Raw genomic sequence first — 57113 nt, forward strand, 5'->3', positions numbered from 1 at the left:
GTCAGCTCGGCTCGATCCCGGTGACGCTCAACGTCGTCGGCGGCTACTTCCAGGTGCAGCAGTTCCTCGCCAACCTCGAGGACCTCAAGCGGGCCATCCGCTTCACCACGGTGAACCTGGCCCCCGGCACCAACCCGGTCAAGCCCGCCGCGACCGGCACCAACGTGGATGACGGCCGCACGCTGACCGCCACCCTCACTGGTCAGGTCTTCCAGGTCGTCGGAGCGCCCGCCGCCGCGGCCGCCCCGGTCGCCCCCGTCGCAGCTCCGGCGAAGTAGGAGAGAGAGACATGTCTGAGTTCCCCTTCGCCGACCAGGCCGACTCCGTCGAGGAGTCCGGCGACGACAAGAAGAAGCTCCTGCTGGTGGGTGGTGTGGCCGCGGCCGTGCTGCTCGGTGGTGGCGCCTTCTTCCTGACCAGCGGCGGCGACGCCGAGGAGGAGGCCTTCTTCGTCCCGAAGCGCCCCGCCAAGGTCGCCCCCGCCGCCGCCCCGAAGACCCCGGCCAAGCTCCCGGTCGTCTTCGCGGCCCCCGTCGGCCGGGACCCCTTCCGGGCCCTCTACACCGCGCCGACCGGCGGCGGCGCAGCCGCGCCGGCAGGCGGTACGACGACCACCCCCGTCACCACGACGCCCACCACGGCGCCGACCACCGGTGGCAGCACGGTCGTCATCACGCCGACCACCCAGCCGACCAGCTCCACCCCGACGCAGACCGCGAGCCAGAGCACCATCCGGCTCAAGGCCTACGACATCAACACCAAGGTCGGCACCTTCGTCCTCGACGGCAAGACGACCGTCACGGGCAAGGTCAACGACGTGCTCGCCAAGAAGGTCCTCATCATCGCGATCCGCCCGGACCGCGAGCCCGGAACCTTCTTCGCCACGCTCAAGGTCGGTGACGGGGCGAACTTCGACGCCCACTTCGGGCAGACCGTCGTCATCCCGTAGAACAGGCCCTGGCACACTCACGGTGTGCTGCGCTGGTTGACCGCCGGGGAGTCCCACGGCCCTGCCCTCGTGGCAGTGCTCGAGGGGCTCCCCGCCGGCGTTCTCGTGACCACCGACGACGTCGCCGACGACCTCGCCCGGCGACGCCTGGGCCACGGCCGCGGCGCCCGGATGACGTTCGAGAAGGACGAGGTCAGCTTCCTCGGGGGAGTGCGCCACGGGGTCACCCAGGGCGGGCCGGTCGCCATCACGGTCGGCAACACCGAGTGGCCCAAGTGGGAGACCGTCATGGCTCCCGACCCCGTCGACCCCGAGGTCCTCGCCGAGCAGGCCCGCAACGCGCCGCTCACCCGCCCGCGCCCGGGTCACGCGGACCTCGTCGGCATGCAGAAGTACGGCTTCGACGACGCCCGCCCCGTCCTCGAGCGCGCCAGTGCCCGGGAGACCGCGGCCCGCGTCGCGCTCGGCAAGGTCGCCAAGCACTTCCTGCTGCAGGCGTACGGCGTACACGTCCTGTCCCACGTCGTCTCGATCGGCTCGGCCGCCGTGCCGCCGGGGACCGCGCTGCCCGGCCCCGACGACCTCGACGCGATCGACGAGAGCCCCGTGCGGGTCCACGACAAGGCGTCGGAGGCCCTGCTCGTCGCGGAGGTCGACGCGGCCCACAAGGAGGGCGACACCCTCGGCGGGATCGTCGAGGTCCTCGCCTACGGCCTGCCGCCCGGCCTCGGCAGCCACGTCCACTGGGACCGCCGCATCGACGCCAAGCTCGCCGCGGCCCTGATGGGCATCCAGGCCATCAAGGGCGTCGAGGTCGGTGACGGCTTCGACGCCGCCCGCAAGCGCGGCAGCCAGGTCATGGACGAGATCGTGCGCGGCGACGACGGGCTGACCCGCACGAGCGGCAACCTCGGCGGCACCGAGGGCGGCATGACCAGCGGCGAGGTCCTGCGGGTCCGGGCCGCGATGAAGCCGATCAGCACCGTCCCGCGGGCCCTGAAGACCATCGACACCGCGACCGGCGAGGCTGCCGCGGCCCACCACCAGCGCTCCGACGTCTGCGCGGTGCCCGCTGCCGGGGTCGTCGCCGAGGCGATGGTCGCGCTGGTGCTCGCCGACGCCTTCCTCGAGAAGTTCGGCGGTGACTCCGTCGAGGAGACCCGCCGCAACCACGAGGCCTACCTGAAGGCGCTGCAGATCCGTTGACGCCCCTCCACCGCCACCGCCACCCCGCCACCCCCGCCACCCACCCCACCCCCTCCGCTCGTGCGCCGGTGTCGGCGCTAACGACCCCCCGTAGCGCCGACCCGAGCGCACACGCGCGGGGGTGGGGGTGGTGACGGACGCGCTGACGGACGCGCTGACGGACGCCCAGACGCAGCCGCTCGTCGTGCTGGTCGGGGCACCCGGCGCGGGGAAGACGACCGTGGGACGACTCGTCGCCGAGGCGCGGGGCGTGGCTTTCCGCGACACCGACGCCGACATCGAGGCCGCTGCCGGTACGCCGATCAGCGACATCTTCTTCGACTCCGGTGAGGATCACTTCCGCGCGCTCGAGCGGGCCGCGGTCGCCACGGCCTTGGCCGAGCACGAGGGGGTCCTGGCACTCGGTGGGGGAGCGGTGCTCGCGGACGAGACCCGCGAGCTGCTTCGCGGCCATCACGTCGTCTTCCTCGCCGTCGGCCTGTCCGACGCCGCCACCCGCGTCGGTATGGCCGCCAGCCGGCCCGTCCTCACCCTCAACCCGCGCGCGGCGCTGAAGGTCCTGCTCGACGCCCGGCTCCCGCTCTACCGCGACGTCGCGACCGCGGAAGTCCCCACCGACGGCCGCTCACCCCAGGACGTCGCCGCTGACGTCCTTCAGACCCTGACGACCGAGAGCCCTGGCACGTCGTCATAGTCGGCGTCCTGCGTCACGACGTCGAGGTCATGGGCCAGCGCGGTGGCCGCGACCCAGGAGTCGTTCATCGGCATGCGGCGACCCAGCTGGCGCAACTGCTCGCGCAGCTGCGTCCACGCCTCGGCGACCTCGACGTCGACGGGTAGGGGATCGAGCGCCAAGGCGCCCTCGAGCGTCGCAAGGCGCAGGGCACGCTGGTCCGGAGGTGCGGTGAGCACTCCGAGCCGGAGCTCGGCGATGGTCACGATCGAGACGAACACCTCGCGAGGCACCAGTGCCTCTCGCACCGGGCGACCTGACTCGAGCGCCACCAGGACGGAGGTGTCGAGGAGTGCGGGCCTCAGCGCCACGGGAGGTCGTCCGTCGTCTCCGGCAGCATTTCGCGCAACTCGTCGAGCAACCCTCTGTCAGCCGGGCGGAACCGGCGGAAGAAGACGTCAGACGGCATGCTCCGTGGGCGGGTCCGCGGGTCGATGGCCGAGAGCCGAACCCGGTCCTGACCGTTCACGGTGATGATGACGTCTTCACCTGCGTCGACCTTGCGCAGCACGCCAGCAGTGTCGTTGCGGAGCTCGCGAGAGGGCACTCGAACCATCATGGCTACGACTGTAGCCGTCCTGCTACGGTACGCGCCGTGCATGCCTCCACCCGTCCGGCGCGTCCGTTAGGCAGGATGGTCAGATGCGCCCTCCCCTGATCGAGCGCGTCACCGTCGAGGGCTACCGCGCCCTGCGTGACGTGCACCTCAAGGGCGTCCAGCCGTTGACGGTCCTCGTCGGGCCCAACGGGAGCGGCAAGTCCACCTTCTTCGACGTGTTCGCCTTCCTCGGTGAGTGCTTCAGCGATGGTGTCCGTCGCGCCTGCGACAAGCGCAACGGCTTGGCCGACATGCGCAGTCGCGGCTACGACGGCCCGGTCCGACTCGAGTTCGCCTACCGCGAGGCGCCTGGCGAGCGACTTATGACCTATGTCCTCGAGCTTGCCGAACACGGCGGTCGACCGGTCATCAGCAAGGAACTGCTCCGGTGGTCGGTCGCGCCGAGTGGGGGCCGACCGACACACGTCCTCGAGTTCGCGAACGGCTCGGGCTTCGTCGTCGACGAGGCGACCGGGGAGAAGACGCCGCAGACGTTGGCCGAGCCGGACCTGCTCGCGGTCAACGCCCTCGGCCAGCTCAAGGACCACCCTCGGGTGGAGGCCCTGCGACGCTTCATCACGGGCTGGCACGTTTCCTACCTCACAGCCAGCGCTGCCCGTGGGGTGCCCGAGGCCGGCCCGCAGGAGCACCTGTCCCGCAGCGGGGAGAACCTCGCGAACGTGCTGCAGTACCTGCGGGAGCAGCACCCCGACCGGCTGCGCAGCATCCTCGCCTCCCTTTCCAGCAGCATCCCGCAGCTCGAGAGCGCCACCGACGAGCTGTCGCCGGACGGGCGACTGGTGCTGTGGCTCAAGGACGCTCCCTTCGAGCGACCCGTCCTGTCGCGCTACGCCAGTGACGGCACGCTGAAGATGCTGGCGTATCTCGTGCTCCTGCACGATCCGGACCCCGCGCCCTTCATCGGGATCGAAGAGCCGGAGAACTACCTGTACCCGACCCTCCTCGAGGGTCTGGCGACCCAGTGCAAGGTCGCGGCCGAGCGGTCCCAGGTGCTCGTGACCTCGCACAGCCACGAGTTCCTCAACGCGCTCGACCCTGGAGAGGTCGTCCTGTTCGCGCGCGACGAGAGTGGCTACACCAAGGTGCACCGACCACTCGACGTCACGGGTATCGGGTCGATGCTCGACGCCGGGGCGCATCTCGGCTGGCTCTGGCGCGAGGGCTACCTCGAGGCGCCTCGGCCGGAGCTGACCGTGCCGGACCAGACCGCGTGAGCCCCCGCACACCGTCGACGCCGAGGCAGGTGAGCGCGTCACGCGTCATCGAGGTCCTGGTCGAGGAGCGGAGTGCGGCCGCGTTCCTGGAAGGTGTGCTTCCGCGGGTGCTACCGCCGCAGACCCGCTTCAAGGTGAGGTCGTTCGAGGGCAAGCACGACCTGCTCCAGAGCCTGCCTAGTCGTTTGGCTGGCTACGCCGCGCGCCGGCGTGACGGGGAGGACGTTCGCGTCCTGCTGCTGGTCGATCGCGACAACGACGACTGCCAGGATCTGAAGCGCAGGCTCGTGAGCCACGCGATGACCGCGGGGTTGACGTCCGGCGCAGCCGAGCCGGGCGCGGTTCTCGTCGCGCGCATCGCTGTGGCCGAGTTGGAGGCGTGGTATTTCGGGGACTGGGCCGCCGCCCGACGAGCCTTCACCAAGCTGCCTGCCGCGACACCGGCGGCGTGGCGCAACCCCGAGCACGCTTCAGGCAAACCCTCCCACTATTTCCAGAGCGCCCTGCGGCGGGCCGGCTACACCGGCGAGGTCGAGAAGTCGAAGCCCACCTGGGGTCGCAAGATGGGGGTTCTTGTGGACGTCCGCGCCAACCGCTGTCCGAGCTTCGTCGCGTTCGTCGACGGTGTACGTCACCTTGCGGTCGCGCAGTGAGTGCGCGGATCACGGTTGCCGGCGATACGCCCTACGACGTCGTCGTCGGAGAGGGGCTGCTCGGCGAGCTGGCACCGCTCGTGGAGCGCAGCCAGCGGGTCGCGATCGTCCACCCGGCGGCGCTGAAGACCACCGCCGAGGCGATCCAGGAGGACCTGCAGGCGCACGGCCGGCAGGCCCACGTCGTCGAGGTCCCCGACGGCGAGCAGTCCAAGGACCTCAAGGTCGCGGCGTTCCTGTGGGACGTGCTCGGCCAGGCCGGCTTCACCCGCACCGACAGCCTCGTCGCGGTCGGCGGGGGAGCGACCACCGACCTCACCGGGTTCGTCGCCGCGACGTGGTTGCGCGGCGTACCCGTGGTGCACGTCCCCACGACCCTGCTCGGCATGGTCGACGCGGCGGTCGGGGGCAAGACGGGCGTCAACACCAGCGCGGGGAAGAACCTCGTCGGCGCGTTCCACCCGCCTACGGGGGTGCTCTGCGATCTCACCGCGCTGACGACCCTGCCCAGGCACGACTATGTCGCGGGCCTCGCCGAGGTCGTCAAGGTCGGCTTCACGCACGACCCGCGGATCCTGGAGCTCATCGAGTCAGACCTCGAGGGTGCCAAGACCCCCGAGGGCCCCCACACCGAGGAGCTCGTGACCCGCGCGATCGCCGTCAAGGCTCGGGTCGTCGGCGACGACCTCACCGAGCAGGGCGGCCGCGAGATCCTCAACTACGGCCACACCCTGGGTCACGCGATCGAGAAGCTCGAGGACTACCGCTGGCGTCACGGCGCCGCCGTCAGCGTCGGGCTCGTCTTCGCCGCGGAGCTCGGCCGCCTCGCCGGCTCGCTCGACGACGCGACCGCCGACCGCCACAAGCAGCTGCTGCAGGCCCTCGGCCTCCCGACGTCCTACACCGGTGACTTCGCGCGGCTCCGCTCCGCGATGGCGGTCGACAAGAAATCGCGCGGCGATCGATTGCGCTTCGTCGTCCTCGACGCGCTCGCCAAGGCGCGCATCCTCGACGACCCCGACCCGACACTCGTGGCGGCCGCATATGCCGAGGTCGCGCGGGCCGACGATGGGAAGGTGTTCCTGTGAGCGCCCTCCTCGTCCTCAACGGCCCCAACCTGGGCCGCCTCGGCACGCGCGAGCCGCACATCTACGGCACGACGACGTACGCCGAGCTCGCGCAGCTGTGCGTCGACGTCGCCGAGCAGGTGGGCCTCACCGCCGACGTGCGTCAGACCGACGACGAGGCCGTCATGCTCGGCTGGTTGCACGAGGCCGCGGCGGGGGAGACCCCGGTCGTCATCAACCCCGGCGCCTGGAGCCACTACTCCTACGCGCTGCGCGACGCGGTCGCGATGGTCCCGACGGTCGTGGAGGTCCACATCAGCCAGACCCACGCCCGTGAGGAGTTCCGTCACCACAGCGTCGTGAGCGCGGTCGTGAAAGCGACCATCACCGGGCTCGGTGTGGACGGCTACCGCTGCGCCATCGAGCACCTGGCCCGCAGCGCGCGATGAGGGTCACCGACGACGACGCCGCGATGCTGGAGCGGGCCGCGGCCAAGGAGGGCCGCCCGGCCTCCGACCTGCTCCACGAGGCGATCCTCGACTACACCAGCGGCTGGCGTCGCCGTCGCGACCAGCTGCTCGACGACATCCTCGAGGTCGACGCCAAGCTGTTGCGCAAGCTGGGGACCACGTGACCCTCTACCTCGAGGTCGACGACCTGCTGCACGTCGTCGAGCGCATCACCGGCCGGCACGCGACCACCCGCGACGCCGGACAGCTCGCGGCGGCCGTCGCCCGCCCGAAGGCGGTGCTGCGCGGCGTCGACGTCTACCCGAGCCTCGGCGAGAAGGCCGCCGCGCTGCTCGTGTCGCTGACGACGAGCAAGGGCTTGGCCGACGGCAACAAGCGGCTCGCCTGGGTCGCCACCCGGCTGTTCTGCGCGGCCAACGGCGCCCCGGTGCAGGTCGACGACGAGGAGGCGCTGAAGGTGCTGCGGGCCGTGGCGCTCGGTGACGTCGACGTCCCCGAGCTGGCCGAGCGGCTCGGCGGCTGGATGACCCCTGCCGTCGTCCCGGACGCCTGACGGTCGCCGCCATGCGTGCTGGCCCGTAGCCTCCCGACGACTTACGCTGACAGCGTGACGATCACGGTGCACCTTCCGGACGAGCTGGCTGCGCCGCTCGCGGCGGCTGCGGCGGCTCGTGGGGTGGACGTGGGGCAGGTCGCTGCCGAGCTCGTGGCGCAAGGGCTTGCGAACGACACCGAGGCCGATCCTCTGGAGAGCTTTCTCGGTAGTGGTGCTTCCGGGGACCGCAGTCCTCTCGACCTCCACGGCGTTCGGGCAGCTCTTGCGGCTCGTCGCGCTGAGTAAGGGTTGTGACTGCGCGGGGCGTTCTGCTGTGCGACACGGGGGTACTGCTGTCTGCGGCCGACACGGATGAGCCGCAGCACCACGTCTGTGCCGGATTGATCCGTGCCCATCGTGGACAGCTCGCCGTGCCAGTGCCCGTCGTGCCGGAGACGGCGTGGTTGCTCGAGTCGCGGCTTGGCAGCGATGCCGAAGTGCGCTTCCTGCGTCTGATCACCTCAGGCACAGTGCGGGTCCTGGACCTCACGCAGGACGACTACGTGCGCTGTGCCGAGCTGGTTGCGCAGTACGCCGATCTCGGGCTGGGTTTCGTCGATGCCAGCATCGTCACAGTGGCCGAGAACCTCGGCCTCGCTGAGCTCGCAACACTGAACCACCGTGACTTTGCCGTCGTGCGCCCACGGCATGTCGAGGCGTTCACCCTCCTCCCGTAGCCCTGACAGACTGCGCGGGTGAGAGATCTCGGGCGGACGTGGATGGTGCTCCTGCGGGACGTCAGCGAGGAGGTCCGCGTCCCGGGGGAGTCGCAGCTGTCCGCTGCCGTGGTGCTGCACGCCGAGACCGGGCTGGTGCTGGGTGTATCCCTTGGCCCGACCGAGGACATCGCGCTCGCCGGGGCCTTCGACCGAGCCCTGACGCTGCCTGCTGCTGAGCTCCCCCCGGCGCCGCCGAGCCGAGTCGTCTTCCTGCTCGACACTGGCGACGCGGTCCGCCTCGCAGTGAAGACGGCCGGGCTGGAGCCCGAGCTGATCGAGGCCGGGCAGATGCTCGAAGCCGAGGAGGTCTTCGACGGGCTCTTGGGTCATCTCTCGGGACGCGCGCAGCCCGATGAGCCGCCGTCGGCCGACGAGTGGATCGTGCTGGTCCAGGCCAGCCGCGCCTTCGCGCTGGCCTGTCCGTGGGAGCGCTGGAGCGACGCGGTCCATGTGAGGGTGGACCTCGAGATCGAAGGGACCGCGGCGTCCTACGTCGCGGTCGTCATGGGCGCGTCGGGCATCCAGCACGGTCTCGCGGTCTACCGCGGAAAGGTGCTGCCCGCGGACCTGTCCCTGGAGCCCGGCAGGGCACCCGACGGCACCTTGCTGCTCTTCCTCGACGCGCGCCACGAGGTACCGGCCGTCTTCGCGCAGAAGGCGCTGCGCTACGGGTGGCCCGCCGACGACGCGCTGCACCCCGCCTGGATCGCCTCCGACGCGGACGGGCCGCACGACCTCGGGGCCGACGACGCGGCGGCGCTGACGGTCGTCGTGCAGGCCGTGCTCGCGCTCGACCGGCAGCGGCTCGCACCCGTCGACGCGGGTCCGCTCGCCGGGCAGGTCGGGCTCGCGGACGGCCGCGTCGCGTCGTACGCCATCCACCGCCCTGCGAGGTGAGGCGCGTCGGGCGAGCGAGGGCGCGAGCCTGACTAGACTCGCTGCTCATGGCGACCACGAACGACCTTAAGAACGGCATGGTGCTCCAGCTCGACAACGGCCTGTGGGCCGTCAACGAGTTCCAGCACGTCAAGCCCGGCAAGGGCGGTGCCTTCGTCCGCACCACGCTGAAGAACGTCGTCAGCGGCAAGGTCGTCGACAAGACCTTCAACGCCGGCACCAAGGTCGAGATCGCGCAGGTCGACAAGCGCGACATGTCCTACCTCTACAAGGAGGGCACCGACTACGTCTTCATGGACAGCGACACCTTCGACCAGGTCTACGTGCCGGAGACGACGCTCGGTGACGGCAAGGACTACCTGCTCGAGAGCATGAACGTCATCGTCGCCATGCACGAGGGCGCGGCGCTCTACGTCGAGCTGCCGGTGTCGGCGGAGTACATCGTGGCTCACACCGACCCGGGCCTGCAGGGCGACCGCTCGACCGGCGGCACCAAGCCCGCCACCCTCGAGACCGGTGCCGAGATCGCGGTCCCGCTGTTCCTCACGACTGGCGAGAAGATCAAGGTGGACACCCGCGACGGTCGTTACCTGGGTCGGGTCAACGAGAAGTAGTGGGCGCTCGGAGCAAGGCCCGCAAGCGCGCGCTCGACGTCCTCTACGAGGCCGACCAGCGTGACGGCGACCCGATCGCCACCCTCAAGGAGCGGCTGGCGCAGTCCGACCCACCGGTCCCGGAGTACGCCGTGGAGCTCGTCGAGGGCGTCGTCGCCCACCGCGAGCGCATCGACGAGCTGCTCTCGACCTACGCCGCCGAGGACTGGACGCTCGAGCGCTTCCCCGCAGTGGACCGCGCGGTCCTGCGCATCGGCACCTACGAGCTGCTGTGGCGCGACGACGTGCCCGACGCGGTCGCGGTGAGCGAGGCGGTCGAGCTCGCCGGGTCGCTGTCGACCGACGAGTCGGCCGGCTTCGTCAACGGCCTGCTGGCCCGGCTGCTCCAGCTCAAGCCCTCGCTCTCGGTCTGAGCCCGGACAGCAGGTCCCCGGACAGCAGTACGGCGGGAGCGCGAGGCACAGGGTTGCCGCGCGGTCCCGCCGTACGGCAGGTGGTGCAGTCCTAGACCTCGACGGCCCGCCGGGCGTCGGAGGAAAGCACGCCCCAGCCGATGAGCTGCTCGGTGAGGGCGGAGGGCGAGGCGTCGTAGATGACCGCGAGCGAGCGCAGGTCCTCCTGGCGGATCGACAGCACCCGGCCGTTGTAGTCACCGCGCTGGCTCTGGATCGTCGCGGCGTAGCGGGCGAGCGGGGCAGCCTTGTCAGCCGGCACCTGCGAGAGCTGCTCGAGGTCGATGATGATGCGCGCGGCCGGCTCGTTGGCCGCGGCGGCGAGGTGACCCTCGGGCAGCAGCTCGCCGACGGGGACGCCGTAGAAGTCCGCGAGCTCCGAGAGCCGCTGGACCGTGACGGCGCGGTCGCCGCGCTCGTAGGAGCCGACGACGACAGCCTTCCAGCGGCCCTGGCTCTTCTCCTCGACACCGTGCAGGGACAGGCCCTGCTGGGTGCGGATGGCACGCAGTCGGGACCCGAGGGCCTTGGCGTAGTCGGTCACTGGGGGACTCCAAGGGTGCATGAGGACGGACGCAACGTGCTCGGCGTCGGTCTCACCACTAGCTCGACCGGGGGGTCGACCCTGGCGCCCGAGGGCGCCGGAGTCGTGGTGACCGTGGTCCCCGCGGCGTCACAGCCTCGCCTGACTACAGCGAGTGACGGTACGGCCACCTTGCCGTCAAGGTCAAGCACGGACGGTGACGTGACGTGCCGCCCGCGGGGGGTGCCGTCTCCTTGGGGTACCGTCGTGGCTGAGCTTCCACCGAGCCCGTCCCGTGAGGCGGGGAAGGAGGTCCGGCCGGTGACGGCTGACGAGACCCGCGCGCGCCCGGTCACCGGGGATCCCGCCGCCGCCAAGCCCGTCCTCGGCGATTCCGACGTGCAGCGCGTGCTGGACCGGATGGCCCACGAGCTGCTGGAGAAGACCGGCGGAGGCGCCGACGTCGTCCTGCTCGGTATCCCGACCCGCGGGCCGCTGCTCGCCGCGCGCCTCGCCGCGCGCATGCAGGCCTTCGAGGGCGTGAGCGTCCCGAGCGGCGCGCTCGACGTCACGATGTACCGCGACGACCTGCGGCTGAAGAGCCCCCGCGCGCTCGAGGAGACCGACGTCCCGGTCTCGGGCGTCGACGGCAAGCTGGTCGTGCTCGTCGACGACGTGCTCTTCTCCGGCCGCACGATCCGGGCGGCGCTCGACGCGCTGGCCGACCTCGGCCGGCCGCGCGCCGTGCAGCTCGCGGTGCTGGTCGACCGCGGCCACCGAGAGCTCCCGATCCGCGCCGACTACGTCGGCAAGAACATCCCGACCTCGCTCAAGGAGACCGTCCACGTGCTGCTGACCGAGACCGACGGGCGCGACGGCGTGCTGCTGGGCCCGGCGGCGTCGATGTCAGGGTCGACGGCAGGGGACCCCCGGTGAAGCGCCACCTGCTGTCGGCCGCCGACCTCACCCGCGACGACGCCCTGCTCGTTCTCGACACCGCGAGCGAGCTCGCCGACCTCATCGAGCGCGCCTCGGTGAAGAAGCTGCCGACCCTGCGCGGCCGCACCGTGGTCAACCTGTTCTTCGAGGACTCGACCCGCACCAAGATGAGCTTCGACCTCGCGGCCAAGCGGCTGTCCGCCGACACGATCGGCTTCGCCGCCAAGGGCTCGTCGGTGTCGAAGGGCGAGACCCTCAAGGACACCGCGCTGACGCTCGAGGCGATGGGCTGCGACGCCGTCGTCATCCGCCACTCCTGGTCCGGCGCCCCGGTCAACCTCAGCCGCTGGATCAAGGGCTCGGTCATCAACGCCGGCGACGGCACCCACGAGCACCCGACCCAGGCGCTGCTCGACGCCTACACGATGCGCCAGCGGCTCGGCCGCCTCGAGGGCCTGCGGGTCACGATCGTCGGTGACATCCTGCACAGCCGGGTGGCGCGCTCCAACGTCCTGCTGCTCGCGACCCTCGGCGCCGAGGTCACCCTCGTCGCCCCGCCGACCCTGCTGCCGGTCGGCGTCGGGGCCTGGCCCTGCGAGGTCTCCTACGACCTCGACGCCGTGCTGCCCAAGAGCGACGTCGTGATGATGCTGCGCGTCCAGCGCGAGCGCATGGGCGCCGCCTACTTCCCCTCCGCGCGGGAGTACTCCCGCCGCTACGGCCTCGACCTCGACCGGGTGAGGAAGCTCTCCGACGAGGCCATCGTCATGCACCCCGGCCCGATGGTGCGCGGCATGGAGATCGCCTCCGAGGTCGCCGACGGCCTGCGCTCGACGATCGTCGACCAGGTCGCCAACGGCGTGTCCGTCCGGATGGCCGTCCTCTACCTGCTGCTCGGCGGAGCCGAGCCCGCGATCGGAGCCGAGCAGTGAGCTGGTTGATCCGCGACGTCGTCCCCTACGGCGAGGGCCCCGCCGTCGACGTGCGCGTCGTCGACGGCCGCATCGCCGAGATCGGCCCCGGCCTGTCGGCCGGCGACAGCCAGTCCTACGCCGGAGCCGGCGCGGTCCTGCTGCCGGGACTGGTGGACCTGCACACCCACCTGCGCGAGCCGGGTCGCGAGGACGCCGAGACCGTCGAGAGCGGCACCCTGGCCGCGGCCCTCGGTGGCTTCACCGCCGTCCACGCCATGGCCAACACCGACCCGGTCGCCGACACCGCGGGTGTCGTCGAGCAGGTCTGGCGGCTCGGCCAGGAGGCCGGCCACTGCGACGTCGCGCCCGTCGGTGCGGTCACCGTCGGCCTCGCCGGCGAGGAGATGGCCGAGCTCGGCACGATGGCCGACAGCGCCGCCCGGGTCCGGGTCTTCTCCGACGACGGCAAGTGCGTCAGTGACGCCTCCCTCATGCGCCGGGCGCTGGAGTACGTCAAGGCCTTCGACGGCGTCATCGCCCAGCACGCGCAGGAGCCGCGGCTCACCGTCGGCGCGCAGATGAACGAGGGCGTCTGGTCCTCCCGCCTCGGCCTCACCGGCTGGCCCGCGGTCGCCGAGGAGGCGATCATCGCCCGCGACTGCCTGCTGGCCGCCCACGTCGGCAGTCGGCTGCACGTCTGCCACGTCTCCACCGCCGGCTCGGTCGAGCTCATCCGCTGGGCCAAGGGCAAGGGCTGGGACGTCACCGCCGAGGTCACCCCGCACCACCTCGTCCTCACCGACGAGCGGGCCTGCTCCTACGACCCGGTCTTCAAGGTCAACCCCCCGCTGCGCACCCAGGACGACGTCGACGCGCTGCGCGAGGCCCTCGCCGACGGCACCATCGACGCGGTCGCGACCGACCACGCCCCCCACGCGCTGGAGGACAAGGAGGCGGAGTGGGGCGCCGCGGCCATGGGCATGACCGGCCTCGAGACCGCCCTCGGGATCGTGGCGGAGACGATGGTCGTCCCGGGCCGCCTCACCTGGCGCCAGGTCGCGGCCCGCATGTCGGAGACCCCCGCGCGGATCGGGCGGCTCGAGGGCCACGGCCGGCCGCTCGCGGTCGGCGAGCCCGCCCACCTGGTGCTCGTCGACACCGGCGCGGCCTGGACCGTCGACCCCGCCCAGTCGGCCAGCCGCAGCCGCAACACCCCCTTCGCCGGCCGGGAGCTGCCGGTGTCGGTGCGCGCGACCTTCCTGCGCGGCACCCCGACCGTCCTCGACGGCAAGCCGGCCTGACGGGTGAGTGCCGACCGGGTCGCGTTGACGCTGGGCACGCTGCTCTTCGCGGTCGCCGTCTACGCCCTCATGCTCAAGGGCTGGCGCGGCCGCCAGCGCCGCCAGGCCGACCTGCCCGCTCCGCCCGCGCCGCCCGAGGTCCGCGGCGGGGTCGTCGTCGGCGCCACCCCGGGGCTGTTCGTCGGCACCGTCGTCAGCGGGGACTGGCTCGACCGGGTCGCCGTGCACCGGCTGTCGGATCGCTCCACCTGCGAGGTCGTGCTCACCGTCGACGGCCTGCACGTGCTGCGCGAGCGGCTGCCCGAGCTCTACCTGCCGCTCACCGCGGTCGTGGGCGCCGAGGTCGGTGACAAGCTCGCCGGCAAGGTGATGGGCGCCGGCGGCCTGCTGCTCGTCAGCTGGCGGCTCGGCGAGCGCACCCTGACCAGCGGCATCCGCGCTGACGACCACACCCAGCACCGCCGCCTCGCCGACGCGATCACCGCCCTGCTGCCTCTCGAGGAGACCGCCTCATGACGACCACCCCCGCTGTGCTGGTCCTCGAGGACGGCCGCACGTTCCGCGGCGAGGCCTACGGCGCCGTCGGCGAGACCTTCGGCGAGGCCGTCTTCAACACCGGCATGACGGGCTACCAGGAGACGCTCACCGACCCGAGTTACCACCGGCAGGTCGTCGTCATGACCGCGCCCCAGATCGGCAACACCGGCGTCAACCTCGAGGACCCCGAGAGCAGCCGCATCTGGGTCGCGGGCTACGTCGTGCGCGAGCCCTCCCGCATCGCCTCCAACTGGCGCAGCACCGGCTCGCTCGACGACGCCCTGCGCGACCAGGGCGTCGTCGGCATCAGCGGCATCGACACCCGGGCCCTCACCCGGCACCTGCGCGACCGCGGCGCGATGCGCGTCGGCATCTTCTCCGGCGACGTCCCCGACGACGCGCTCGACCGGGTCCTGGCCAGCCCGCAGATGGCCGGCGCCGACCTGTGCGGCGAGGTCTCGACGGCAGCGGCGTACACCGTGCCTGCAGTGGGTGACAGGCGCTTCACCGTCGCGGCGGTCGACCTCGGCATCAAGACCAACACCCCGCGGATGATGAGCGAGCGCGGCATCGAGGTGCACGTGCTGCCCGCCAGCGCGACGGCCGCCGACATCCGCGCGGTCGGCGCCGACGGGCTGTTCTTCAGCAACGGTCCGGGCGACCCCGCGACCTACGACGTCAGCGTCCTTTCGGAGCTGCTCGCCGAGGGGATGCCCTACTTCGGGATCTGCTTCGGCAACCAGCTCTTCGGCCGGGCACTGGGCTTCGGCACCTACAAGCTCGGCTACGGCCACCGCGGCATCAACCAGCCGGTCATGGACCTCACCACCGGCAAGGTCGAGGTCACCGCGCACAACCACGGCTTCGCGGTCGACGCGCCGCGCGAGGGGTCGACCACGACGCCCTACGGCGAGGCCGCCGTCAGCCACGTCTGCCTCAACGACGACGTGGTCGAGGGCCTCGAGCTGCGCCGCGACGGTCGGCTCACGGCCTTCTCCGTGCAGTACCACCCGGAGGCCGCCGCCGGCCCGCACGACGCGAGCTACCTGTTCGACCGCTTCTGCGACCTGATGGCCGACCACACGAAGGGCGCAGCCCGTGCCTAAGCGCGACGACCTCAAGCACGTCCTGGTGATCGGGTCGGGGCCGATCCTCATCGGGCAGGCCGCCGAGTTCGACTACTCCGGCACCCAGGCCTGCCGCGTGCTGAAGGCGGAGGGCCTGCGCGTCACGCTGATCAACAGCAACCCGGCGACGATCATGACCGACCCGGAGTTCGCCGACGCGACCTACATCGAGCCGATCACCCCGGAGTACGTCGCGAAGGTCATCGAGCGCGAGCGCCCCGACGCCCTGCTCCCGACCCTCGGCGGGCAGACCGCCCTCAACGCCGCGATGGCGCTGCACGCCAGCGGTGTCCTGGAGCGCTACGGCGTCGAGCTCATCGGGGCCGACGTCGAGGCGATCCGCAAGGGCGAGGACCGGCAGGCCTTCAAGGAGGTCGTCGAGTCGATCGGTGCGGAGTCGGCCCGTTCCGCGGTCTGCCACACGATGGAGGAGCTGCTCGTCGCGGTCGAGGACCTCGGCTACCCGGTGGTCGTGCGGCCCTCGTTCACGATGGGCGGGGCCGGCGGCGGCGTCGCCTTCGACGAGGCCGACCTGCGCAGGATCGGCGGCGGCGGCCTGCACGCCAGCGCCACCACCGAGGTGCTCCTCGAGGAGTCGATCCTGGGCTGGAAGGAGTACGAGCTGGAGCTCATGCGCGACCGCAACGACAACGTCGTGGTCGTCTGCTCCATCGAGAACCTCGACCCGCTCGGTGTCCACACCGGCGACTCGATCACCGTCGCCCCGGCGATGACGCTCACCGACCGCGAGTACCAGAAGCTGCGCGACATCTCGATCGACGTGATCCGGGCCGTCGGCGTCGACACCGGCGGCTGCAACATCCAGTTCGCGGTCAACCCCGAGGACGGCCGCATCATCGTCATCGAGATGAACCCCCGCGTCTCGCGGTCGAGCGCCCTGGCGTCCAAGGCCACCGGCTTCCCGATCGCGAAGATCGCGGCCAAGCTCGCGATCGGCTACACCCTCGACGAGATCCCCAACGACATCACCCGCGAGACGCCGGCCTCCTTCGAGCCGACGCTGGACTACGTCGTGGTGAAGATCCCGCGGTTCGCCTTCGAGAAGTTCCCGGGCACCGACCCCGAGCTGACGACGACGATGAAGAGCGTCGGCGAGGCCATGAGCATCGGCCGGTCCTTCGTCGAGGCCCTGCAGAAGGCGATGCGCTCGCTGGAGCAGACCCCGAGCGGCTTCTGGACCGGCAGCGACCCGGACCTCTCCAAGGAGCAGGTGCTCCAGGCGATCCGCACGCCCACGGACGGGCGCCTGCACCAGGTCGAGCTGGCTTTCCGGCTCGGCGCCACGGCAGAGGAGGTCTTCGAGGCCACCAAGATCGACCCGTGGTTCCTCGACCAGATCCTGTCGATCACCGAGCTGCGTGCCGAGCTCGAGGTCGGCGAGCTGACCGAGCCCCTGCTGCGCAGGGCGAAGCGGATGGGCTGCAGCGACCAGCAGATCGCCGCGGTCCGCGGGGTCACCGAGCAGGAGGTGCGCCGGCTGCGCCACGACCTCGGGGTGCGGCCGGTCTACAAGACCGTCGACACCTGTGCCGCGGAGTTCGCCGCCGAGACGCCGTACCACTACTCCTCCTACGACGAGGAGACCGAGGTCGCGCCGTCGGCCAAGCGCAAGGTGCTCATCCTCGGCAGCGGCCCGAACCGCATCGGCCAGGGCATCGAGTTCGACTACGCCTGCGTGCACGCCTCCTTCGCCCTGCGCGACGCGGGCTTCGAGACCGTGATGGTCAACTGCAACCCCGAGACCGTGTCGACGGACTACGACACGAGCGACCGGCTCTACTTCGAGCCGCTCACCGTGGAGGACGTCCTCGAGGTCGTCGAGGCCGAGCGCGACAGCGCCCGTGCCGGCGGGGGAGAGCTGGTGGGCGTGATCGTCCAGCTGGGCGGCCAGACGCCGCTGCGGCTGGCTCAGGAGCTCAAGGACTGCGGCGTCCCGATCGTCGGCACCAGCCCCGAGGCCATCCACCTCGCGGAGGACCGCGACGCCTTCGGCAGGGTCATGACGGACGGCGGCCTGCCGTCGCCCAAGAGCGGCATGGCGACGTCCTACGACGACGCGGCCCGGGTCGCGTCCGACGTCGGATACCCCGTGCTCGTGCGTCCGTCGTACGTCCTCGGCGGGCGCGGCATGGAGATCGTCTACAGCGACGAGATGCTGCGCGACTACATGGACCGCAGCACGATCGTGGGTCCGGACACTCCCGTGCTCGTCGACCGCTTCCTCGAGGACGCCATCGAGATCGACGTCGACGCGCTCTACGACGGCACCGAGCTCTACCTCGGCGGCGTGATGGAGCACATCGAGGAGGCCGGCATCCACTCCGGTGACTCCGCGTGCGCCCTGCCGCCGATCACCCTCGGCCGGGCCGACCTCGAGCGCATCAGGACCTCGACGGAGGTCATCGCCCGCGGCGTCGGGGTGCGCGGCCTGCTCAACGTGCAGTACGCCCTCAAGGACGACGTGCTCTACGTGCTGGAGGCCAACCCGCGCGCCTCCCGCACCGTGCCCTTCACGAGCAAGGCGACCGCGGTGCAGCTCGCGAAGGCCTGCGCCCGCGTCATGCTCGGCGCGACGATCGCCGAGCTGCGCGTGGAGGGGCTGCTGCCGCCGACCGGCGACGGCGGCCACATGCCGCTCGACGCGCCGATCAGCGTCAAGGAGGCGGTGCTGCCGTTCGGCCGGTTCCGCGGCACCGACACGGTGCTCGGCCCGGAGATGAAGTCGACCGGCGAGGTCATGGGTATCGACGAGGTCTTCGGCACGGCCTTCGCGAAGAGCCAGACCGCCGCCTACGGAGACCTCCCGACCAAGGGGCGGGTCTTCGTCAGCGTGGCCAACCGCGACAAGCGCGCGATGGTCTTCCCGGTGAAGCGGCTGGCCGACCTCGGCTTCGAGATCCTCGCGACCGAGGGCACGGCCGAGGTGCTGCGGCGCAACGGCGTCACTGCCCGCGTCGTCGGCAAGCACTCCCACGGGCTCGGTGACGACGTCGTGCCGATGGTGCTGGCCGGCGAGGTCGACCTCATCTTCAACACGCCCTTCGGCGTCGGGGCCCGCCTCGACGGCTATGAGATCCGCACCGCCGCGGTGACCCGCGGCATCCCGTGCATCACCACGATCCAGGGAGCGGCGGCCTGCGTGCAGGGCATCGAGGCCCTGGTGCGTGGCGACATCGGGGTGCGCTCCCTGCAGGAGCACCACGCCGCGCTCGCGGCCTCGACAGCCGCCCAGAGGGGAGCCAGCTGATGCCGGTCCAGGTGCAGGCCGAGGTCCTGTCGATCCGCAAGGTCGGTGCCTACCACGCGATGACGGTCGTCGCGCCCGGCATCGCCGAGCTGACCAAGCCCGGTCACTTCATCGCCGTGCAGGTCGGCGGGCCGGAGTCCTCGATGTTGCTGCGCCGGGCCTTCGCGGTCTACGACGTCAAGGAGCGCGGCGTCTACGGCGGCACCGTGGAGTTCGTCTTCGCCGTTCACGGCAAGGGCACCGCGTGGCTCGCGCGCCAGCGCCCGCAGGACAAGATCGACATCGTGGGCCCGCTCGGCAAGCCCTTCCGCATGCCCACCCAGCCGGTGACGGCGACGCTCGTCGGCGGCGGCTACGGCAGCGCGCCGCTGCTGCCGCTGGCGACGGCCTTGCGCGATCGCGGCTGCCGGGTCGACTTCGTCCTCGGGGCGGGGTCGGGCGACCGGCTCTTCGGCCAGCTCGACGCCAAGCGGATGGCGGCCTCGATCGCGGTCACGACCGACGACGGCTCGGTGGGGGAGCGGGGCCGGGTCTCCGACGTCCTGCCTGGGGTCCTCGACCGCACCGGTGCGGAGGTCGTCTACGCCTGCGGCCCGATGGCGATGCTGCGGGCGGTGTCGGAGCTGGCCGCCGAGCGCGGCATCCCGGCGCAGGTCGCGGTGGAGGAGTCGATGGCCTGCGGGATCGGGGTCTGCATGACCTGCGTGCTGCCGGTGGTCGGCGACGACGGGCAGACCCGGATGGTCCGCTCGTGCGTGGAGGGACCGGTCTTCCTCGGGGACCGCGTCCGGTGGGACGACGTGGGCACGGTGCCCGTGGACGCAGTCGGGTCGGGAGTGGCGCACTGATGGCGGACACCATCCTCACCATCCGGTCCGACGAGGTCGCGGCCCTCGCCGACGTCGACCTGACCACCCGGCTCGCCGGGGCGACCTTCCCGAACCCGGTCTTCACGGCCTCGGGCTGCGCCGCCGCCGGCCAGGAGCTCGACCAGTTCTTCCCGGTCAGCGCCCTCGGTGGCATCGTCACGAAGTCGATCATGCTCGCGCCGCGGGCAGGTCGGGCGACGCCGCGGATGGCTGAGACCCCGAGCGGCATGCTCAACTCGATCGGGCTGCAGGGCCCCGGCATCGACGCCTTCCTCGACAAGGACCTCCCGTGGCTCGCCCAGCAGGGCGCCCGCGCGGTCGTGTCGATCGCGGGTGGCTCGATCGACGACTACGCCAAGCTGGCCGCCAAGCTGCGCGGCCGGCAGGGGCTGTCGATGATCGAGGTCAACATCAGCTGCCCCAACGTCGAGGACCGCGGACAGGTGTTCGCCTGCGACCCGTCTGCCGCCGCCGCCGTGGTCCATGCGGTCCGGCGCGCCTTCAACGACCCGAAGGTGCCGATCTTCGCCAAGCTCAGCCCCGACGTCACCTCGATCGTCGACATCGCGCGGTCGGTCCGCGACGCGGGCGCCGACGGCGTCTCGGTCATCAACACCCTGCTCGGCATGGTCATCGACCCGGTCACGATGCGCCCCGCACTCGGTGGCGTTACCGGCGGCCTGTCCGGCCCCGCGATCCGCCCCGTCGCGGTGCGCTGCGTCTGGCAGATCCACCAGGCCCTGCCCGAGCTGCCGATCCTCGGGATGGGCGGCATCCGCACCGGCCTCGACGCCCTGGAGTTCGTGCTCGCCGGCGCGTCGGCCGTCAGCGTCGGCACCACCGTCTTCGGTGACCCGACCGCCCCGGTGCGGGTCCTGCACGAGCTCGCGCAGGCGCTGCACGCGCGCGGCTTCGCCTCGCTCTCCGACGCCGTCGGCCATGCCCACCGGCCGCCGGACCTGCACGTGCCCGAGGACCCCGACCCGGTGGGCGACCTGCCCGTGGAGGCGTGATGGGACAGGCCCCGATCGCGGTCGCGCTCGACGCGCCCGACCTCGACACCGCGACCCGCTGGGCCAAGGAGGTGGCTCCCCACGTCAGCGTCGTGAAGGTCGGCCTGGAGCTGTTCTGCCGGATCGGACCCGAGGCCGTCGACGCGGTCCGTGGCGAGACCGGGCTCTTCCTCGACCTCAAGCTCCACGACATCCCCAACACCGTCGCCGGGGCTGCCCGCAGCGTCGCCGCGCTGCGGCCGACCTATCTCACGGTCCACGCCAGCGGTGGCGCCGACATGGTCCGGGCCGCGGTCGAGGCAGCGCCCGACGTCACCATCGCGGCCGTCACGGTCCTCACCTCGATGTCGGCCGACGACCTCGCCGCGGTCGGCCTCGCGGGCCCGCCCACCGACGCGGTCCGCCGGCTGGCTGCCCTCGCGGTGGGAGCCGGCGCGGGCGCGCTGGTCTGCTCGCCGCAGGAGGTCGCGCTGGTGCGCGCCGAGGTCGGCCCGGGCATCGTGCTCATCACCCCCGGGGTGCGACCGGTGGGCGCAGACATCGGCGACCAGGCGCGGGTGGCCACGCCGCAGCAGGCGCTCGCCGACGGCGCCGACCTGCTCGTCATCGGCCGGCCCATCACGGGCGCGCCCGATGTCGGTGCCGCCGCGCGCGAGATCGCCGAGAGCCTCGTCTAGCTCCGGTCAGCTCCCGACCACCGGCACGTCCGACGCCGACCGCGGGACGGGCAGCAGGGACCGCCCGATCACCCCTGCGACCAACGCGGCCGGGCCGGGGCGCGACAGCAGGTAGCCCTGGGCGTGCTCGCAGCCCTGGGCCCGGAGGAAGTCCAGCTGGGCCTCGGTCTCGACGCCCTCCGCGACGACCGACATGCCGAGCCCGCGGGCCAGTGCCACCGTCGCGACCAGCACCGGGGCGCTCGGGTCGGCGTCGAGCGAGGCGACGAAGGCACGGTCGATCTTGAGCGTGTCGAAGGGGTACGACGCGAGGCGCGACAGCGAGCTGTAGCCGGTCCCGAAGTCGTCCAGGGCCAGACCGATCCCAGCGGTGTGGAGGCGCTCCAGCACCTCGCGGACGTGGTCGTCGTCGTGGAAGAGCAGGCTCTCGGTGACCTCGAGGACGAGCGCCGAGGGCGGGAGGCCGTGCCGGACCAGCGCCGACAGGACCGTGTCGAGGTAGTCCCGCTCGCGCAGGTGCCTGGCGCTGACGTTGACGGCGACGGTGAGGCCCGGGGAGGTGCGCCGCCACGTCGCGAGCTGGGCGCAGGCGATGTCGAGCACGAGCCGCTCCAGCTCGACGACCAGGCCCGAGCGCTCCGCGGCCGGCACGAAGTCGGCAGGGGAGACCGCTCCGCGCAGCGGGTGCGTCCAGCGGGCGAGCGCCTCGAAGCCGGCGACCCGGTCGGCGGCGAGGTCGACCACCGGTTGGTAGTGCACCTGCAGCTGACCCTCACGCAGTGCCACCCGCAGGTCGGCCTCGAGCTCGAGGCTCTCGCGCACGGCGACGTGCATGCCGGGCGCAAAGGCCGTGACGCCGTTGCCGGACTCCTTCGCGGCGTACATCGCGGTGTCTGCGTCGCGGAGCAGGTGGACGCCGATGACGTCGGAGGTCTCGGCGACCGCGGTGCCGGCAGAGGCCCCGAGGACGACCTCGAGAGGTCCGACGAGCAGTGGTGGGGCCAACGCCGCGACGAGCCGTCGCGCCACTGCCTCGACGTCTGCTGGCGTGCGCAAGTCGGGCAGCAAGACGGCGAACTCGTCGCCTCCCATCCGGGCGAGCACGGCGTCGTCGCGGACCGCTGAGCGCAGCCGCCCGGCCGCGGCCTGCAGGAGGACGTCGCCGGCGTCGTGGCCGAAGCCGTCGTTGACCTGCTTGAAGCCGTCGAGGTCGAGCAGCACCACACCGAGCAGGTGACCCGGGCGGACTGCGGCGACGGCAGCGGTGAGCTGCTCGGTGAGCGCCTCGCGGTTGGGCAGGCCGGTCAGGGAGTCGGTGCGAGCGCGTCGCCGCTCGCGGTCGCGCGACTGGAGCAGCTCCTCGGTGCGCTCGCGGACCTTCTCCTCGAGCGACACGTGCAGTACGGCGTTCTCGCTGGCGAGCAGCTGCTGGCGGGCGACGAGCGAGCCGGCCAGCGTGAGGGTGAGCGCCGCCAGGACCGGGTCGAGGCCGTGCAGCAGCCGGCCGCTCGCGACGAGGGTCGCGGCGGCGACAGCAGCCGGCAGCCAGGGGAGCAGCCGATGCGACACGCGGCTGAGGTCGGGTCCCGCCGTCGCCGGCCTGCGGGCGGCGACGGCGATCAGCGCGAACGACAGCGGCCACGCGACGTCGAGCGGGCCGCCCGTGGTGTAGGCGCCGGCACCCGCCAGCGCGGCGTAGAGACCGTCGGTCATCGCGACGCCGGCCACGCCGAGCGCCGCGAGCGAGCCGGGGTGCCGCCACCCGCCCCGGACCCGGTCGAGCACGACCACGACGACGGCCGCGGTGAGCACGTCGAGCACAGGGAAGGCGAGGGCCAGGGCCTCCGCGACGGGCTGGCCCTCGGCGCGGGCCAGGTTGCCGAGCGTGCCGATCCAGGCGATGACGAGGAAGGACGCCGCCACCACGACACCGTCGAGGACCAGGCGGGCGCGCGACGCCCGCGCGCTGGGCAGCCGGGGAAGTGCCAGCAACCCCAGCAGAGCCAGCACGGGGTAGGCGAGGTAGAAGGCATGGGCGACGGACGGGAACGGCGCCAGCCGACCCAGCACCAGCTCGTCGACGGCCCAGGCCACGCTGCCGAGGGCCCAGGCGACGGACGCCGCGCCCAGCAGCAGCCAGACCCTCCGGGCGGCTCCGGGGTCGCGGGCGGCGCGCAGGCACTGCCAGGCCGCCAGCGCGGGCGCGAGGACGAAGGCCGCGTCGCTCACTGCATGGCGGGCGAGCAGCGGTCGCCCGGGCAGCAGCGTCCACACGAGCAGCCCCAGCAGTGCCACCGAGACGACGACGGCGTACGCCGAGGCAGCCCGCGGGCGTGCGCGCGCTGCGCCCTGCACTCGTGCGCTCCTCGCTGCCGAGCCCCGGGACAGGGACCGCTCATCGCTTGGCTCGTCGGGTGCGTCGGGGGGCTGTAGCCCCCGAACGGGTGGTGTCGTGGCCTTGCGTCCGGGATGCGACTGTCACCGCACAGCCACCCCGGCGTTGCCTGCAGGGGGCCGGGGTCGCTAGGTTCGCGCCGCACCGTCCGCCCGATCGACCCTCAGGCGGTCCCACCCCGCCCCCGTCTGACGGGGGCATCGCCTGAAAGGACGGGTCGCCCCGGTGGCTCTGCCCACCCTCACGCCCGAGCAGCGCGCCGCCGCGCTCGAGAAGGCCGCCGCCGCCCGTCGGGCGCGCGCCGCCCTCAAGGTCCGCCTCAAGGCGAGCGGGGTCTCGCTCGCCGACGTGCTCGAGAGCGGCGAGACCGACGAGGTGGTCGGCAAGATGAAGGTCGTCGCGGTCCTCGAGGCGATGCCCGGTGTCGGCAAGGTCAGGGCGCAGAAGATCATGGAGCGCCTCGAGATCAGCCCGTCGCGGCGCGTCCGGGGGCTCGGAGCCAAGCAGCGCGAGGCGCTGGAGCGGGAGTTCGCCGGCTCGTGACCGCCCGACTCACCGTGCTGGCCGGCCCGTCCGGGGTCGGCAAGGGCAGTATCATCGCGGTCGTCCGGCAGCGCCACCCGCACGTGTGGCTGTCGGTGAGCGTCACGACGCGGGCACCGCGGCCGGGGGAGACCGACGGTGTCGAGTACCACTTCGTCGACCAGGCCGAGTTCGACCGGATGGTCGACGCGGGCGAGCTGCTCGAGCACGACAGCCACATGGGTGCGTCGTACGGCACGCCCCGTGCTCCGGTCGAGGCCCGGCTCGCCGAGGGCGAGTCCGCCCTGCTCGAGATCGACCTGCACGGCGCGCGGCAGGTGCGCGCGGCCGTGCCCGACGCCCAGCTGGTCTTCCTCGCCCCGCCGTCGTTCGACGAGCTGGCCCGGCGGCTGGTCGGCCGGGGGACCGAGGACCCCGCGAAGGTGCGCCAGCGCCTCGACCGGGCGCGCATCGAGATGGCCGCCGAGGACGAGTTCGACGTCGTGGTCGTCAACGACGACCTCCAGCGCGCGGCCGACGCGCTGGTAGCCTTGATGGAGATCACCCCGTCTTAGAGGAGCACCTGTTGTCCGGCACCGTCGCGAACCCGATCGGCATCACCAACCCCCCGATCGACGAGCTGCTGGCCGCGACCGACTCCAAGTACAGCCTGGTCATCTACGCCGCCAAGCGCGCGCGTCAGATCAACGCCTACTACTCCCAGCTCGGTGAGGGCCTCCTGGAGTACGTCGGACCCCTCGTCGAGACGGGCGTCCAGGAGAAGCCGCTGTCGATCGCGCTGCGCGAGATCAACGCCGGCCTGCTGAGCCACGAGCAGGTCCCGGACCCGGTCGTCTAGTGAGCCGCGTGGTCCTCGGCGTCGCCGGGGGCATCGCCGCCTACAAGGCGGTGGAGCTGCTGCGGCAGCTGTCGGAGGCCGGTCACGAGGTCACCGTCGTCCCGACCGAGAGCGCGCTGCGCTTCGTCGGGGAGCCGACCTGGACCGCGCTGTCCGGCCGCCCGGTAGCGACCGACGTGTGGACCGACGTCCACGAGGTCCCGCACGTCCGGATCGGCCAGGCGGCCGACCTCGTCGTCGTCGCCCCCGCGACGGCCAACACCCTCGCCCGCGCTGCCCACGGGCTCGCGGACGACCTGCTCACCAACGTCCTGCTCACCGCGCGCTGCCCGGTCGTCATGGCGCCCGCGATGCACACCGAGATGTGGGAGCACCCCGCGACGCAGGCCAACGTCGCGACGCTCCGCGCACGCGGGGTCCTCGTCGTCGAGCCCGCGGTCGGGCGCCTGACGGGCGCCGACTCCGGCAAGGGCCGGCTGCCCGAGCCCGAGGAGCTCGCCCGCACCTGCGAGGCCGTCCTGCGCCGGGGTGTGCTCGCCCCCGACCTGACCGGGCGCCGGGTCGTGGTCTCCGCGGGCGGCACCCGCGAGCACCTCGACCCGGTCCGCTACCTCGGCAACCGCTCCAGCGGCCGGCAGGGCCACGCGCTGGCCCGCACGGCCGCCGCCCGCGGCGCCGAGGTCGTGCTCGTCACGAGCGCCTCCCTCCCCGACCCGGCCGGGGTGAAGGTCCTGCGGGTCACCAGCGCCGTGGAGATGCACGACGCGGTGCTCGCCGAGGCGGCCTCCGCCGACGCGGTCGTGATGGCCGCCGCCGTCGCCGACTACCGCCCGGCCGAGCGGCTCGCGACCAAGCGCAAGAAGACCGACACCCACGCCGTCGACCTCGTCCAGAACCCCGACGTCCTGCGGGCGCTGGTGGCCGCGCGCACGCCCGGTCAGGTGCTGGTCGGCTTCGCCGCCGAGACCGGCGACGACGCCGGGTCGGTGCTCGACCACGCCCGCGCGAAGCTCGCGGCCAAGGGCTGCGACCTGCTCGTCGTCAACGAGGTCGGCGAGACCGGGCACCCCACTGGCTTCGAGGGCGACCAGAACGCCGCCACCGTCCTCGGTGCGGACGGCACCGCCGTCGAGGTCCCGCTCGGGTCCAAGGACGCGCTGGCCGACGCCGTCTGGGACCTCGTCGCCCCCCGCCTGTGACCCCCACCCCTTCCGTCACCCCTTCCGCTTGTGCGCCGCTGGCGGCGCTACGAGCGCTCTGTAGCGCCGAGAACGGCGCACAAGCGGTCAGGGGGAGGGCGCTCAGGGGGACGGCGCTCAGGGGGAGGGCGGTCAGGGGGGCGCTGGTCACAGCACTGCTGCTCACCGGGTGCAGCGACGACGACCCGGCGAGCGACGCGGTCCCCGGACCGAGCGCCAGCGCGACCGCCACGGCCACGCTCGCCCCGACGGCGACGCCGTCCGTCGTACCCCCGTCCGTCGTACCCCCGTCCGTCCTACCCCCGTCCGGGAGTCCCACGGCACCGGGCGGCCCCGTGCGCAGGCCGGCGCGTGACGGGGACGTCGACGGCGACGGGCGCGAGGACCGCGTCACCGCCACCCAGGACCTGCTCACGGTCGTGCTCACCAGCGGCCGCACCGTCACCGCACCGGTGACGGCCGACACCGAGCCGCCGGTGCAGGGCGTCGTGGACGTCGACGGGGACGGCCGCGCCGAGGTCTTCCTCGAGACCACGCGCGGCGCGAGCACCGTCTTCTACACGCCGTTCCGCTTCGACGGGACGACGCTCGGAGCGCTCCAGCTCGGCGGCGAGCCGGCCCTGCTCGGCGTCGGCGGCACCGTCACCCACGGCGAGGGCTTCGCCTGCGCGAAGGGCACCCTGCTGGTGACGAGCAGCACCTCCGACGACGGCGAGACCTTCGACGTGACGTCGACGACGTACGCCGTGAGCGGGTTCGGGCTGCGGCAGAGCGGACGTGCTGTGGCGCGAGGCCTCGCGCAGGACGACCCGCGGGTCGCTGCCTCCTACCAGGTGGACTGCGGCTCGGTGACCCAGGACGGGTAGCCTGTCGGCGAATCCGCCCAACCACCAGGAGTGCTCGTGCCAGGCCGTCTGTTCACGTCCGAGTCCGTCACCGAGGGCCACCCGGACAAGATCGCCGACGCGATCAGCGACTCCATCCTCGACGCGCTGCTCGCGCAGGACCCGAAGTCGCGCGTCGCGGTCGAGACCCTCATCACCACCGGCCAGGTCCACATCGCCGGTGAGGTGACCACCGAGGGCTACGCCAACATCGCCGACATCGTGCGCAAGACGATCCTCGAGATCGGCTACGACAGCTCCAAGAAGGGCTTCGACGGCGAGTCCTGCGGCGTGAGCGTGAGCATCGGCGCGCAGAGCCCCGACATCGCGCAGGGCGTCGACGAGGCCTACGAGCACCGCGTCGAGGGCGACCAGGACGAGCTCGACCTGCAGGGCGCCGGCGACCAGGGCCTGATGTTCGGCTTCGCGTGCGACGAGACCCCCGAGCTGATGCCGCTGCCGATCGCGCTCGCGCACCGGCTCGCCAAGCGCCTCACCCAGGTCCGCAAGGACGGCCTCGTGCCCTACCTGCGGCCCGACGGCAAGACCCAGGTGACGATCGAGTACGTCGACGGCAAGCCCGTCCGGCTCGACACCGTCGTCGTGTCCTCCCAGCACGCCGAGGACATCGACATCGTCAACCTGCTCACCCCGGACATCAAGGAGCACGTGGTCGACCCCGAGCTCGCCGGCCTCGGCATCGAGACCGAGGGCTACCGCCTGCTCGTCAACCCGACCGGCAAGTTCGTCATCGGCGGCCCGATGGGCGACGCCGGCCTCACCGGTCGCAAGATCATCGTCGACACCTACGGCGGTTACGCCCGCCACGGCGGCGGTGCCTTCTCCGGCAAGGACCCGTCGAAGGTCGACCGCTCCGCCGCCTACGCCATGCGCTGGGTCGCGAAGAACGTCGTCGCCGCGGGCCTCGCGTCCAAGTGCGAGGTCCAGGTCGCCTACGCGATCGGCAAGGCCGAGCCGGTGGGCCTGTTCGTCGACACCTTCGGCACCGGCGTGGTCGACGACGAGGTCCTGCAGGCCGCGGTCACCGAGGTCTTCGACCTGCGCCCGGCCGCGATCATCCGCGACCTCGACCTGCTGCGCCCGATCTACGCGCAGACCTCCGCCTACGGCCACTTCGGCCGCGAGCTCGCCGACTTCACCTGGGAGTCGACCGACCGCGCCGAGCTGCTGAAGAAGGCCGCCGGGCAGTAGCCCGACCCCTCGTTGCGTCCTACGACCTGAGCGCACTGGTCGGGGTCGATCCGTAGGACGTAACGAGGCTGTGGAGGACGGGCCGTCCCCGTCGCAGCCACCCCCTAGCCTCGCGACCGTGACGGAACCTGTGGCACCGCCCGCGGAGCAGCTGCTGCTCGGTGGCACGCCGCGTCGTCGGGCACCGCGCGCAGCGGTGCCGCTCGCCACCGACCGACCGGTCGCGCGGGTCGCCGTCGACAGCGGTCTCGCGCACCTCGACCGCCCCTTCGACTACGCCGTCCCCGAGCCGATGGCGGCCGCCGAGCCGGGCTGCCGGGTGCGGGTGCGGTTCTCCGGCCGGCTCGTCGACGGCGTCGTGCTCGAGCGCACCGACGACACCGACCACGAGGGCTCCCTCGCCCCGCTGCAGTCGCTGGTCTCGCCCGAGCCGGTGCTGTCGGCAGAGGTCGCCGCGCTGTGCCGGGCGGCGGCGGACCGCGGTGCGGCTCCGCTCTACGACGCGGTGCGGCTCGCGCTGCCGCCGCGGCACGCCAAGGTCGAGGGCGAGCCTCCGGGCGAGCCCGCTGCCGCGCCGCCCGCGCCGGAGTCGGGGCCCTGGGAGCGCTACGCCGACGGGCCGGCCTTCCTCGAGGCGCTCGCCGCCGGTCGGCCCGCCCGCGCGGTCTGGTCCGCGCTGCCCGGGCCGACCTGGCCGACCGAGCTGGCGCTGGCCGCCCAGGCCACCGCGGCGGGCGGCAGGGGAGCGGTCCTGGTCGTCCCGGACGCGCGCGACGTCGACCGGGTCGCCGCGGCGCTCGACGCCCTGGGCGTCCCGCACGCCGCGCTGCGCGCCGACCTCGGGCCGACGCTGCGCTACCGCACCTGGCTGTCGGTGCGCCGCGGCCAGGTCAAGGTCGTCGTCGGCACCCGCGCCGCCGCCTGGGCGCCGGTCGCCGACCTCGGCCTCGTCGCGGTCTGGGACGACGGCGACGACCTCCACGCCGAGCCCCGCTCGCCCTACCCGCACGTGCGCGACCTGCTCGTGCTGCGGGCCCACCTCGCGGGCGCGGCGGCGCTGGTCGGCGGCCACGCCCGCACGGCGGAGGGCCAGCTGCTGCTCGACAGCGGTTGGGCCCGGCCGCTGGAGCCGCTCCGGGAGGCGCTGCGGGCCGTCGCTCCGCGGGTCGAGGGCACCTCGGAGGACGACCTCGGCCGCGACCCGGCCGCCCAGACCGCGCGGATCCCGGGGCTCGCCTTCGCGGCTGCCCGCGCCGCGCTGGCCGAGGGCGCGCCCGTGCTCGTGCAGGTGCCCCGGCGGGGCTACGTCCCCTCGCTGGCCTGCGCCCGCGACCGCACCCCCGCCCGCTGTCCTGCCTGCCAGGGGCCGCTCGCCACCGGGTCGGGCACCTCGGTCGCCGCGTGCCGGTGGTGCGGCCACCTCGCCGGCGACTGGCGCTGCCCGACCTGCGAGGGCCGTGCGTTGCGGGCCGTGGTGGTGGGTGCCCGCCGCACCGCCGAGGAGCTCGGCCGGGCCTTCGCCGGCACACCCGTGCGCACCTCCGGCCGTGACGGGGTGCTCGCCACCGTCCCCGCGGACGCCGCGCTCGTGGTCGCGACCCCTGGCGCCGAGCCGGTTGCCGACGGCGGCTACGGCGCGGTGCTGCTGCTCGACGGCTGGGCGCTGCTGTCGCGCCCCGACCTGCGCGCGGGAGAGGAGGCCCTGCGCCGGTGGTTCGGCGCCGCCGCGCTCGCGAGGCCCGGTGGTCGGGTCGTCGTCGTCGCCGACCGGGCCCTGCCCCAGGTGCAGGCGCTCCTCCGGTGGGACCCGGGCTGGCATGCCGCCCGCGAGCTCGCCGACCGCACCGAGCTCGGCTTCCCGCCGGTCACCCGGATGGCGTCGGTCAGCGGTGCCGCGACCGCCGTCGACGACCTGCTCGCCGCGCTGCCCGTCGAGGCCGAGGTGCTCGGTCCGGTGCCCGACGACGGGGGCCATCGGGTGCTGCTGCGGGTGACGCGCTCCCGGGGCGCCGAGCTCGCCGCCGGGCTCAAGGCCGCGCAGGCGGTCCGCAGCGCCCGCAAGGGCGAGCCGGTCAAGGTCGAGCTCGATCCGCAGCGGCTAGCCTGAGCGCGTGGCACTGCGACCGATCCGTCTGCTCGGCGACCCCGTCCTGCGGACCCCCAGCGAGCTCGTGACGACCTTCGACAAGGAGCTGCGGGTCCTCGTCAAGGACCTCACCGACACCATGCTCGAGGCCCCGGGCGTGGGCCTGGCCGCACCGCAGCTCGGGGTCAACCTGCGGGTGTTCACCTACGACGTCGACGACGTCATCGGTCACCTCATCAACCCGGTCCTGCACTTCCCGAGCGACGAGGAGCAGGACGGCGAGGAAGGTTGCCTGTCGCTGCCCGGGCTCACCTTCGACTGCGTGCGCAAGCAGCACGTCGTGGCCCACGGCCAGAACGAGTACGGCGACCCCGTCACGCTGGAGGGCTCGGACCTGTTCGCCCGGTGCGTGCAGCACGAGACCGACCACCTCGACGGCGTGATCTTCATCGACCGGCTCGACGCCGAGACCAAGCGGGCTGCCATGCAGGCGATCCGCGACGCGGACTGGTCCGGGGAGGCGGCTCCGGTCGTCAAGGCCTCGCCGCACCCGCTGTTCGGGCGCGCGACCTGAGACTCGTCTTCGCCGGCACCCCGGCGCCCGCGCTGCCCTCCCTCGAGGCGCTGCTGGCCTCGCCCCGCCACGAGGTCGTCGCGGTCATCACCCGACCCGACGCCCGGGCCGGGCGCGGTCGCGCGCTGGCCGCCTCTCCGGTGAAGCAGCTCGCCGAGCAGCACGGCGTGGCGGTCCTCACCCCGGAGCACCCGCGCGACGAGGCGTTCCAGGTCGCCCTGCGCGACCTCGACCCCGACTGCTGCCCGGTGGTGGCCTTCGGCGCGCTGGTGCCGCCACCGGTCCTCGCGATCCCGCGGCTCGGCTGGGTCAACCTGCACTTCTCGCTGCTGCCCGCCTGGCGCGGCGCCGCCCCCGTCCAGCACGCGCTGCTCGCCGGCGACGAGGTCACCGGTGCGTCGACGTTCCTGCTGGAGCAGGGCCTCGACACCGGACCGGTCTTCGGGGTCTTCACCGAGACCGTCCGGCCGACCGACACCTCCGGTGACCTGCTCGGCCGGCTCGCGACCGCCGGGGCCGGCCTGCTCGTCGCCACCCTCGACGCGCTGGAGGACGGCACCGTCACGGGTGTCCCGCAGTCGTCGGACGGGGTCTCGTTGGCCCCCAAGGTCACCGTCGAGGACGCCCGGGTCGACTGGACCACCCCCGCCCTGCGCGTCGACCGCGTCGTGCGGGCCTGCACCCCCGCCCCCGGCGCCTGGACCACCTTCCGCGACCGTCGGGTCAAGCTGGGCCCGGTGACCGTGACCGACCAGCAGCTCGCCCCGGGCGAGCTGGCGGGCGACCTCGCCGGCACCGCCACCACCGCGGTCCGGCTCGGCGAGGTCCGGCCGGAGGGCAAGGGCGCGATGGCGGCCGCCGACTGGGTGCGCGGCCTGCGCGTCGAGCCAGGGGAGGCCTTCGCATGACGCCCCCCGACCAGGGCTCCGACCAGCCCCGTCCCGACCAGCCCCGTCCCGACCGGCAGGGCCCGAAGCGACCGGCCCGTCGCCACCGCCCCGCGAGCCCGCATCGACCGCCGGCCGTCGACCCGCCACGCCTTGCGGCGTACGACGTGCTCAAGGCCGTCCGCGAGCAGGACGCCTACGCCAACCTCGTGCTGCCCGGGCTGCTGCGGGAGCGCCGCATAGAGGGGCGCGACGCCGCCCTCGCGACCGAGCTGGCCTACGGCGCGCTGCGCGGCCAGGGGCTCTACGACGCGGTCCTGCAGGCCTGCGTCGACCGGCCGCTCGCCGACGTCGACCCGCCGGTGCGCGACGTGCTGCGCCTCGGCGCCCACCAGCTGCTGCGCACCAGGATCCCGAGCCACGCCTCGGTGTCGGCGACGGTCGACCTGGCCCGGCGGGTCCTGTCGGCTGGGCCGGTCGGCTTCGTCAACGCGGTGCTGCGCAAGGTCGCGGCCCAGGACCTCGACGCCTGGGTGGCGCAGCTGTCGCCGCCCGACGACCGGATCGGTGGCCTCGCGCTGCGCCACAGCCACCCGCGCTGGGTCGCCTCGGCCTTCCTCGACGCGCTGCGCGGCGACGTCGACGAGCTCGACCGGCTGCTCGAGGCCGACGACGCCCGTCCGACCGTCCACCTGGTCGCCCGCCGGATGGACCGCGACGAGCTCGTCGCGCAGAGCGGCGGCACGGCCGGGCCGTGGAGCCCGCGGGCCGTGCGGCTCGACGAGGGCGACCCCGGCGCGGTCGCCGCGGTCCGCCACGGCACCGCAGGTGTCCAGGACGAGGGCAGCCAGCTGATGGCCCTGGCGCTGGCCGCGGCCCCGCTCGACGGCCCCGACCGCCTCTGGGTCGACCTGTGCGCCGGCCCCGGCGGCAAGGCCGCACTGCTCGAGGCGGTGGCCGCCGAGCGCGACGCCACGCTGGTCGCGGTCGAGCTGCAGCCGCACCGCAGCCGGCTCGTCGCCCGCTCCGGGGTCGCGCACGTCGTCACGGCCGACGGTCGCACGCCGCCACTGCCCGACGGGTGCGCCGACCGGGTCCTGCTCGACGCTCCATGCAGCGGCCTCGGTGCTCTTCGACGCCGTCCCGAGGCGCGCTGGCGCCGCCAGCCCTCCGACCTGCCCGGCCTCGCCCGGCTGCAGGGCGAGCTGCTCGACGCCGCGGTCCGGCTGCTGCGGCCCGGAGGCGTGCTCGCCTACGTCACCTGCTCGCCGCACCTCGCCGAGACCGTCGTACCCGTGCTCGACGTCCTGCGCCGCCACCCCGGCCTGGAGCAGCTCGACGCGCGGCCGCTGCTGCCGGGTGTGCCCGACCTCGGCGCCGGCCCCGCCGTCCAGCTGTGGCCGCACCGGCACGGCACCGACGCGATGCACCTCGCGGTGCTGCGCCGCTCCGACTGAGGGCGGACTCTCTACACTCGCGGCACCATGGGCACCCCGCTGCGCGCACAGCTGACGCCGAGCGTCCTCAACGCCGACCTGTCCCGGCTCGCCGACGAGGTGGCGCGCATCCCCAGCGCCGACTGGGTCCACGTCGACGTCATGGACGCCCACTTCGTCCCCAACCTCACGCTCGGGCTGCCGGTCGTCGAGTCGTTGCTGAAGGCGACGACCCTGCCGCTGGACTGCCACCTCATGATCGCCGACCCCGACCGCTGGGCACCGTCCTACGCCGAGGCCGGCGCAGGGTCGGTGACCTTCCACGCCGAGGCCGCGGTCTCGCCGCTGCGCACCGCGCGGGCGATCCGGGCCGCCGGCGCGCGGGCCGGGCTCGCGCTCAACCCGCACACCGCCATCGAGCCCTACGCCGACCTCCTGCCGATGCTCGACATGGTCCTCGTGATGACGATCGAGCCCGGCTTCGGGGGGCAGCCCTTCCTCGACGAGGTGCTGCCCAAGGTGCGGCGGGTGCGCGAGGCGATCCGGTCGCGCGACCTCGACGTGTGGCTGCAGGTCGACGGGGGAGTGAGCGCCGAGACCATCGAGCGCTGCGCCGAGGCAGGTGCCGACGTGTTCGTCGCCGGCACCGCCGTCTACCGCGCCGACGACCCCGACCGCATGGTCCGCGCGTTGCGCGAGACCGCCCAGAAGGTGCTGGACCAGACCGGGTGAGCCGCATCCTGGTCGCCGACGACGACGCCGACATCGCGCGCTTCGTCGAGCTGAACCTGCAGATGGAGGGCTTCGAGGTCGAGGTCGTCCACGACGGTGCGGCCGCCCTCGAGCGGGCGCTGGCGGAGCCGCCGGACCTCGTCCTGCTCGACGTCATGATGCCGACCCTCGACGGGGTCGAGGTCCTGCGCCGGCTGCGCTCGCACGCCGCGACCAGCGTCGTACCCGTCATCCTGCTCACCGCGAAGGCGCTCTCGGCGGACAAGGTCGTCGGGCTGACCGCGGGAGCCGACGACTACATCGTCAAGCCCTTCGACACCCTGGAGCTCGTGGCGCGCGTCCGCACGACGCTGCGCCGCACGCAGGAGGCGCGGGCGACGTCACCGCTGACCGGGCTGCCGGGCAACCACAGCATCGACCGCGAGATCGCTGCCCGCGGAGCCAGCGGGCAGCCCTACGCCGTCTGCCACGTGGACCTCGACGACTTCAAGGCGTTCAACGACGCCTACGGCTTCCTGCGCGGCGACGACCTGCTGCACCTGCTGTCGCGGTGCCTGCTCACCGCCGTCGCCGCGACCGGCGAGCCCGACGCCTTCCTCGGTCACGTCGGCGGTGACGACTTCGTGGTGGTCTGCACGCCCGAGCAGGCCGAGCCGCTGTGCCGCCTCGCACTCGCGGAGTTCGACGCCGCGGTGCTCTCGCACTACGACCCGGTCGACGCCGCGCGCGGCTGGCTCGAGACCACGGACCGTCGCGGCGAGCTGCGCAAGCACCCCGTGGTCGCGGTGAGCGTCGGCGTGGCCCGACACGACGGAAGCCCCCGTGACCACCGGTCCGTGGTCGCCAGCGCCGCGGAGATGAAGCTCGTCGCGAAGTCCACGCCGGGCTCGGGCGTGGCCCTGGACCGCCGCCAGGGCTGATCGTCCGCGGCGCCCGCGCCGGTAGCATCGACGGTGCGCCCGCGGGTGGCGCCCGTGCGGTCGGGAGGCCCGGTGGAGGCTGTCGACGCGTTGCGGCGCGCCGTCGAGGTCTCGCGCGCCGTGCTGGGGCGCACCAGCCCCAACCCGCCCGTCGGTGCGGTCGTGCTCGACGCCGCCGGCGTCGTCGTCGGTGAGGGCGCCACCGAGCCGCCCGGCGGCCGCCACGCCGAGGTCGTCGCCCTGGCCTGCGCCGGGGAGCGCGCACGCGGAGGCACGCTCGCGGTCACTCTGGAGCCGTGCGCCCACACCGGGCGCACCGGCCCCTGCACCGACGCCGTCCTCGCCGCCGGGGTCGCCAGGGTCGTCGTCGGCTGCGCGGACCCGACCGAGCTCGCCGGTGGGGGAGCGGCGGTCCTGCGCGCCGCGGGGGTCGAGGTCGAGCTCGGGCGGCTCGCCGACGAGGTGGCGCGAGGGCCGCTGGAGGCCTGGCTGACCGCTCAGCGCACCCGTCGGCCCTTCGTGACCTGGAAGTCGGCCGTCACCCTCGACGGCAGGGTGGCCGCCGCCGACGGCACCAGCCGCTGGATCACCGGCGAGGCGGCCCGTGCGGACGTCCACCGGCTCCGGGCGGAGGTCGACGCGGTCGTCGTCGGCGTCGGCACGGTGCTCGCCGACGACCCGCAGCTCACCGTGCGCCCCGACCCCGGCCACCAGCCGCTGCGCGTCGTGCTCGACCGCACCGGGCGCACGCCCCCGGGCGCCCGGGTCCTCGACGACGCGGCGGACAGCCTGGTGCTCGCTTTCGCACCGGCAGCGGCGCTTGCCGAGCTGGCCGCGCGTGGGGTCGTCAGCGTGCTGCTCGAGGGCGGCCCGACGGTCGCGGCGGCCTTCCTCGAGGCTGGCCTCGTCGACCGGGTGGTGACGTACGTCGCACCCGCTCTACTGGGCGAAGGGCCCTCCGCCGTCGCACCCTGGGGTGTGGGAACGATCAGCGACGCGTTGCGGTTGCGCCTCGACGACGTCACGCGCGTCGGTGACGACGTGCGGCTCGTCCTGCGACCGCGCCAGAAGGAGGCCTGACCGTGTTCACCGGGATCGTCGAGGAGCTCGGCGAGGTCGTCGGCGTGGAGCGGCTCTCCGACTCCGTGCGCTTCACCGTCGCGGGGCCGGTCGTCACGTCCGACGCCCGCCACGGCGACTCCATCTCGGTCAACGGCGTCTGCCTCACCGTCGTCACGCACGAGGGCGGCCGCTTCACCGCCGACGTCATGCAGGAGACGCTGTCGCGCTCGAGCCTCGGGGTGCTCGCCGAGGGCTCGCGGGTCAACCTCGAGCGCGCCGTGCGGTTGTCGGACCGGCTCGGCGGTCACCTCGTCCAGGGCCACGTCGACGGCACCGGTGAGGTCCTGTCGATCACGCCGGGTGACGCCTGGACGGTGGTCGCGGTCTCCCTGCCCGACGGTCTCGGGCGCTACGTCGTCGAGAAGGGCTCGATCACCGTCGACGGGGTCAGCCTGACGGTGTCCGCTGTCCGGGACGACGCTTTCGAGGTCAGCCTCATCCCCACGACACTCGGCCTCACGACGCTGGGTCGCGCCCGGGTGGGTGACCCCGTCAACCTCGAGGTCGACATCACCGCCAAGTACGTCGAGAAGCTCCTCCAGCACCGGCTGGTCCAGGCGAGCACCCCCGAGCCGGAAGGCCAGTAGTGACCACACCAGCAGCGACGGATGCCGGTCTCGACACGATCGAGCGCGCCATCGCCGACATCGCCGCGGGCCGCGCGGTCGTCGTCGTCGACGACGAGGACCGCGAGAACGAGGGCGACATCGTCTTCGCCGCGCAGATGGCCAGCCCCGAGCTGGTCGCCTTCACCATGACCCACTGCCGCGGTCTGCTGTGCGTCCCCCTCGAGGAGGAGCTGCTCGACCACCTCCAGCTCGGGCAGATGGCTCCCCACAACACCGAGCGGATGCAGACCGCGTTCACCGTGAGCGTCGATGCCCGCGAGGGCGTCACGACCGGAATCAGCGCCGCGGACCGCGCCCACACCATCCAGCTGCTCGCCGACGACGACACCACGGCGTACGACCTGGTCCGCCCGGGTCACGTCTTCCCGTTGCGCGCCAAGGCCGGGGGTGTCCTGCGCCGCCCCGGTCACACCGAGGCCGCGGTCGACCTCGCGCGGCTCGCGGGGCTGAAGCCGGCCGGCGTGATCTGCGAGATCGTGCAGGAGGACGGCACGATGGCGCGGCTCCCGCAGCTGCGCGACTTCGCCCGCGAGCACGGTCTCGCGCTGATCTCCATCGCCGACCTCATCGCCTTCCGGCGGCGCACCGAGAAGCAGGTCGAGCGGGTCGCCGAGGCCAAGATCCCGACCTCGCACGGCGACTTCCGGGCCGTCGGCTACGAGTCGGTGCTCGACGGCATCGACCACGTCGCCCTGGTCAAGGGCGACATCGGCGACGGCGAGGGCGTCCTGGTGCGAGTGCACTCCGAGTGCCTCACCGGCGACGTCTTCGGCTCGCGCCGCTGCGACTGCGGCCCGCAGCTCGACGCGGCCCTGAAGGCCGTGGCCGACGAGGGGCGCGGGGTCGTGCTCTACGTCCGCGGTCACGAGGGCCGCGGCATCGGCCTCATGCACAAGCTGCAGGCCTACCAGCTCCAGGACGCCGGGTCCGACACCGTCGACGCCAACCTCGAGCTCGGTCTGCCCGCCGACGCGCGCGACTACGGCACCGGCGCGCAGATCCTCGTCGACCTCGGGATCCGCACGATGCGGCTGCTCACCAACAACCCCGCCAAGCGGGTCGGTCTCGAGGGCTACGGCCTGGAGATCGTCGGCCGGGTGCAGCTGCCCGCGCACCCGACGAAGGAGAACCTGCGCTACCTGCAGACCAAGCGCGACCGGATGGGCCACGACCTGCCCGGCCTGGCCGACTTCGAGCTCACCGAGGCCTCCGCCGACGACGTGCACCCCGGCGAGACCACGTGAGCGGCGCCGGTGCTCCGGCCGCCGAGGTCGTCGACGCGAGCGGCCTGCGGCTCGCGGTCGTCGCGACGCGCTGGCACGAGCGCATCACGGGGGCCCTGCTCGACTCGGCCCTGCGCACGGCCGCGGAGTGCGGTGTCACCGACCCCACCGTCGCCCGGGTCGCGGGTGCTGTCGAGCTGCCCGTCGTCGCCCAGGCACTGGCCCGCGACCACGACGCGGTGGTCGCGCTCGGCGTCGTCGTCCGGGGCGGCACACCGCACTTCGAGTACGTCTGCCAGGCTGTCACCGACGGCCTCACCCGCGTGGCCCTCGACGAGGGCACGCCGGTCGGCAACGGCGTCCTGACCACCAACGACGAGCAGCAGGCCCTCGACCGCGCGGGCCTGCCCGGCTCGTCCGAGGACAAGGGCCGCGAGTCCGTGCTCGCCGCGCTCGACACCGCCCTGACCCTGCGCCGGCTCGACCAGCGCACGTCCTAGGAGACCCTCACCGTGCTCGCCGTCGTCCTGCCCAAGGGCAGTCTCGAGAAGCAGACCCTCGATCTCTTCAGCTCGGCCGACCTCGGCGTGCTGCGCGGCTCGGACCGGGACTACCACGCGAGCGTCGACGACCCGCGCATCGACAAGGTCCGCTTCCTGCGCCCGCAGGAGATCCCGACCTACGTCGAGCAGGGCATCTTCGACCTCGGCATCAGCGGCCGCGACTGGATCACCGAGACCGGCGCCGACGTCGTGAGCCTCGGCGAGATCGGTGGCGGCCGGGCGGGCGCGGCGGTCGTGAAGGTCGTGCTCGCGGTGCCGAAGGAGTCGCCGTGGGAGTCCGCGGCCGACCTGCCCCACGGCGTGCGGATCTCCACCGAGATGCCCGAGACCACCCGGCGCTACCTCGAGGAGCACGGCGTCACGGCGAAGGTCTTCACCAGCCACGGCGCGACCGAGGCGAAGATCCCTGACATCGTCGACGCGATCGTCGACCTCACCGAGACCGGCTCGAGCCTGCGCAAGGCCGGCCTCAAGGTCATCGCCACGCTGCTCACCAGCCGCACCGAGCTCATCGCCAACCGCGCGGCCTTCGAGGACCCCGAGAAGCGGGCGGCGATGGAGGACATCACGATGCTGCTGCAGGGCGCGCTGCGTGCCCGCGGCCACGTGCTGCTCAAGCTCAACGTGCCCACCGCACGGCTCGACGAGGTCCTCGCCGTCCTGCCCGCGATGTCGTCTCCGACGATCATGACCCTGGCGGCCGAGGAGATGCGCGCGCTCGAGACCGTTGTGCCGAAGCTCGGCGTCAACCGGCTCATCCCGTCGTTGAAGGCCGCGGGTGCCCGCGACATCCTCGAGCTGCCGATCTCCAAGATCGTCGACTAGTGGTCGCCGCTCCGCCCGTGAGCAGTGGGGTCGCGGCGGACCGGCACACCGCCGCGCTGGCAGCCAGCGTCGGATCCGGGGCGCTGGTGGCCCTGCAGGCGCGGGTCAACGGCGAGCTCGGCAGCCGGCTCGACGACGCGCTGCTCGCTGCCGTCGTGTCCTTCGGGACGGGGCTGGTCGCGGTCGCCCTCGTCGTGGGGCTGCGCCCGGCCGCCCGCGCGAAGCTCCCGGCCCTGCGCGACACCAGCTGGTGGCACCGGCTCGGCGGCCTCGGCGGTGCCGGTCTCGTCGCCGTCGGGGCCTACGCCGCCCCGCGGATCGGGGTCGCGCTGCTCACCGTCGGCATCGTCGCGGGCCAGACCACGGGCGGGCTCCTGGTGGACAGGGTGGGCCTCGGGCCCTCGGGTCGTCGGGCGTTCTCCACGGCCCGGGTGGCGGGTGCCGCGCTGTGCCTCGTCGCGGTCCTGGTCGCGGCCGCCGGCAAGGGCCTCGGCGACGCCGAGCCACTGCTGCTCGTCCTCGTCGTCGCCGCGGGTTTCGCCATCTCCGTGCAGCAGGCCCTCAACGGCCGGGTGCGGGCAGCCACCGGCGACGCCTCGGTCGCCACCCTGGTCAACTTCGTCGTCGGGACGACCGTGCTCGTCGCGGCCTGGCTCGTCGTCTCGCAGGTCACCGAGCGCGGTGACATCGACTGGCCTGGGCAGTGGTGGCTCTACGTCGGCGGACCGCTCGGTGCCACCTTCGTCGCCGTGGCCGCCGTCGTCGTCAAGCGGCTCGGGGTCCTGCGGCTCGGCCTCGCCGTCATCTCCGGCCAGCTGCTCGGAGCGGTCGTCCTCGACCTGGTCAGCCCCGCTGCCGACCACGGTGTCGCTGCGGCGACCCTGCTGGGCGCTGCCCTCACGCTCGTCGCCGTGGTCGTCAGCGGTCGGTCGCGATGACCGCCCCCCTGGAGCTGCGCCCGCGACGGCTCGTGCGGACCGCCCGCGTCGCTGCGGGCCTCATCGTCGTCGTCTTCGTCGTCGTCGCGATCGCGCTGGGTCGCTCCGGCAGCGGCCCGGTCCGGCCCGGTCAGCTGCGCTTCGGCCTTCCGGATCAGCTCGCGATGGTCGGCCTCGGGCTGCTCGCCGCCGGCGCCGTCCTGCTCTTCACCCGCCCACGCGTGCTCGCCGACCGCGACGGCGTGCTCGTGCGCAACGTCCTCGGCGAGACGCGCCTGCCGTGGCAGGTCGTCACGGCGGTCCGGCTCGACGACGGCGCGCCCTGGGCCAGCCTCGACCTGGCCGACGACGACCAGCTCGCCGTCATGGCGCTGCAGACCAACGACGGCCAGCACGCCGTCGACGGCGTGCTCGCCCTGCGCCGGCTGCTCGCCGACAGCCGCGAGCCCCGCGACCCCACCTCCTGAGCGTCGGTCGACCCACGGCGCGTCGTACGCCGCCCACCGCCCGCGACCACGGCGGACAGGGAAGACTGTCCCTGCGGGGGCTCCTCCCGCGAGGAGTCCCGCCGAACGGAAGACGTGGACGTGCGACGCACCCCCCTGTTGATGGCTGCCATGCTGGGCCTGGTCCTCGCGGTCCCCGCCGATGCCCTGCAGCCCGACGCCGGCGCCGCGGCGGTCCCGGCCGCCCGCACGACGGCGACCTCCAGCGCCGCCAGTGACCTCGGCGCGCGGGTCAACACCGCGCTGTCGGCCGCAGGAGCCCCCACCATCGCGGCTGCCGTCGAGGTCGACGGGCTCGGGACCGTGCTCCGCCGCGACGCGGCCCACCAGCTGCCGCCGGCCTCCACCCAGAAGTCGTTCGTGTCCGGGGCGGCGCTGCTGAGGCTCGGGCCCGCGACCCGCTTCCGGACCGAGGTCGCCGCCCTCAGCGCGCCGGTCGGCGGGGTCGTGCAGGGCGACCTGTGGCTCGTCCCCGGGGGCGACCCCTACCTCACGACCAGCGGCCTGCGGGCGCTCGCGAAGGCCGTCCGGGCTGCGGGTGTCACCCGCGTCACCGGCGTCCTGCGCCTCGACGACAGCCGCTACGACGCCACGCGCCGGGCCGAGGGCTGGAAGCCCGAGTGGGTGCCCGAGGAGTCCGGCCCGCTGTCGTCCTTCGCCGTCGACGCCAACAGGTGGCGCAAGGACAGCGCCTTCCTCAACGACCCGGCGATGCCCAACGCGGTCAAGGCGCGCGACCTCATGCGCGCCGAGGGCATCCACATCGGCACGATCACCCGGCAGCGTCGGCCAGCGTCGGCGACCACCCTCGCAAGCGTCCAGAGCGGCCCGATGTCGGCGGTCGTGCGCCGGCTGCTCAAGCACTCCGACAACTTCGCCGCCGAGCTCGTCCTCAAGGAGGTCGGCCGGGTCGTCAGCGGCAAGGGGACCAGCGTCGACGGCCTCGCCGCGGTCCGGTCGGTCCTGGGCCAGCTCGGCGTCAAGGTCGGTGCAGGTGCCGACGGCTCCGGCCTGTCGGTCCACGACCGGCAGAACCCCGACAGCCAGGTCGCCCTCCTGCGGGTCCTCGACGCCTCCGAGGTCTCGGCCGCGTTCCGCGCCGCTCTGCCCGTCGCCTGCCGCGACGGCACCCTGAAGGAGCGGATGTGCGGCACCGCGGCGGAGGGTCGCGCCGCGGCCAAGACCGGCACCGTCACCGGGGTGCGCTGCCTCGCCGGCTACACCACCACCCGCAGCGGACGGGTCGTGCGCTTCGCCTTCCAGATCACCGGCGTCAAGGACGGCACCCGGGCCCGCAACGCCATGGACCGCGCGGTGGCGGTGCTCGCCGCCGCGACCGAGTGAACGCCCACTAGCCTGCCGCGAATGGGCACCCTCACACGACCTGACGGCGCTGTGCTGCGCTACGACGACACCGGCCCAGGCACCGGTGGCGACCACGAGCACGTCGTCGTGCTGAGCCACGGCCTGCTCATGGACCGCACCATGTTCGCGCCGCAGGTCGAGGCACTGCGCCACCGCGCGCGCTGCATCACCTGGGACGAGCGCGGGCACGGCGAGACGGACTACGACGGTGCGTTCTCCTACTGGGACAGCGCCGACGACGTCGTCGCTCTGCTCGACCACCTCGAGGTCGACCGGGCCGTCCTCGTCGGCATGAGCCAGGGCGGGTTCCTGTCGCTGCGGGCGGCGCTGCGCCACCCCGAGCGGGTCGCTGCTCTGGTGATGTACGACAGCCAGGCCGGTCCGGAGGACCCCGCCGTCGCGCCGCTCTACGACGGCATGGCGGCGGCGTGGGCAGCCGACGGCGCCGACGAGGCCACCCTCGACTACGTCGCTCACGAGATCCTGGGCCCCGACGTCGACGCCGAGCCGTGGAAGCAGACCTGGCGCAGCCAGCCCCGCGAGCGCGCCGCCCAGGTCATCCGTCCCCTGCTCGACCGCGAGGACCTCACCGACCGCCTCGGCGAGGTGGCCTGCCCGGTGCTTGTCGTGCACGGCACCGCCGACACCGCGATCCCCGTCGAGAAGGCCAGGGCCGTCGCCGACGGCGTCCGGGACTGCCGCGGCCTGGTCCTCGTCGAGGGGGCCGCCCACGCCGCCGGCCTGTCGCACCCCGACGAGGTCAACGCAGCGATCGCGGAGCTCCTGGACGACCTGTGAGCGACAGTGGGCCCGGCAGCCGGCTCGACACCGGCGCGGCCGACGAGCGGCTCGTCCGCGCTCTTGTCGCCTGGCGGGAGACCGGACAAGGGCGCTCCGAGGTCCTCGCGGCACTGTCCGGGGCGCGGGTCTTCGCGGCGATCACGGCCACCTCCACGGCCGAGCACGTCGACGCCGGGACAGGCCTGCGGGCAGAGTCGAGCGCCGACATGGCGCTGCTGACGCTGGTCACCGACGGCCACCGGGCCCTGCCGGTCTTCACCTCCACGGGGGCCCTGCAGCGCTGGCGGCTCGACGCGCGACCGGTCACCGTCCCCGGCGAGCAGGTCTGCGCGGCCGCCCTCGAGCAGGGCGCCGGGACGCTCCTGCTGGACCTCGACCTCGCGGTCACCGGGCAGGAGCTGGTCGACCTCTCCCGCGGCTACGTCCCCGTCACCGGGTCGTCGCTCGCCACCCGGGTCGCCGACAGGGGTACGACGCAGGGCTTCCGCACGCCGGCCGACCCGCCGAAGGAGCTGCTCCGGGCGCTGGCCTCGGCGCTGTCCGGCGAGCCGGTCTCCGCCGCGCGGCTGCTCGACGGCCCGGACGGGCCGGTGCTCGGGGTGGTGCCCACCCTGCCGCTCGCCGCGGTCGAGCTCGCCGACCTCGCGCGGCGTCTCGTCGTACGCCTGGGTCCTGCTCTTCCGCCCGAGGGCCTCGACCTCGCGGTCGTCCCGCCCGACGGTCCTGGTGCCACGGTCCCGGGTCGGCTGACCAGACGGCTCAGACGGGGCCGGTGAGCCGCTCGCCCGGGCCCTCGCCGGGGGCGTCGGGGGAGGGGCTGGCCTCGCGGAAGGCGCGCTGCAGGGACTGCAGGCCGTCGCGCAGCGGGTTGGCGTGGATGCCGAGGTCGGGCTTCGCGGCCGTCACCAGCCCGGCGAGCGCGGTGATGAGCTTGCGGGCCTCGTCGAGGTCGACGGCCTGCTCGCCCTCGTCGCCGAGTCCGAGCTTCACCGCGGACGCGCTCATCAGGTGGACGGCGACGGTCGCGATGACCTCGGCGGCAGGCACGTCGGCCAGGTCGCGCTCCGCAGCGCTCGGGTCAGCGCTCGGGTCAGCGGCCGCGTCAGCGGTCGGGTGAGCGGTGGGATCGGTGTCAGGGGCGGGCATGCTGCTACCCTTGCAGGGCGACCCGGCCCCGGCCTGCCCGGGGTCGTGCAAGCGGAGGCCCCACCTCCCACCCGCTCGGCTCACGCTGACGGGTCCGGTCGGCCGTCAGGGCACGTCCCTGGTGGCTGTTCGAGTGTGGGCCCTGCGCGACGCGCGGGGCCCTTCGCCGTGAAGGGGCCCGCTCCACTGTCACTGGAGGCCCCATCAGCGCAGAACCCAGGATCAACGACCGGATCCGCGTCCCCGAGGTGCGGCTGGTCGGTCCGAACGGCGAGCAGGTCGGCATCGTTGCCATCCACGAGGCCCTGAAGCTGGCCCAGGAGAGCGATCTCGACCTGGTCGAGGTCGCTCCGATGGCGCGGCCACCGGTGTGCAAGCTCATGGACTACGGCAAGTTCAAGTACGAGTCGGCGCAGAAGGCGCGTGAGGCCCGCAAGAACCAGGTCCTCACCGTCATCAAGGAGATGAAGCTCCGCCCGAAGATCGACCCGCACGACTACGAGACCAAGAAGGGCCACGTCGTCCGCTTCCTCAAGGCCGGCGACAAGGTCAAGATCACGATCATGTTCCGCGGTCGCGAGCAGTCCCGCCCCGAGCTGGGGTTCCGGCTGCTGCAGCGCCTCGCGACCGACGTCGCGGAGCTCGGCTCCGTGGAGTCGGCCCCGAAGCAGGACGGCCGCAACATGATCATGGTCCTGGCCCCGCACAAGAGCAGCGCCGACCTCAAGAAGGCCGCCCGCGACGGTGCGGACGCCCCGACGTCCGAGCTGACCAGCGATCTGACGACCGGCGTGACGCACGACGAGACAGACACCCCCGCTCCCGAGGCGTGAACCTCGGGGGACGACCCCAGTAAGGACTGACGGCGATGCCCAAGCAGAAGACCCACAGCGGCGCGAAGAAGCGCTTCAAGGTGACCGGGACCGGCAAGATCCTGCACGAGCGCGCGGGCAAGCGGCACCTGCTCGAGCGCAAGGCGAGCAAGCTCACCCGCCGACTCTCCGGCACCGCGGAGCTCGCCCCCGGCGACGCCGCCAAGGTCAAGAAGCTCCTGGGCCGCTAGCCCTCTCCCGACGACAGACAGGAACACGAAGTGGCACGCGTCAAGAGGGCCGTCAACGCCCACAAGAAGCGCCGTGAGGTCCTCGACCTCGCCAGCGGCTACCGCGGTCAGCGCAGCCGGCTCTACCGCAAGGCCAAGGAGCAGCTGCTCCACAGCGCGACCTACGAGTACCGCGACCGCAAGAAGCGCAAGGGCGACTTCCGGCAGCTGTGGATCACCCGCATCAACGCCGCTGCGCGCGAGAACGGCATGACCTACAACCGCCTCATCCAGGGCCTCAAGCTCGCGGGCGTCGAGGTGGACCGCAAGGTCCTCGCCGACCTCGCGGTCACCGACGCGCCGGCCTTCGCCGCGCTCGTCGAGCTGGCCCGCGCCGCCCTGCCGGCGCCGAGCGTCGGCGGGCCGGTCACCCAGAAGGCGTCCTGAGCCAGCCCGACCTCACGTCCACCCGCTCCCCGCGGGTGGCCGCCGTGAAGCGACTGCACCGCCGCTCGGCCCGCGTGGCCGAGCGGCGGTTCGTCGTCGAGGGGCCGCAGGCGGTGCGCGAGGCGCTTGAGGACGGCGGGCTGCTGGAGCTGTTCACCACCGACGCCGACCACCCGCTCGCCCGGCAGGCACTGGCCGCCGGCACCGAGGTCGTCACCGTCTCCGCGGCGGTCCTCGGCGCGATGGCCGAGACCGTCACCCCGCAGGGTCTGCTCGGCACCGCGCCGCTGCGGGCCGCGGACCTCGGGGCGCTGACCTCGGCGCGGCTCGTCGTGGTCCTCGAGGACGTGAGCGACCCCGGCAACGCTGGCACCGTCATCCGTACCGCCGACGCGGCGGGTGCCGACGCCGTCGTGCTCACGGCGGGCTCGGTCGACCCCCACAACGGCAAGTGCGTGCGGGCGACCGCCGGCTCGTTGTTCCACCTGCCCGTGGTCTGCGGGCCCTCCGTGGCCGAGGCCGTCGCGGCCGCCCGGGCCGCGGGGCTGCAGGTGCTGGCCACCAGCGGCACCGCGAGCGACGACCTCGACGACCTCGCCGACGCCGGTGCGCTCGCCGGGCCCACCGCCTGGCTGCTGGGCAACGAGGCCGCGGGCCTGAGTCCCGAGGCGCTCGCGCTGGCCGACCGCAGTGTGCGGATTCCGCTGCACGGCCGGGCCGAGTCGCTCAACCTCGCGACGGCCGCCGCGGTCTGCCTCTACGCCACGGCGCGTGCCCAGCGTCGCGCGGACCCCCTTTCGCCGTAGAGTGCGCCTGACACGAGCGGGTGGAGGGAGGTGGCGGCGCGCGTGAGCGACAGCGGCGTGGACAAGAGCGCCTACGACGACCTCCCCGACGGCGTCCTCGTGGCTGACGAGGCCGGCCGGGTCGTGCTCGTCAACCCTGTGGCGGCCCGGCTGCTCGCGACCCCGGCCGACAGCGCCGTCGGCCGCGACTACCGCGAGGTCCTCCCGCTGCTCGACGAGCAGAGCCGTGACTGGTGGTCCTGCACCGACCCCTACGCCGGGATGGCGTCGCGGACCCGCCAGCCCGAGCGCCAGCTGCAGCTCGGCAGCGGTCCGGCCGCCGGCCGGGACCTGCTCGTCACGGCGTCCTACGTCCGCGACGACCAGCGACGACTGGTGCGCCTCGTCGTCGTCCTGCGCGACACCGTTGCCCGTGAGCGGCTCGAGCGCTCCCGGGCCAACCTCGTCTCGACGGTCGCCCACGAGCTGCGCTCGCCGCTCACCAGTGTCAAGGGCTTCACCGCCACCCTGTTGGCGAAGTGGGAGCGGTTCAACGACGACCAGAAGAAGGTCATGCTCCAGACGGTCAACGCCGACGCTGACCGCGTCACGCGCCTGATCTCGGAGCTGCTCGACGTGAGCCGCATCGATGCCGGTCGGCTCGAGATGCGCAAGCAGGTCGTCGACGTCCCGGCCGCGGTCCGCAAGATCGTGGCCGGTCGGGTGGCCTCCGGTGACGCCGAGGACCGCTTCAGCGTCGTCGAGACGCCGGGCCTGCCCGAGATGTGGGTCGACCCCGACAAGCTCCAGCAGGTGGTCGGCAACCTCGTCGAGAACGCCCTGCGCCACGGAGAGGGCCACGTGAGCATCACCGTCGGCCCGGTCGAGCTCTCAGGTGGCACCGGCTGCGAGGTGACCGTCGCCGACGAGGGCGAGGGCATCCCCGAGGCCACGGCCTCCCGGGTCTTCACCCGCTTCTGGCGGGGCGGCGACCGTCGCGGCGGCACCGGTCTCGGCCTCTACATCGTCAAGGGCCTCGTCGAGGCGCACGGCGGCAGCGTCGAGGTGCAGCGCGCCCCCAGCGGGGGAGCGCTGTTCCGATTCGTGCTGCCCGCCGGCACGCCCTCCTTCGTCTAGGGCCCCGGCGGGCGCCCCGCCGGCCCCACCCGCACCCACCGATCACGGAGCTGCTTCCGCATGACCGCGCCCGACTACGACCCCAAGCTCGCGAGCGTCCTCGCCCCCGAGGCGCTCGAGGCCGCCGTGACCGAGGCCGCTGAGGCGTTCCGCGCCGCCACCGGTCTCGACGAGCTCGCCGCGGCCCGCACCGCCCACCTGGGTGACCGCGGCCCGGTCGCGCTCGCGCGCCGCGAGATCGGCGGGCTGCCTCCGCAGGCGAAGGCCGACGCCGGCAAGCGGGTCAACCTCGCGATGGCGCAGGTCACCAGCGCGTACGACGCCCGCCGTGCGGAGCTCGAGGCCGACCGCGACGCGCGCGTGCTCGTCGAGGAGGCGGTCGACGTCACGGTGCTGCCGGGGCGGCTGCCGGTCGGTGCGCGCCACCCGCTCAGCACGGTGCAGGAGGCCGTCGCCGACATCTTCACCGCGATGGGCTGGGAGGTCGCCGAGGGCCCCGAGGTCGAGCACGAGTGGTTCAACTTCGACGCCCTCAACATGCCGGCGGACCACCCGGCGCGCGAGATGCAGGACACCCTGTGGCTCGAGCCGCGAGAGCGCGGGCTGCTGCTGCGCACGCAGACCTCGCCGGTGCAGGTCCGCACGCTGCTGACCCGCCGCCCACCGGTCTACGTCGTCTGCCCCGGCCGGGTCTTCCGCAAGGACGCCCTCGACGCGACCCACTCGCCGGTCTTCGCGCAGGTCGAGGGGCTCGTGGTGGACCGCGGGATCACGATGGCGCACCTGCGCGGCACCCTCGAGCACTTCGCGCAGGCCGTCTTCGGGCAGGCGCTGCGCACCCGGCTTCGTCCGTCGTACTTCCCCTTCACCGAGCCCAGTGCCGAGCTCGACCTGGAGTGCTTCTCCTGCCGAGGTGCCTCCGCGGTGCCCGGCGCCGAGCCCTGCCGGGTCTGCTCCAGCGAGGGCTGGATCGAGTGGGGTGGCTGCGGCATGGTCAACCCGGCGGTGCTGCGGGCGTGCGGCGTCGACCCCGAGGAGTTCAGCGGGTTCGCGTTCGGCATGGGCCTCGACCGCACCCTGATGTTCCGTCACGGCATCACCGACATCCGTGATCTCTACGAGGGCGACCAGCGGTTCACCCTCCCGTTCGGGCTGGAGGCCTGAGGTGCGCGTCCCGCTGTCCTGGTTGCGCGAGCTCGTGCCCGGCCTGACCGCCCCGGTCGAGCAGGTCGCCGAGCGGCTGGTCGCCGCCGGGCTCGAGGTCGAGACGATCGACCGGCTCGGGCACGACATCAGCGGTGTCGTCGTCGGCCGCGTCGTCGACGTCGAGGAGCTGACCGGCTTCAAGAAGCCGATCCGGTTCTGCCACGTCGACAGCGGCACCCGCGTGCACGACGTGGTCTGCGGCGCCACGAACGTCGCCGCAGGTGACGTGATCGCGTTCGCGACGCCGGGAGCCGTGCTGCCTGGTGGCTTCCAGATCGCGACGCGCCAGACCTACGGCCGCACCTCCGACGGCATGATCTGCTCGGCCGCCGAGCTCGGGCTGTCCGACGAGGCCGACGGGATCCTGGTCCTTCCCGCCGACACCCCGCAGGGTGGCGACGTCGTCGCCCTGCTGGGCCTGCGAGACGAGGTCCTCGACATCGCGGTCACCCCCGACCGCGGCTACGTCCTGTCCGTCCGCGGGGTCGCCCGCGAGGCCGCCACCGCCTTCGGGCTGCAGCTCACCGACCCGGGGCTGCGCGAGACCCCCGCGTCAGGTGGCGGTCACGAGGTCCGGCTCGACGACCCCGCCGGCTGCGACCGCTACGTCGCCCGCATCGTGACCGGTCTCGACCCCACCGCCCCGAGCCCGGCCTGGCTGCAGCGGCGGCTCACGCTGTGCGGCGTCCGGTCGATCTCGCTCGCGGTCGACGTCACCAACCACGTGATGCTCGAGGTCGGCCACCCGCTGCACGCCTTCGACCTCGACCGGCTGCAGGGCGCCGTCGTCGTGCGCCGGGCGGCTGCGGGGGAGCGGCTGACCACGCTCGACGGGCAGGACCGCGCGCTCGACCCCACCGATCTCGTCATCACCGACGACAGCGGTCCGATCGCGCTGGCGGGGGTGATGGGTGGCGCGGCCACTGAGGTCACCGCCACCACGACGTCCCTGCTGGTCGAGGCCGCCCACTTCGCGCCCGCCACGGTCACCCGCACGGCCCGCCGCCACCGGTTGCCGAGCGAGGCCAGTCGGCGCTACGAGCGCGGCGTCGACCCCTCGCTGGCCGCGGCGGCTGCCGATCTCGCCGTCGGGCTGCTCGTCGACCTCGGCGGGGCCGTCGCCGGGCCGGTCACCGACGTGGACCTCACGACGCCGCGGGCCGCGATCGCCTTCCCTGTCGGTGCGCCCGCGCGCACCGCCGGCCGCGACTACGCCGACGAGGTCGTCGTGGCAAGGCTGCGCGACGTGGGCTGCGAGGTGTCAGGCGTCGACCCGCTCCAGGTGACGCCGCCGACCTGGCGGCCCGACCTCACCGGCGTCGCCGACCTCGTCGAGGAGGTCGTGCGGCTCGAGGGCTACGACACGGTCCCCGTCGTGCTGCCGCCGGCCCCGTCGGGCCGCGGCCTCACCGCGGCGCAGGTCCTGCGGCGCACGGCGTCGCGCGCCCTCGCGGCCTCCGGTCTCGTCGAGGTCGCCAACCCGCCGTTCGTCTCCGAGCGGGTGCTCGAGGCGCTCGGCGCCCGTGCGGGTGCGCCGCGCCTGACCAACCCGCTGTCGGAGGCCGAGGCGCTGCTGTCGCCCACCTTGCTGGCGAGCCTGCTCGCCGCGCTGCACCGCAACGCCGCCCGCGGCGCCGGTGACGTGGCGCTGTTCCAGACCGGCCGGGTCTTCCTGGAGTCCGACGCACCGACGGCGGCCGTCCCCGGTGTCGACGACCGCCCCGGCGACGACGCCCTTGCGGCCCTCGACGCGACGCTGCCCGTGCAGCCGCGCCACGCCGCTGTGGTCCTCGCGGGCCGCCGCGACGACCGGCCGGTCGACTGGGCCGACGCCGTCGAGTCCGCCCTCGCGCTCGGGCGGGCGCTGCGACTCGAGCTGACCCTCGTTGCGGCCGGTCCGCTGCCGTTCCACCCCGGGCGCTGCGCCGCCGTGCAGCTGGCGGGCGTCACGGTCGGCCACGCCGGCGAGCTGCACCCGCGCGTCGTCGAGGCCCTCGAGCTGCCGGCCCGCACCTGTGCCGCCGAGGTCGACCTCGACCGCCTCGTCGACGCGGCCGTGGCCGCCGGTCCGGTCGACGCGCCGGTGGTCTCGTCGTACCCCCCGGCCAGTGTCGACGTGGCCCTCGTCGTCGCCGCGGACGTCCCCGCGCAAGAGGTCGAGCGGGCCCTGCGCGACGGGGCCGGACCGCTGGTCGAGTCGGTGCGGCTGTTCGACGTCTACACCGGGCCGCAGGTGGGTGAGGGGCACCGGTCGCTCGCCTACGCCCTGCGCTTCCGGGCTCCCGACCGCACACTGACCGATGGTGAGGCGGTCGCTCTGCGTGACGCCGCTGTCGCAGAAGCGACATCCCGGGTGGGCGCCGTGCTGCGCGGAGCCTGAGGGCGGCGGGCCACCGGTCACGGTCGGTCAATGGTCACAACGGGCCATGGCACCTGGGCTCGAGACGGTCGAAGGTGACGCCGTGCTCATCACACGTCGCTCTGCGCTCACCGTCCTGGCTCTCTCGCTCACCGGTCTGCTGGGCACCCCCGCCCCGGCGACTGCGAGCCCGGTCGCCACCTGGATCGTCACCTACGACGCACCCCCGTCGCCGGTGGACCTCCAGGTGCTCGGCAGCCTGTCGGACGCGGTCCACGGCTTCACGAAGGTCCCGGCGGCCGTCGTCAACGTCCCGTCCGCGCTGGTGCCGCTGCTGCGCCGGCTCCCGGGCGTGCGCGGCGTGTGGGCCAACGAGACCTACCAGCCGCTGCTCGCGGGCGCGACGACGGCGAGCCGGGCCCGCAAGGTCTGGGACGAGCTCGGCTGGACCGGCGCCGGCGTCGGCATCGCGGTCATCGACGCGGGCGTCGACGGCAGCCACCCCGACCTCTGCGCGCAGCCGGTCTTCTGCCGCGGCACCGCCGTCAAGGTCGTGCAGAACGTCAAGGTCCTCGGGCGCCAGGACGTCGTCGGTGACCCCGTCGTCTACCTCGAGGACCAGGTCAGCACCGACTCCACGTCGGGTCACGGCAGCCACGTGGCCGGCATCGCCGCGGGCTTCGGCACGGCCAGCGAGACCCCCGGGAAGTACCGCGGGGTCGCCCACGGAGCGTCGATCGTCGGCTACGGCACCGGCGAGCTGGTGGAGGCGGTCAACGTCCTCGGGGCCTACGACCACGCGATCGCCCACGCCGCGGAGTACGGCATCAAGGTCATCAACAACAGCTGGGGGCCCGGTGCCTTCACCAACTACGACCCCGAGCACCCCGTCAACCGCGCGACCGACGCCGCCTGGGCCGCCGGCATCAACGTGGTCTTCGGCTCGGGCAACGACGGCACCCGCACCGACAGCCTCAACATGTTCTCCGCGCACCCCAAGGCCATCTCGGTCGCTGGCGGTCGCAAGGACGGCCAGCAGGCGTTCTTCTCCTCCAAGGGCGTGCCAGGCAGTCCGCTGTGGCACCCCACGCTGACGGCCCCGGGGGAGTCCATCTCCTCGGTGCGCGCGCTCACCGGCTTCACGATCACCGTGGCCGACGCGGGCGTGGCGGTGGACGGCGGCGACGCCCCCACCGGCACCGACCAGGCCTACTACGCGCGCAGCAGCGGCACCTCGATGGCCGCGCCGCACGTCGCCGGCGTCATCGCCCTGGTCCAGCAGGCCGCCCACAGCAGCCGCGGTACCTGGCTGACCCCGCTCGAGGTGCGCAACCTGCTGCAGAACACCGCCCGTCCGATGATGCCGAGCTACCAGCACTACAGCGCGGGTGCGGGCTACGTCGACGCCTTCGCTGCCGCGACCGCCGCCGCCGCGGGGACGCATCTCGGCGCCTACGACGACGGCACGACCTACGACACCCAGGCGTACGCCGGAACCGTCGGTCCCGCGGCCCTCGTGTCGACGTCCACCTTCGAGTCCACCTTCGCGGTGGCGCCCGGCGCGCGGTCGCTCGACGTCATGGCCGACTGGGGGCCGGAGGCGGTCGTCCCGGCCAACCAGGACCTCGACATCGACCTCTTCCGCCCCGACGGCACGCTGTTCCGCGGCACCTTCCTGGTCTGCGATCCCGCCCAGCAGCCCAACGGCTACTCGTCGTTCTGCTCGTCGGCACCCAACGAGCGGCTCACCGTCACCGACCCCGTTCCCGGCACCTGGCGGGTCGTCGTCAAGGGCGGGCTCGCCACCGCGAGCGAGACGGTGCGCGGCCTGTGGTCCGCGGCGTACCCCGACGGCACTCCCGTGCCGGCCCGCCCCGGTGCCACCTCGGTGTCGACCGTCCCCGCGACCCCCGCCGGTGTCGCCGGCCAAGGCGTCCTCGTGACCGCCACGGTCCGCGACGCCGCGGGCCTGCCGGTCGCGAACGCGCCCGTCACCTGGTCCTCGACCGGCATCGGCGCGGTCACCCACGCCGAGCCCGTGACCGACTCCTTCGGCCGTGCGGTCGCCACCGCCGGCGCCGGGTCGCTGGGCGCCCAGACCGTCACTGCCACGACGGGTGCGCTCTCCGGGTCCGGGGCGATCACCTGGCTCGGCCTGCCCGTCCTGCCCGCCCCGACCGAGCCCTGTGTGCTCAGCTGCCCGCCGCCGCCCGCGGCCGACACCGCCGGCGAGGTCTCCGGCGGCGGATGGTGGCAGCAGGGCACCAAGCGGCACCTCACTGTGGGTGCCTCCAACGAGACCGGCTCGTCCGCACCGAGCGGCGAGCTGCGCTACGACGACAAGGCCGGCACCGTGCTGCGCGCGACTCTCGTCGAGCGCTTCCGCGTCGACGGCGGCACCGCGACGCTGTCGGGGTCGGGCACCGTCAACGGCACCGACGGCTACCGCTGGACGCTCACCGTCACCGACGGCGGCCAGGATGACAGCGCGAGCCTGGTCATCACACAGGCAGGGTCGAGCTACCGCCACGAGGCGGGCGGCACCCTCGGTGGCGGCAACCTCACGGTGACCGCCGGCTGACGGCCACGGCCCACCCCGGGCCTTGTGAATATCCATGCGTAACTGTGTATGATCTCTCCCATGGGCATGACAGCAGCGGTGGCCGGGGCGAGCGGCTATGTCGGCGGTGAGCTTCTGCGGCTGCTGCTGGGCCACCCCGACCTCGAGGTCGGGCCGCTGGCGGCGGGCAGCAGCGCCGGTCTGCCCGTCGGCGACGTCCACCCCCACCTGCCGCAGCTCGCCGAGCGGGTCTTCACCTCGACCGACCCGGCTCGCCTGGCCGAGGCCGACGTGGTCTTCCTCGCGCTGCCGCACGGCGAGTCCGGCGCCCTCGCCGCGGCCCTGCCCGAGGGCCTGCCGGTCATCGACCTCGGCGCCGACCACCGGCTCGCCGACCCGGCGGCCTGGGAGCGCTTCTACGGCACCCCCTGGTCGGCCCAGTGGGCCTACGGCCTGCCCGAGCTCTTCCGGGCCGACCTCGTCGGCACCCCCCGTATCGCCGCCCCGGGCTGCTACCCCACGGCCGTGACGCTCGCGCTTGCGCCGGTGATCGGCCTGGTCGACCCGACGGACCTCGTCGTCGTCGCCGCGTCCGGCACCAGCGGTGCCGGCCGGGCCGCCAAGGCGAGCCTGCTCGGCAGCGAGGTGATGGGGGACCTGTCGGCCTACAAGGTCGGAGCCCACCAGCACACCCCCGAGATCCGGCAGACCCTCGCGCGGGTCGCCGGGACCGCGGTGGGGCTGTCCTTCACGCCCGTCCTCGCCCCCATGCCACGCGGCATCCTCGCCACCTGCACGGCCCGCACCACCGCGTCCGAGGACGACCTCCGCGAGGCCCTCGTCGACGCCTACGCCGACGAGCCGCTCGTCCACGTCCTGCCACAAGGGCGCTGGCCGCACACCGCCGCCACGATCGGGTCGGCGAGCTGCCACCTGCAGGTCACGGTCGACACCGACGCCGGTCGGGCCGTCGTCGTGAGCGCCCTCGACAACCTCGGCAAGGGGGCCGCGGCCCAGGCGCTGCAGTGCGCCAACCTCTCCCTCGGCCTGCCCGAGCTCGCCGGGCTGTCCGCCAGCGGGGTCGCGCCGTGACCGTCACCGCAGCCAGGGGCTTCCGGGCCGCGGCCGCGACCGCCGGCCTCAAGGCCAGCGGCACGCCCGATGTCGCACTGGTCGTCAACGACGGGCCGTCCCGCGCGGCCGCCTGCGTCTTCACCCGCAACCGCTTCAAGGCCAACCCGGTCCTGTGGAGCGAGCAGGTCGTGCGTGACGGCCGGGTCCGTGCCGTCGTCCTCAACTCCGGTGGGGCCAACTGCGGCACCGGCCCGCAGGGCTTCCAGACCACCCACGCCACCGCCGAGCGGGTCGCGACCCTGCTGGGTGACGGCGCCGGCGACGTCGTCGTCTGCTCGACCGGGCTCATCGGCCCCCAGCTGGACCGCGACACGGTCCTCGCCGGCGTCGACGCCGCTCACGCCGCCCTCGCCGCCGACGGGGGAGGCGCTGCGGCCGTCGCGATCATGACGACCGACACGGTGGCCAAGACCGCGTCGTACGACGCTGCCGGCTTCGTCGTCGGGGGCATGGCCAAGGGCGCCGGCATGCTCGCTCCCGCCCTGGCCACCATGCTCGTCGTGATCACGACCGACGCCGACGTCACCGCCGCCGACTGCGACCGGGCGCTGCGGGCCGCGACCCGCACCACCTTCGACCGCCTCGACTCCGACGGCTGCCAGTCCACCAACGACACCGTCCTGCTCCTGGCGAGCGCAGCCTCCGGCACCGCACCCGATCCGGCTGCCTTCGACGCCGCCGTGCGCGCCGTCTGCGCCGACCTGGCGCAGCAGCTGCTGACCGACGCCGAGGGCTCCCGCCACGACATCGCGATCGAGGTCGTCGGTGCGGCCAGCGAGGACGAGGCCGTCGAGGTGGCTCGCTCCGTCGCCCGCAGCAACCTGTTCAAGTGCGCGGTCTTCGGGGAGGACCCCAACTGGGGGCGGGTGCTCGCCTCGGTCGGCACCACGACCGCGACGTTCGAGGTCGCAGACGTCGACATCTCCTTCAACGGCGTCCAGGTCTGCCGCGCGGGCCAGTCGTTCGAGGACCCCGCGAAGGTGGAGTTCCGCGGCCGCGACGTCCACGTCGTCATCGACCTGCACGCGGGAGGCTCGGGCGCCACGGTGCGGACCAACGACCTGACGACCGACTACGTCCACGAGAACTCGGCGTACTCCACATGACCCACGCCGCCCTGTCCAAGGCTGCCGCCCTCGTCGAGGCCCTGCCCTGGCTGAAGTCCTTCCACGGCCGCACCGTCGTTCTCAAGTACGGCGGCAACGCGATGACGAGCTCCGAGCTGCAGCAGGCCTTCGCCGAGGACGTCGTCTTCCTGCGCTACGCCGGGGTCAGGGTCGTCGTCGTCCACGGCGGCGGACCGCAGATCACCGCCCACCTCGACCGGCTCGGCGTCGACAGCGAGTTCCGCGGCGGTCTGCGGGTCACCACCGCCGACACGATGCAGGTCGTGCGGATGGTGCTCGTGGGTCAGGTCAACAGCGAGGTCGTCGGCGCCATCAACACCCACGGCCCCTTCGCGGTCGGGCTGTCCGGGGAGGACGCGCACCTGTTCACCGCGGAGCGCCGCGACGCCCTGGTCGACGGCGAGCTCGTCGACATCGGCCTCGTCGGTGACGTCGTCGACGTGCAGCCGCAGATCGTGCGGGCGCTGCTCGACGAGGGCAAGGTCCCTGTCGTCGCCACCGTGGCGCGCGGTGCGGACGGCGAGATCTACAACGTCAACGCCGACACTGCGGCCGCCGCCCTCGCGATCGCGCTCGGAGCGGAGAAGCTCGTGGTCCTCACCGACGTCGAGGGGCTCTACGCCGACTGGCCGGCCTCCGACGCCGTCATCAGCAGCCTCGGCGCCGACGAGCTCGAGGCCCTGCTGCCGACGCTGTCGAGCGGCATGGTGCCGAAGATGGAGGCCTGCTTGCGGGCCGTGCAAGGCGGCGTCCCCCGCGCCCACGTCCTCGATGGCAGGGTTCCGCACAGCGTCCTGCTCGAGCTGTTCACCGACGAGGGGATCGGGACCATGGTGACGCCGTCATGAGCGCGACCACGCAGTGGCAGGCCCGCTGGGACGCCGCCCTGATGGGCAACTACGGCACGCCCGCGCTCGTGCTCGCCCGCGGCGAGGGCGCCCGGGTCTGGGACGTCGACGGCAAGGACTACGTCGACCTGTTCGCGGGCCTCGCTGTCAACGTCCTCGGCCACGCGCACCCCGCGGTCCGCGCGGCCGTCGACCGTCAGCTCGCGACCCTCGGCCACGTCAGCAACCTCGCGGTCAGCGAGCCCGTCGTCCGGCTCGCCGAGCGGCTGCAGCAGCTCACCGGCCACG

63 protein-coding genes (2 of these 63 cut by a window edge) are annotated in these 57113 nt (G+C 73.5%); 58 read left to right on the plus strand and 5 right to left on the minus strand.

Annotation, left to right across the window (positions count from 1 at the left end; all coding sequences use genetic code 11):
- The 4 genes from pilO to Q8R60_05090 all read left to right on the plus strand — a co-directional run.
- Positions 1-278 carry the 3' portion of a type 4a pilus biogenesis protein PilO gene (pilO, locus tag Q8R60_05075; GenBank protein MDP3711841.1) on the plus strand. The gene continues 427 nt to the left of window position 1, outside the view, so 278 of the gene's 705 nt are visible here — the last part of the coding sequence; the start codon falls outside the window, past its left edge; the stop codon is at positions 276-278.
- Positions 279-289: 11 nt separating this feature from the next.
- Positions 290-949, plus strand: a complete 660-nt coding sequence (locus tag Q8R60_05080) for a hypothetical protein (GenBank protein MDP3711842.1) — start codon at positions 290-292, stop codon at positions 947-949.
- A 24-nt stretch (positions 950-973) separates the two neighbouring features.
- The gene (aroC, locus tag Q8R60_05085; protein ID MDP3711843.1) at positions 974-2155 is read left to right on the plus strand and encodes a chorismate synthase; all 1182 of its coding nucleotides are present in this window, start codon (positions 974-976) and stop codon (positions 2153-2155) included.
- Positions 2156-2285: 130 nt separating this feature from the next.
- Positions 2286-2849 carry a shikimate kinase gene (locus Q8R60_05090; GenBank protein ID MDP3711844.1) on the plus strand — a complete coding sequence of 188 codons (564 nt, stop codon included), beginning with the start codon at positions 2286-2288 and terminating at the stop codon, positions 2847-2849.
- Here the strand turns inward: Q8R60_05090 and Q8R60_05095 are convergent.
- Positions 2810-3199: a type II toxin-antitoxin system VapC family toxin gene (locus Q8R60_05095; GenBank protein ID MDP3711845.1), complete on the minus strand. Its 390-nt coding sequence runs from the start codon at positions 3197-3199 to the stop codon at positions 2810-2812. The two genes, Q8R60_05090 and Q8R60_05095, sit on opposite strands and share 40 nt — an antisense overlap.
- Positions 3190-3444 (minus strand): type II toxin-antitoxin system prevent-host-death family antitoxin, encoded by a 255-nt coding sequence (locus Q8R60_05100; protein MDP3711846.1) that lies wholly within the window; start codon positions 3442-3444, stop codon positions 3190-3192. Before Q8R60_05100 ends, Q8R60_05095 begins: the two co-directional genes overlap by 10 nt.
- Before the next feature lie 86 nt (positions 3445-3530).
- On the opposite strand from Q8R60_05100, the gene Q8R60_05105 reads away from it, so the two are divergent.
- The 11 genes from Q8R60_05105 to nusB are packed head-to-tail and all read left to right on the plus strand — an operon-like array spanning position 3531 to position 10149.
- The gene (locus Q8R60_05105) at positions 3531-4721 is read left to right on the plus strand and encodes an AAA family ATPase (protein ID MDP3711847.1); all 1191 of its coding nucleotides are present in this window, start codon (positions 3531-3533) and stop codon (positions 4719-4721) included.
- A gap of 29 nt (positions 4722-4750) precedes the next feature.
- On the plus strand, positions 4751-5374 hold the full coding sequence (locus tag Q8R60_05110) for a DUF4276 family protein (protein ID MDP3711848.1): 624 nt from the start codon (positions 4751-4753) through the stop codon (positions 5372-5374).
- On the plus strand, positions 5371-6462 hold the full coding sequence (gene aroB, locus Q8R60_05115; protein MDP3711849.1) for a 3-dehydroquinate synthase: 1092 nt from the start codon (positions 5371-5373) through the stop codon (positions 6460-6462). The genes Q8R60_05110 and aroB overlap by 4 nt, the downstream gene beginning before the upstream one ends.
- A complete protein-coding gene (locus Q8R60_05120) occupies positions 6459-6890 on the plus strand; it encodes a type II 3-dehydroquinate dehydratase (GenBank protein ID MDP3711850.1) in 432 nt (143 codons plus the stop codon). Before aroB ends, Q8R60_05120 begins: the two co-directional genes overlap by 4 nt.
- On the plus strand, positions 6887-7075 hold the full coding sequence (locus tag Q8R60_05125) for a hypothetical protein (protein ID MDP3711851.1): 189 nt from the start codon (positions 6887-6889) through the stop codon (positions 7073-7075). The genes Q8R60_05120 and Q8R60_05125 overlap by 4 nt, the downstream gene beginning before the upstream one ends.
- Positions 7072-7464 carry a Fic family protein gene (locus tag Q8R60_05130; protein MDP3711852.1) on the plus strand — a complete coding sequence of 131 codons (393 nt, stop codon included), beginning with the start codon at positions 7072-7074 and terminating at the stop codon, positions 7462-7464. The genes Q8R60_05125 and Q8R60_05130 overlap by 4 nt, the downstream gene beginning before the upstream one ends.
- 54 nt (positions 7465-7518) lie before the next feature.
- A complete protein-coding gene (locus Q8R60_05135) occupies positions 7519-7752 on the plus strand; it encodes a hypothetical protein (protein MDP3711853.1) in 234 nt (77 codons plus the stop codon).
- Positions 7753-7757: 5 nt separating this feature from the next.
- Positions 7758-8183: a PIN domain-containing protein gene (locus Q8R60_05140; GenBank protein MDP3711854.1), complete on the plus strand. Its 426-nt coding sequence runs from the start codon at positions 7758-7760 to the stop codon at positions 8181-8183.
- Between the two features lie 18 nt (positions 8184-8201).
- Positions 8202-9122, plus strand: coding sequence for a hypothetical protein (locus tag Q8R60_05145; GenBank protein MDP3711855.1), 921 nt, complete (start codon positions 8202-8204; stop codon positions 9120-9122).
- Between the two features lie 47 nt (positions 9123-9169).
- Positions 9170-9736 (plus strand): elongation factor P, encoded by a 567-nt coding sequence (efp, locus tag Q8R60_05150; protein MDP3711856.1) that lies wholly within the window; start codon positions 9170-9172, stop codon positions 9734-9736.
- Positions 9736-10149: a transcription antitermination factor NusB gene (gene nusB / locus Q8R60_05155; protein MDP3711857.1), complete on the plus strand. Its 414-nt coding sequence runs from the start codon at positions 9736-9738 to the stop codon at positions 10147-10149. Before efp ends, nusB begins: the two co-directional genes overlap by 1 nt.
- Positions 10150-10240: 91 nt before the next feature.
- Here the strand turns inward: nusB and Q8R60_05160 are convergent, their stop codons facing one another.
- Positions 10241-10732, minus strand: coding sequence for a transcriptional regulator (locus Q8R60_05160; protein ID MDP3711858.1), 492 nt, complete (start codon positions 10730-10732; stop codon positions 10241-10243).
- A 300-nt stretch (positions 10733-11032) separates the two neighbouring features.
- Between Q8R60_05160 and pyrR the strand changes: the two genes are divergently transcribed.
- The 9 genes from pyrR to pyrF are packed head-to-tail and all read left to right on the plus strand — an operon-like array spanning position 11033 to position 21356.
- Positions 11033-11647, plus strand: coding sequence for a bifunctional pyr operon transcriptional regulator/uracil phosphoribosyltransferase PyrR (pyrR, locus tag Q8R60_05165; GenBank protein ID MDP3711859.1), 615 nt, complete (start codon positions 11033-11035; stop codon positions 11645-11647).
- Positions 11644-12582 carry an aspartate carbamoyltransferase catalytic subunit gene (locus Q8R60_05170; protein MDP3711860.1) on the plus strand — a complete coding sequence of 313 codons (939 nt, stop codon included), beginning with the start codon at positions 11644-11646 and terminating at the stop codon, positions 12580-12582. Before pyrR ends, Q8R60_05170 begins: the two co-directional genes overlap by 4 nt.
- Positions 12579-13865 (plus strand): dihydroorotase, encoded by a 1287-nt coding sequence (locus Q8R60_05175; GenBank protein ID MDP3711861.1) that lies wholly within the window; start codon positions 12579-12581, stop codon positions 13863-13865. The genes Q8R60_05170 and Q8R60_05175 overlap by 4 nt, the downstream gene beginning before the upstream one ends.
- Before the next feature lie 3 nt (positions 13866-13868).
- The gene (locus tag Q8R60_05180; GenBank protein MDP3711862.1) at positions 13869-14381 is read left to right on the plus strand and encodes a hypothetical protein; all 513 of its coding nucleotides are present in this window, start codon (positions 13869-13871) and stop codon (positions 14379-14381) included.
- Positions 14378-15508, plus strand: coding sequence for a glutamine-hydrolyzing carbamoyl-phosphate synthase small subunit (carA, locus tag Q8R60_05185; GenBank protein ID MDP3711863.1), 1131 nt, complete (start codon positions 14378-14380; stop codon positions 15506-15508). The genes Q8R60_05180 and carA overlap by 4 nt, the downstream gene beginning before the upstream one ends.
- The gene (gene carB, locus Q8R60_05190; GenBank protein MDP3711864.1) at positions 15501-18797 is read left to right on the plus strand and encodes a carbamoyl-phosphate synthase large subunit; all 3297 of its coding nucleotides are present in this window, start codon (positions 15501-15503) and stop codon (positions 18795-18797) included. Before carA ends, carB begins: the two co-directional genes overlap by 8 nt.
- On the plus strand, positions 18797-19645 hold the full coding sequence (locus tag Q8R60_05195) for a dihydroorotate dehydrogenase electron transfer subunit (GenBank protein ID MDP3711865.1): 849 nt from the start codon (positions 18797-18799) through the stop codon (positions 19643-19645). Before carB ends, Q8R60_05195 begins: the two co-directional genes overlap by 1 nt.
- Positions 19645-20679 carry a dihydroorotate dehydrogenase gene (locus tag Q8R60_05200; GenBank protein ID MDP3711866.1) on the plus strand — a complete coding sequence of 345 codons (1035 nt, stop codon included), beginning with the start codon at positions 19645-19647 and terminating at the stop codon, positions 20677-20679. Before Q8R60_05195 ends, Q8R60_05200 begins: the two co-directional genes overlap by 1 nt.
- Positions 20679-21356 (plus strand): orotidine-5'-phosphate decarboxylase, encoded by a 678-nt coding sequence (pyrF, locus tag Q8R60_05205; GenBank protein ID MDP3711867.1) that lies wholly within the window; start codon positions 20679-20681, stop codon positions 21354-21356. The genes Q8R60_05200 and pyrF overlap by 1 nt, the downstream gene beginning before the upstream one ends.
- 6 nt (positions 21357-21362) lie before the next feature.
- On the opposite strand, the gene Q8R60_05210 is transcribed toward pyrF, so the two are convergent.
- Entirely contained in the window at positions 21363-23711 is a 2349-nt protein-coding gene (locus Q8R60_05210) for an EAL domain-containing protein (protein ID MDP3711868.1), read from the minus strand.
- A gap of 265 nt (positions 23712-23976) precedes the next feature.
- Here Q8R60_05210 and mihF point away from each other — a divergent pair, with 265 nt between their 5' ends.
- From mihF to Q8R60_05320, 22 genes are all read left to right on the plus strand, one after another.
- Positions 23977-24294 carry an integration host factor, actinobacterial type gene (mihF, locus tag Q8R60_05215; GenBank protein ID MDP3711869.1) on the plus strand — a complete coding sequence of 106 codons (318 nt, stop codon included), beginning with the start codon at positions 23977-23979 and terminating at the stop codon, positions 24292-24294.
- Positions 24291-24848 carry a guanylate kinase gene (gene gmk, locus Q8R60_05220; protein MDP3711870.1) on the plus strand — a complete coding sequence of 186 codons (558 nt, stop codon included), beginning with the start codon at positions 24291-24293 and terminating at the stop codon, positions 24846-24848. The genes mihF and gmk overlap by 4 nt, the downstream gene beginning before the upstream one ends.
- A gap of 11 nt (positions 24849-24859) precedes the next feature.
- Positions 24860-25132 (plus strand): DNA-directed RNA polymerase subunit omega, encoded by a 273-nt coding sequence (gene rpoZ / locus Q8R60_05225; GenBank protein ID MDP3711871.1) that lies wholly within the window; start codon positions 24860-24862, stop codon positions 25130-25132.
- The gene (coaBC, locus tag Q8R60_05230; protein MDP3711872.1) at positions 25132-26331 is read left to right on the plus strand and encodes a bifunctional phosphopantothenoylcysteine decarboxylase/phosphopantothenate--cysteine ligase CoaBC; all 1200 of its coding nucleotides are present in this window, start codon (positions 25132-25134) and stop codon (positions 26329-26331) included. The genes rpoZ and coaBC overlap by 1 nt, the downstream gene beginning before the upstream one ends.
- A gap of 335 nt (positions 26332-26666) precedes the next feature.
- Positions 26667-27197: a hypothetical protein gene (locus tag Q8R60_05235; GenBank protein MDP3711873.1), complete on the plus strand. Its 531-nt coding sequence runs from the start codon at positions 26667-26669 to the stop codon at positions 27195-27197.
- 30 nt (positions 27198-27227) lie between these two features.
- A complete protein-coding gene (metK, locus tag Q8R60_05240; protein MDP3711874.1) occupies positions 27228-28427 on the plus strand; it encodes a methionine adenosyltransferase in 1200 nt (399 codons plus the stop codon).
- A 196-nt stretch (positions 28428-28623) separates the two neighbouring features.
- The gene (locus Q8R60_05245; GenBank protein ID MDP3711875.1) at positions 28624-30534 is read left to right on the plus strand and encodes a primosomal protein N'; all 1911 of its coding nucleotides are present in this window, start codon (positions 28624-28626) and stop codon (positions 30532-30534) included.
- 4 nt (positions 30535-30538) lie between these two features.
- The gene (def, locus tag Q8R60_05250) at positions 30539-31087 is read left to right on the plus strand and encodes a peptide deformylase (GenBank protein ID MDP3711876.1); all 549 of its coding nucleotides are present in this window, start codon (positions 30539-30541) and stop codon (positions 31085-31087) included.
- Positions 31084-31995 (plus strand): methionyl-tRNA formyltransferase, encoded by a 912-nt coding sequence (gene fmt / locus Q8R60_05255; GenBank protein MDP3711877.1) that lies wholly within the window; start codon positions 31084-31086, stop codon positions 31993-31995. Before def ends, fmt begins: the two co-directional genes overlap by 4 nt.
- Positions 31992-33431 (plus strand): transcription antitermination factor NusB, encoded by a 1440-nt coding sequence (locus Q8R60_05260; GenBank protein MDP3711878.1) that lies wholly within the window; start codon positions 31992-31994, stop codon positions 33429-33431. Before fmt ends, Q8R60_05260 begins: the two co-directional genes overlap by 4 nt.
- 27 nt (positions 33432-33458) lie before the next feature.
- Positions 33459-34142 carry a ribulose-phosphate 3-epimerase gene (gene rpe / locus Q8R60_05265; GenBank protein ID MDP3711879.1) on the plus strand — a complete coding sequence of 228 codons (684 nt, stop codon included), beginning with the start codon at positions 33459-33461 and terminating at the stop codon, positions 34140-34142.
- On the plus strand, positions 34139-35062 hold the full coding sequence (locus Q8R60_05270; protein MDP3711880.1) for a response regulator: 924 nt from the start codon (positions 34139-34141) through the stop codon (positions 35060-35062). The genes rpe and Q8R60_05270 overlap by 4 nt, the downstream gene beginning before the upstream one ends.
- A 72-nt stretch (positions 35063-35134) precedes the next feature.
- A complete protein-coding gene (gene ribD / locus Q8R60_05275) occupies positions 35135-36142 on the plus strand; it encodes a bifunctional diaminohydroxyphosphoribosylaminopyrimidine deaminase/5-amino-6-(5-phosphoribosylamino)uracil reductase RibD (GenBank protein ID MDP3711881.1) in 1008 nt (335 codons plus the stop codon).
- A gap of 2 nt (positions 36143-36144) precedes the next feature.
- Positions 36145-36771, plus strand: a complete 627-nt coding sequence (locus Q8R60_05280; GenBank protein MDP3711882.1) for a riboflavin synthase — start codon at positions 36145-36147, stop codon at positions 36769-36771.
- A complete protein-coding gene (locus Q8R60_05285; protein ID MDP3711883.1) occupies positions 36771-38057 on the plus strand; it encodes a bifunctional 3,4-dihydroxy-2-butanone-4-phosphate synthase/GTP cyclohydrolase II in 1287 nt (428 codons plus the stop codon). The genes Q8R60_05280 and Q8R60_05285 overlap by 1 nt, the downstream gene beginning before the upstream one ends.
- Positions 38054-38536 (plus strand): 6,7-dimethyl-8-ribityllumazine synthase, encoded by a 483-nt coding sequence (ribH, locus tag Q8R60_05290; protein MDP3711884.1) that lies wholly within the window; start codon positions 38054-38056, stop codon positions 38534-38536. The genes Q8R60_05285 and ribH overlap by 4 nt, the downstream gene beginning before the upstream one ends.
- 12 nt (positions 38537-38548) lie before the next feature.
- Complete coding sequence (gene hisG / locus Q8R60_05295) at positions 38549-39424, plus strand: ATP phosphoribosyltransferase (GenBank protein MDP3711885.1); 876 nt, start codon at positions 38549-38551, stop codon at positions 39422-39424.
- 17 nt (positions 39425-39441) lie between these two features.
- Positions 39442-40362, plus strand: a complete 921-nt coding sequence (locus tag Q8R60_05300; protein ID MDP3711886.1) for a DMT family transporter — start codon at positions 39442-39444, stop codon at positions 40360-40362.
- Entirely contained in the window at positions 40359-40829 is a 471-nt protein-coding gene (locus Q8R60_05305; protein ID MDP3711887.1) for a PH domain-containing protein, read from the plus strand. Before Q8R60_05300 ends, Q8R60_05305 begins: the two co-directional genes overlap by 4 nt.
- A 141-nt stretch (positions 40830-40970) precedes the next feature.
- Positions 40971-42212 (plus strand): D-alanyl-D-alanine carboxypeptidase/D-alanyl-D-alanine-endopeptidase, encoded by a 1242-nt coding sequence (dacB, locus tag Q8R60_05310; protein MDP3711888.1) that lies wholly within the window; start codon positions 40971-40973, stop codon positions 42210-42212.
- A 21-nt stretch (positions 42213-42233) separates the two neighbouring features.
- Positions 42234-43031, plus strand: a complete 798-nt coding sequence (locus Q8R60_05315) for an alpha/beta hydrolase (protein ID MDP3711889.1) — start codon at positions 42234-42236, stop codon at positions 43029-43031.
- Positions 43028-43810: an SseB family protein gene (locus Q8R60_05320; GenBank protein ID MDP3711890.1), complete on the plus strand. Its 783-nt coding sequence runs from the start codon at positions 43028-43030 to the stop codon at positions 43808-43810. The genes Q8R60_05315 and Q8R60_05320 overlap by 4 nt, the downstream gene beginning before the upstream one ends.
- Here the strand turns inward: Q8R60_05320 and Q8R60_05325 are convergent.
- The gene (locus Q8R60_05325) at positions 43794-44180 is read right to left on the minus strand and encodes a DUF1844 domain-containing protein (protein MDP3711891.1); all 387 of its coding nucleotides are present in this window, start codon (positions 44178-44180) and stop codon (positions 43794-43796) included. The genes Q8R60_05320 and Q8R60_05325 overlap by 17 nt on opposite strands.
- A 203-nt stretch (positions 44181-44383) precedes the next feature.
- Here Q8R60_05325 and infC point away from each other — a divergent pair, with 203 nt between their 5' ends.
- From infC to Q8R60_05385, 12 genes are all read left to right on the plus strand, one after another.
- Positions 44384-45013, plus strand: coding sequence for a translation initiation factor IF-3 (gene infC, locus Q8R60_05330; GenBank protein MDP3711892.1), 630 nt, complete (start codon positions 44384-44386; stop codon positions 45011-45013).
- Between the two features lie 35 nt (positions 45014-45048).
- Positions 45049-45243: a 50S ribosomal protein L35 gene (gene rpmI, locus Q8R60_05335; protein MDP3711893.1), complete on the plus strand. Its 195-nt coding sequence runs from the start codon at positions 45049-45051 to the stop codon at positions 45241-45243.
- Between the two features lie 30 nt (positions 45244-45273).
- A complete protein-coding gene (rplT, locus tag Q8R60_05340; protein MDP3711894.1) occupies positions 45274-45669 on the plus strand; it encodes a 50S ribosomal protein L20 in 396 nt (131 codons plus the stop codon).
- 44 nt (positions 45670-45713) lie between these two features.
- The gene (locus Q8R60_05345; GenBank protein ID MDP3711895.1) at positions 45714-46475 is read left to right on the plus strand and encodes an RNA methyltransferase; all 762 of its coding nucleotides are present in this window, start codon (positions 45714-45716) and stop codon (positions 46473-46475) included.
- A 42-nt stretch (positions 46476-46517) separates the two neighbouring features.
- Entirely contained in the window at positions 46518-47591 is a 1074-nt protein-coding gene (locus Q8R60_05350; protein MDP3711896.1) for a PAS domain-containing sensor histidine kinase, read from the plus strand.
- A gap of 60 nt (positions 47592-47651) precedes the next feature.
- Positions 47652-48755, plus strand: coding sequence for a phenylalanine--tRNA ligase subunit alpha (gene pheS, locus Q8R60_05355; protein MDP3711897.1), 1104 nt, complete (start codon positions 47652-47654; stop codon positions 48753-48755).
- Between the two features lies 1 nt (position 48756).
- Positions 48757-51177, plus strand: a complete 2421-nt coding sequence (gene pheT, locus Q8R60_05360) for a phenylalanine--tRNA ligase subunit beta (GenBank protein ID MDP3711898.1) — start codon at positions 48757-48759, stop codon at positions 51175-51177.
- Between the two features lie 82 nt (positions 51178-51259).
- Positions 51260-53737 (plus strand): S8 family serine peptidase, encoded by a 2478-nt coding sequence (locus tag Q8R60_05365; GenBank protein ID MDP3711899.1) that lies wholly within the window; start codon positions 51260-51262, stop codon positions 53735-53737.
- 60 nt (positions 53738-53797) lie between these two features.
- Positions 53798-54808, plus strand: a complete 1011-nt coding sequence (gene argC, locus Q8R60_05370) for an N-acetyl-gamma-glutamyl-phosphate reductase (GenBank protein MDP3711900.1) — start codon at positions 53798-53800, stop codon at positions 54806-54808.
- Entirely contained in the window at positions 54805-55956 is a 1152-nt protein-coding gene (argJ, locus tag Q8R60_05375) for a bifunctional glutamate N-acetyltransferase/amino-acid acetyltransferase ArgJ (GenBank protein ID MDP3711901.1), read from the plus strand. The genes argC and argJ overlap by 4 nt, the downstream gene beginning before the upstream one ends.
- Positions 55953-56825 carry an acetylglutamate kinase gene (argB, locus tag Q8R60_05380; GenBank protein ID MDP3711902.1) on the plus strand — a complete coding sequence of 291 codons (873 nt, stop codon included), beginning with the start codon at positions 55953-55955 and terminating at the stop codon, positions 56823-56825. The genes argJ and argB overlap by 4 nt, the downstream gene beginning before the upstream one ends.
- A protein-coding gene (locus Q8R60_05385) for an acetylornithine transaminase (protein MDP3711903.1) crosses the window boundary here: on the plus strand, positions 56822-57113 show its 5' end (the start). Its footprint extends 911 nt past the window's final position; 292 of the gene's 1203 nt are visible here — the first part of the coding sequence; it begins with the start codon at positions 56822-56824; the stop codon falls past the right edge of the window. The genes argB and Q8R60_05385 overlap by 4 nt, the downstream gene beginning before the upstream one ends.

Source organism: Mycobacteriales bacterium (assembly GCA_030697205.1).
GTDB lineage: Bacteria > Actinomycetota > Actinomycetes > Mycobacteriales > SCTD01 > JAUYQP01.

Bases quoted from the DNA above. Each gene is read 5' to 3' on its own strand.
- dacB (MDP3711888.1), top strand. From the start codon at position 40,971: ATGGCTGCCATGCTGGGCCTGGTCCTCGCGGTCCCCGCCGATGCCCTG.
- efp (MDP3711856.1), top strand. From the start codon at position 9,170: ATGGCGACCACGAACGACCTTAAGAACGGCATGGTGCTCCAGCTCGAC.
- Q8R60_05105 (MDP3711847.1), top strand. From the start codon at position 3,531: ATGCGCCCTCCCCTGATCGAGCGCGTCACCGTCGAGGGCTACCGCGCC.
- Q8R60_05195 (MDP3711865.1), top strand. From the start codon at position 18,797: ATGCCGGTCCAGGTGCAGGCCGAGGTCCTGTCGATCCGCAAGGTCGGT.
- Q8R60_05325 (MDP3711891.1), bottom strand. From the start codon at position 44,180: ATGCCCGCCCCTGACACCGATCCCACCGCTCACCCGACCGCTGACGCG.
- Q8R60_05100 (MDP3711846.1), bottom strand. From the start codon at position 3,444: ATGGTTCGAGTGCCCTCTCGCGAGCTCCGCAACGACACTGCTGGCGTG.
- rpmI (MDP3711893.1), top strand. From the start codon at position 45,049: ATGCCCAAGCAGAAGACCCACAGCGGCGCGAAGAAGCGCTTCAAGGTG.
- argC (MDP3711900.1), top strand. From the start codon at position 53,798: ATGGGCATGACAGCAGCGGTGGCCGGGGCGAGCGGCTATGTCGGCGGT.
- argB (MDP3711902.1), top strand. From the start codon at position 55,953: ATGACCCACGCCGCCCTGTCCAAGGCTGCCGCCCTCGTCGAGGCCCTG.
- Q8R60_05260 (MDP3711878.1), top strand. From the start codon at position 31,992: ATGACGCCCCCCGACCAGGGCTCCGACCAGCCCCGTCCCGACCAGCCC.
- Q8R60_05200 (MDP3711866.1), top strand. From the start codon at position 19,645: ATGGCGGACACCATCCTCACCATCCGGTCCGACGAGGTCGCGGCCCTC.
- Q8R60_05315 (MDP3711889.1), top strand. From the start codon at position 42,234: ATGGGCACCCTCACACGACCTGACGGCGCTGTGCTGCGCTACGACGAC.
- Q8R60_05080 (MDP3711842.1), top strand. From the start codon at position 290: ATGTCTGAGTTCCCCTTCGCCGACCAGGCCGACTCCGTCGAGGAGTCC.
- Q8R60_05305 (MDP3711887.1), top strand. From the start codon at position 40,359: ATGACCGCCCCCCTGGAGCTGCGCCCGCGACGGCTCGTGCGGACCGCC.
- pyrF (MDP3711867.1), top strand. From the start codon at position 20,679: ATGGGACAGGCCCCGATCGCGGTCGCGCTCGACGCGCCCGACCTCGAC.
- Q8R60_05125 (MDP3711851.1), top strand. From the start codon at position 6,887: ATGAGGGTCACCGACGACGACGCCGCGATGCTGGAGCGGGCCGCGGCC.
- rpe (MDP3711879.1), top strand. From the start codon at position 33,459: ATGGGCACCCCGCTGCGCGCACAGCTGACGCCGAGCGTCCTCAACGCC.
- carA (MDP3711863.1), top strand. From the start codon at position 14,378: ATGACGACCACCCCCGCTGTGCTGGTCCTCGAGGACGGCCGCACGTTC.
- pheS (MDP3711897.1), top strand. From the start codon at position 47,652: ATGACCGCGCCCGACTACGACCCCAAGCTCGCGAGCGTCCTCGCCCCC.